Annotated in this window: 59 protein-coding genes and 1 other RNA gene; 33 read left to right on the forward strand and 27 right to left on the reverse strand. The window is 31.6% G+C overall.

The window, feature by feature from the left end:
• A partial coding sequence (locus B2X73_RS07765; protein WP_291096162.1) for an ATP-grasp domain-containing protein occupies nt 1–650 on the reverse strand: 650 nt, incomplete at its 3' end.
• 91 nt (nt 651–741) lie between these two features.
• Here B2X73_RS07765 and B2X73_RS07770 point away from each other — a divergent pair.
• The 3 genes from B2X73_RS07770 to B2X73_RS07780 all read left to right on the forward strand — a co-directional run bounded on the left by B2X73_RS07770 (nt 742) and on the right by B2X73_RS07780 (nt 4,125).
• Complete coding sequence (locus B2X73_RS07770; RefSeq protein ID WP_286494713.1) at nt 742–1,710, forward strand: PASTA domain-containing protein; 969 nt, start codon at nt 742–744, stop codon at nt 1,708–1,710.
• Between the two features lie 11 nt (nt 1,711–1,721).
• Nucleotides 1,722–2,813 carry an RluA family pseudouridine synthase gene (locus B2X73_RS07775; RefSeq protein WP_115001543.1) on the forward strand — a complete coding sequence of 364 codons (1,092 nt, stop codon included), beginning with the start codon at nt 1,722–1,724 and terminating at the stop codon, nt 2,811–2,813.
• A gap of 76 nt (nt 2,814–2,889) precedes the next feature.
• Nucleotides 2,890–4,125, forward strand: a complete 1,236-nt coding sequence (locus B2X73_RS07780; RefSeq protein WP_286494714.1) for a DEAD/DEAH box helicase — start codon at nt 2,890–2,892, stop codon at nt 4,123–4,125.
• Between the two features lie 63 nt (nt 4,126–4,188).
• On the opposite strand, the gene B2X73_RS07785 is transcribed toward B2X73_RS07780, so the two are convergent.
• The 6 genes from B2X73_RS07785 to B2X73_RS07810 form a co-directional block, all read right to left on the reverse strand.
• Nucleotides 4,189–5,349 (reverse strand): dicarboxylate/amino acid:cation symporter, encoded by a 1,161-nt coding sequence (locus B2X73_RS07785; RefSeq protein ID WP_286494715.1) that lies wholly within the window; start codon nt 5,347–5,349, stop codon nt 4,189–4,191.
• A gap of 172 nt (nt 5,350–5,521) precedes the next feature.
• Complete coding sequence (locus B2X73_RS07790; protein WP_291096164.1) at nt 5,522–6,781, reverse strand: CinA family nicotinamide mononucleotide deamidase-related protein; 1,260 nt, start codon at nt 6,779–6,781, stop codon at nt 5,522–5,524.
• 55 nt (nt 6,782–6,836) lie between these two features.
• Nucleotides 6,837–7,595 carry a GLPGLI family protein gene (locus tag B2X73_RS07795; protein ID WP_280049095.1) on the reverse strand — a complete coding sequence of 253 codons (759 nt, stop codon included), beginning with the start codon at nt 7,593–7,595 and terminating at the stop codon, nt 6,837–6,839.
• A 5-nt stretch (nt 7,596–7,600) separates the two neighbouring features.
• Nucleotides 7,601–8,374, reverse strand: coding sequence for a GLPGLI family protein (locus tag B2X73_RS07800; RefSeq protein ID WP_291096166.1), 774 nt, complete (start codon nt 8,372–8,374; stop codon nt 7,601–7,603).
• An 82-nt stretch (nt 8,375–8,456) separates the two neighbouring features.
• Nucleotides 8,457–9,326 (reverse strand): lipoyl synthase, encoded by an 870-nt coding sequence (gene lipA, locus B2X73_RS07805; protein ID WP_180905058.1) that lies wholly within the window; start codon nt 9,324–9,326, stop codon nt 8,457–8,459.
• 39 nt (nt 9,327–9,365) lie between these two features.
• The gene (locus B2X73_RS07810) at nt 9,366–9,872 is read right to left on the reverse strand and encodes a methylated-DNA--[protein]-cysteine S-methyltransferase (protein ID WP_291096168.1); all 507 of its coding nucleotides are present in this window, start codon (nt 9,870–9,872) and stop codon (nt 9,366–9,368) included.
• A gap of 85 nt (nt 9,873–9,957) precedes the next feature.
• Here B2X73_RS07810 and B2X73_RS07815 point away from each other — a divergent pair, with 85 nt between their 5' ends.
• Nucleotides 9,958–10,413 (forward strand): copper resistance protein NlpE, encoded by a 456-nt coding sequence (locus tag B2X73_RS07815; RefSeq protein ID WP_219033668.1) that lies wholly within the window; start codon nt 9,958–9,960, stop codon nt 10,411–10,413.
• 54 nt (nt 10,414–10,467) lie between these two features.
• Here the strand turns inward: B2X73_RS07815 and B2X73_RS07820 are convergent, their stop codons facing one another.
• The 3 genes from B2X73_RS07820 to B2X73_RS07830 all read right to left on the reverse strand — a co-directional run bounded on the left by B2X73_RS07820 (nt 10,468) and on the right by B2X73_RS07830 (nt 13,101).
• The gene (locus tag B2X73_RS07820) at nt 10,468–10,872 is read right to left on the reverse strand and encodes an NUDIX hydrolase (protein WP_221854189.1); all 405 of its coding nucleotides are present in this window, start codon (nt 10,870–10,872) and stop codon (nt 10,468–10,470) included.
• A gap of 3 nt (nt 10,873–10,875) precedes the next feature.
• Nucleotides 10,876–11,889, reverse strand: coding sequence for a UDP-glucose 4-epimerase GalE (gene galE / locus B2X73_RS07825; RefSeq protein ID WP_221854190.1), 1,014 nt, complete (start codon nt 11,887–11,889; stop codon nt 10,876–10,878).
• A 96-nt stretch (nt 11,890–11,985) separates the two neighbouring features.
• Nucleotides 11,986–13,101, reverse strand: a complete 1,116-nt coding sequence (locus B2X73_RS07830; RefSeq protein ID WP_286494721.1) for a DegT/DnrJ/EryC1/StrS family aminotransferase — start codon at nt 13,099–13,101, stop codon at nt 11,986–11,988.
• 100 nt (nt 13,102–13,201) lie between these two features.
• Between B2X73_RS07830 and B2X73_RS07835 the strand changes: the two genes are divergently transcribed.
• From B2X73_RS07835 to B2X73_RS07870, 8 genes are all read left to right on the forward strand, one after another.
• On the forward strand, nt 13,202–14,458 hold the full coding sequence (locus tag B2X73_RS07835; RefSeq protein ID WP_291096170.1) for a 3-deoxy-D-manno-octulosonic acid transferase: 1,257 nt from the start codon (nt 13,202–13,204) through the stop codon (nt 14,456–14,458).
• A 147-nt stretch (nt 14,459–14,605) separates the two neighbouring features.
• Nucleotides 14,606–15,190, forward strand: a complete 585-nt coding sequence (locus B2X73_RS07840) for a porin family protein (RefSeq protein ID WP_221854193.1) — start codon at nt 14,606–14,608, stop codon at nt 15,188–15,190.
• A 130-nt stretch (nt 15,191–15,320) separates the two neighbouring features.
• Nucleotides 15,321–15,698 (forward strand): BlaI/MecI/CopY family transcriptional regulator, encoded by a 378-nt coding sequence (locus B2X73_RS07845; protein WP_038331851.1) that lies wholly within the window; start codon nt 15,321–15,323, stop codon nt 15,696–15,698.
• A gap of 84 nt (nt 15,699–15,782) precedes the next feature.
• Nucleotides 15,783–17,426 (forward strand): M56 family metallopeptidase, encoded by a 1,644-nt coding sequence (locus B2X73_RS07850; RefSeq protein WP_286494723.1) that lies wholly within the window; start codon nt 15,783–15,785, stop codon nt 17,424–17,426.
• Nucleotides 17,427–17,607: 181 nt separating this feature from the next.
• The gene (locus B2X73_RS07855; protein ID WP_291096173.1) at nt 17,608–20,718 is read left to right on the forward strand and encodes a UvrD-helicase domain-containing protein; all 3,111 of its coding nucleotides are present in this window, start codon (nt 17,608–17,610) and stop codon (nt 20,716–20,718) included.
• On the forward strand, nt 20,718–22,526 hold the full coding sequence (uvrC, locus tag B2X73_RS07860) for an excinuclease ABC subunit UvrC (protein ID WP_280036900.1): 1,809 nt from the start codon (nt 20,718–20,720) through the stop codon (nt 22,524–22,526). The genes B2X73_RS07855 and uvrC overlap by 1 nt, the downstream gene beginning before the upstream one ends.
• Nucleotides 22,507–22,947 (forward strand): hypothetical protein, encoded by a 441-nt coding sequence (locus B2X73_RS07865; protein ID WP_257467985.1) that lies wholly within the window; start codon nt 22,507–22,509, stop codon nt 22,945–22,947. Before uvrC ends, B2X73_RS07865 begins: the two co-directional genes overlap by 20 nt.
• An 88-nt stretch (nt 22,948–23,035) precedes the next feature.
• The gene (locus B2X73_RS07870; RefSeq protein WP_125348619.1) at nt 23,036–23,533 is read left to right on the forward strand and encodes a DinB family protein; all 498 of its coding nucleotides are present in this window, start codon (nt 23,036–23,038) and stop codon (nt 23,531–23,533) included.
• A gap of 287 nt (nt 23,534–23,820) precedes the next feature.
• On the opposite strand, the gene gcvT is transcribed toward B2X73_RS07870, so the two are convergent.
• Both gcvT and B2X73_RS07880 read right to left on the reverse strand, forming a co-directional pair.
• Complete coding sequence (gcvT, locus tag B2X73_RS07875; RefSeq protein ID WP_291047111.1) at nt 23,821–24,897, reverse strand: glycine cleavage system aminomethyltransferase GcvT; 1,077 nt, start codon at nt 24,895–24,897, stop codon at nt 23,821–23,823.
• Nucleotides 24,898–24,975: 78 nt separating this feature from the next.
• On the reverse strand, nt 24,976–25,338 hold the full coding sequence (locus tag B2X73_RS07880) for a hypothetical protein (protein WP_219033679.1): 363 nt from the start codon (nt 25,336–25,338) through the stop codon (nt 24,976–24,978).
• A 43-nt stretch (nt 25,339–25,381) separates the two neighbouring features.
• On the opposite strand from B2X73_RS07880, the gene B2X73_RS07885 reads away from it, so the two are divergent.
• Complete coding sequence (locus B2X73_RS07885; protein ID WP_257467987.1) at nt 25,382–26,056, forward strand: YiiX/YebB-like N1pC/P60 family cysteine hydrolase; 675 nt, start codon at nt 25,382–25,384, stop codon at nt 26,054–26,056.
• 254 nt (nt 26,057–26,310) lie between these two features.
• Here the strand turns inward: B2X73_RS07885 and B2X73_RS07890 are convergent, their stop codons facing one another.
• The 4 genes from B2X73_RS07890 to B2X73_RS07905 are packed head-to-tail and all read right to left on the reverse strand — an operon-like array spanning nt 26,311 to nt 28,439.
• Entirely contained in the window at nt 26,311–26,763 is a 453-nt protein-coding gene (locus B2X73_RS07890) for a peroxiredoxin (RefSeq protein ID WP_219033681.1), read from the reverse strand.
• Entirely contained in the window at nt 26,760–27,170 is a 411-nt protein-coding gene (locus B2X73_RS07895) for a 6-pyruvoyl trahydropterin synthase family protein (protein WP_125350508.1), read from the reverse strand. Before B2X73_RS07895 ends, B2X73_RS07890 begins: the two co-directional genes overlap by 4 nt.
• A gap of 12 nt (nt 27,171–27,182) precedes the next feature.
• Entirely contained in the window at nt 27,183–27,698 is a 516-nt protein-coding gene (gene idi / locus B2X73_RS07900; protein ID WP_115001587.1) for an isopentenyl-diphosphate Delta-isomerase, read from the reverse strand.
• 27 nt (nt 27,699–27,725) lie between these two features.
• Entirely contained in the window at nt 27,726–28,439 is a 714-nt protein-coding gene (locus B2X73_RS07905) for a biotin--[acetyl-CoA-carboxylase] ligase (RefSeq protein WP_219033682.1), read from the reverse strand.
• Nucleotides 28,440–28,532: 93 nt separating this feature from the next.
• Here B2X73_RS07905 and rsfS point away from each other — a divergent pair, with 93 nt between their 5' ends.
• From rsfS to B2X73_RS07935, 6 genes are all read left to right on the forward strand, one after another.
• Nucleotides 28,533–28,901, forward strand: a complete 369-nt coding sequence (rsfS, locus tag B2X73_RS07910; RefSeq protein WP_038331822.1) for a ribosome silencing factor — start codon at nt 28,533–28,535, stop codon at nt 28,899–28,901.
• A gap of 22 nt (nt 28,902–28,923) precedes the next feature.
• Nucleotides 28,924–30,936 carry an ATP-dependent zinc metalloprotease FtsH gene (gene ftsH, locus B2X73_RS07915; protein ID WP_219033683.1) on the forward strand — a complete coding sequence of 671 codons (2,013 nt, stop codon included), beginning with the start codon at nt 28,924–28,926 and terminating at the stop codon, nt 30,934–30,936.
• 130 nt (nt 30,937–31,066) lie between these two features.
• Entirely contained in the window at nt 31,067–31,672 is a 606-nt protein-coding gene (locus tag B2X73_RS07920) for a hypothetical protein (protein ID WP_219033684.1), read from the forward strand.
• Nucleotides 31,673–31,674: 2 nt separating this feature from the next.
• Nucleotides 31,675–32,523, forward strand: coding sequence for a phosphatidate cytidylyltransferase (locus B2X73_RS07925; protein WP_291047112.1), 849 nt, complete (start codon nt 31,675–31,677; stop codon nt 32,521–32,523).
• The gene (locus B2X73_RS07930; RefSeq protein WP_219033686.1) at nt 32,520–33,170 is read left to right on the forward strand and encodes a phosphatidylserine decarboxylase family protein; all 651 of its coding nucleotides are present in this window, start codon (nt 32,520–32,522) and stop codon (nt 33,168–33,170) included. Before B2X73_RS07925 ends, B2X73_RS07930 begins: the two co-directional genes overlap by 4 nt.
• A gap of 83 nt (nt 33,171–33,253) precedes the next feature.
• Nucleotides 33,254–33,517: a hypothetical protein gene (locus B2X73_RS07935; RefSeq protein ID WP_115001599.1), complete on the forward strand. Its 264-nt coding sequence runs from the start codon at nt 33,254–33,256 to the stop codon at nt 33,515–33,517.
• A 19-nt stretch (nt 33,518–33,536) separates the two neighbouring features.
• Here B2X73_RS07935 and B2X73_RS07940 read toward each other — a convergent pair whose 3' ends face one another.
• The gene (locus tag B2X73_RS07940; protein ID WP_181816328.1) at nt 33,537–34,607 is read right to left on the reverse strand and encodes a glycosyltransferase family 2 protein; all 1,071 of its coding nucleotides are present in this window, start codon (nt 34,605–34,607) and stop codon (nt 33,537–33,539) included.
• A 1-nt stretch (nt 34,608) separates the two neighbouring features.
• Nucleotides 34,609–35,223, reverse strand: coding sequence for a recombination mediator RecR (gene recR, locus B2X73_RS07945; protein WP_286494730.1), 615 nt, complete (start codon nt 35,221–35,223; stop codon nt 34,609–34,611).
• Between the two features lie 107 nt (nt 35,224–35,330).
• Between recR and B2X73_RS07950 the strand changes: the two genes are divergently transcribed.
• The 7 genes from B2X73_RS07950 (at nt 35,331) to B2X73_RS07980 (ending at nt 42,358) form a co-directional block, all read left to right on the forward strand.
• A complete protein-coding gene (locus B2X73_RS07950; RefSeq protein WP_286494731.1) occupies nt 35,331–36,860 on the forward strand; it encodes a sodium:solute symporter in 1,530 nt (509 codons plus the stop codon).
• 2 nt (nt 36,861–36,862) lie between these two features.
• Nucleotides 36,863–37,108: a hypothetical protein gene (locus tag B2X73_RS07955; protein WP_125350517.1), complete on the forward strand. Its 246-nt coding sequence runs from the start codon at nt 36,863–36,865 to the stop codon at nt 37,106–37,108.
• A gap of 286 nt (nt 37,109–37,394) precedes the next feature.
• A complete protein-coding gene (locus tag B2X73_RS07960; protein WP_291096176.1) occupies nt 37,395–38,240 on the forward strand; it encodes a transketolase in 846 nt (281 codons plus the stop codon).
• A gap of 24 nt (nt 38,241–38,264) precedes the next feature.
• Complete coding sequence (locus tag B2X73_RS07965; RefSeq protein ID WP_219033689.1) at nt 38,265–39,731, forward strand: hypothetical protein; 1,467 nt, start codon at nt 38,265–38,267, stop codon at nt 39,729–39,731.
• Nucleotides 39,732–39,753: 22 nt separating this feature from the next.
• Nucleotides 39,754–40,458: a hypothetical protein gene (locus B2X73_RS07970; protein WP_180905074.1), complete on the forward strand. Its 705-nt coding sequence runs from the start codon at nt 39,754–39,756 to the stop codon at nt 40,456–40,458.
• On the forward strand, nt 40,458–41,399 hold the full coding sequence (locus B2X73_RS07975) for a transketolase family protein (RefSeq protein WP_180906861.1): 942 nt from the start codon (nt 40,458–40,460) through the stop codon (nt 41,397–41,399). The genes B2X73_RS07970 and B2X73_RS07975 overlap by 1 nt, the downstream gene beginning before the upstream one ends.
• Nucleotides 41,400–41,584: 185 nt before the next feature.
• A complete protein-coding gene (locus tag B2X73_RS07980; RefSeq protein WP_219033690.1) occupies nt 41,585–42,358 on the forward strand; it encodes a LuxR C-terminal-related transcriptional regulator in 774 nt (257 codons plus the stop codon).
• On the opposite strand, the gene rnpB is transcribed toward B2X73_RS07980, so the two are convergent.
• The 3 genes from rnpB to B2X73_RS07995 form a co-directional block, all read right to left on the reverse strand.
• An RNA gene (gene rnpB / locus B2X73_RS07985) (RNase P RNA component class A) lies at nt 42,358–42,667 on the reverse strand. The two genes, B2X73_RS07980 and rnpB, sit on opposite strands and share 1 nt — an antisense overlap.
• 83 nt (nt 42,668–42,750) lie before the next feature.
• Complete coding sequence (locus B2X73_RS07990) at nt 42,751–45,276, reverse strand: ATP-dependent Clp protease ATP-binding subunit (RefSeq protein ID WP_286494732.1); 2,526 nt, start codon at nt 45,274–45,276, stop codon at nt 42,751–42,753.
• 119 nt (nt 45,277–45,395) lie between these two features.
• Nucleotides 45,396–46,046, reverse strand: a complete 651-nt coding sequence (locus B2X73_RS07995; RefSeq protein ID WP_115001619.1) for an NRDE family protein — start codon at nt 46,044–46,046, stop codon at nt 45,396–45,398.
• 50 nt (nt 46,047–46,096) lie between these two features.
• Between B2X73_RS07995 and B2X73_RS08000 the strand changes: the two genes are divergently transcribed.
• The 3 genes from B2X73_RS08000 to B2X73_RS08010 all read left to right on the forward strand — a co-directional run bounded on the left by B2X73_RS08000 (nt 46,097) and on the right by B2X73_RS08010 (nt 48,424).
• Nucleotides 46,097–46,594, forward strand: a complete 498-nt coding sequence (locus tag B2X73_RS08000) for a hypothetical protein (protein ID WP_125350525.1) — start codon at nt 46,097–46,099, stop codon at nt 46,592–46,594.
• Nucleotides 46,591–47,571, forward strand: coding sequence for a hypothetical protein (locus B2X73_RS08005; RefSeq protein ID WP_125350526.1), 981 nt, complete (start codon nt 46,591–46,593; stop codon nt 47,569–47,571). Before B2X73_RS08000 ends, B2X73_RS08005 begins: the two co-directional genes overlap by 4 nt.
• Nucleotides 47,572–47,644: 73 nt before the next feature.
• A complete protein-coding gene (locus B2X73_RS08010; RefSeq protein WP_260392035.1) occupies nt 47,645–48,424 on the forward strand; it encodes a rhomboid family intramembrane serine protease in 780 nt (259 codons plus the stop codon).
• Between the two features lie 32 nt (nt 48,425–48,456).
• On the opposite strand, the gene B2X73_RS08015 is transcribed toward B2X73_RS08010, so the two are convergent.
• Together B2X73_RS08015 and obgE are read right to left on the reverse strand one after the other, a co-directional pair.
• Nucleotides 48,457–48,777 (reverse strand): YbaB/EbfC family nucleoid-associated protein, encoded by a 321-nt coding sequence (locus B2X73_RS08015; protein ID WP_291060570.1) that lies wholly within the window; start codon nt 48,775–48,777, stop codon nt 48,457–48,459.
• Nucleotides 48,778–48,800: 23 nt separating this feature from the next.
• A complete protein-coding gene (obgE, locus tag B2X73_RS08020) occupies nt 48,801–49,787 on the reverse strand; it encodes a GTPase ObgE (protein ID WP_115001628.1) in 987 nt (328 codons plus the stop codon).
• Between the two features lie 396 nt (nt 49,788–50,183).
• Here obgE and B2X73_RS08025 point away from each other — a divergent pair, with 396 nt between their 5' ends.
• Both B2X73_RS08025 and B2X73_RS08030 read left to right on the forward strand, forming a co-directional pair.
• Entirely contained in the window at nt 50,184–50,705 is a 522-nt protein-coding gene (locus tag B2X73_RS08025; protein ID WP_291052573.1) for a hypothetical protein, read from the forward strand.
• 117 nt (nt 50,706–50,822) lie between these two features.
• Nucleotides 50,823–51,854 (forward strand): quinone-dependent dihydroorotate dehydrogenase, encoded by a 1,032-nt coding sequence (locus B2X73_RS08030; RefSeq protein ID WP_291052576.1) that lies wholly within the window; start codon nt 50,823–50,825, stop codon nt 51,852–51,854.
• Between the two features lie 118 nt (nt 51,855–51,972).
• Here B2X73_RS08030 and B2X73_RS08035 read toward each other — a convergent pair whose 3' ends face one another.
• From B2X73_RS08035 to kdsA, 4 genes are all read right to left on the reverse strand, one after another.
• On the reverse strand, nt 51,973–52,551 hold the full coding sequence (locus B2X73_RS08035) for an adenylate kinase (RefSeq protein WP_125350758.1): 579 nt from the start codon (nt 52,549–52,551) through the stop codon (nt 51,973–51,975).
• A gap of 6 nt (nt 52,552–52,557) precedes the next feature.
• Nucleotides 52,558–53,094, reverse strand: coding sequence for a hypoxanthine phosphoribosyltransferase (gene hpt / locus B2X73_RS08040; RefSeq protein ID WP_038333090.1), 537 nt, complete (start codon nt 53,092–53,094; stop codon nt 52,558–52,560).
• 60 nt (nt 53,095–53,154) lie between these two features.
• Complete coding sequence (gene hemN / locus B2X73_RS08045; RefSeq protein WP_115001634.1) at nt 53,155–54,516, reverse strand: oxygen-independent coproporphyrinogen III oxidase; 1,362 nt, start codon at nt 54,514–54,516, stop codon at nt 53,155–53,157.
• Nucleotides 54,517–54,589: 73 nt separating this feature from the next.
• Nucleotides 54,590–55,399 carry a 3-deoxy-8-phosphooctulonate synthase gene (gene kdsA / locus B2X73_RS08050; protein ID WP_115001635.1) on the reverse strand — a complete coding sequence of 270 codons (810 nt, stop codon included), beginning with the start codon at nt 55,397–55,399 and terminating at the stop codon, nt 54,590–54,592.
• Between the two features lie 76 nt (nt 55,400–55,475).
• On the opposite strand from kdsA, the gene B2X73_RS08055 reads away from it, so the two are divergent.
• Both B2X73_RS08055 and B2X73_RS08060 read left to right on the forward strand, forming a co-directional pair.
• Nucleotides 55,476–55,709, forward strand: a complete 234-nt coding sequence (locus B2X73_RS08055) for a uroporphyrinogen decarboxylase (protein ID WP_115001637.1) — start codon at nt 55,476–55,478, stop codon at nt 55,707–55,709.
• An 18-nt stretch (nt 55,710–55,727) separates the two neighbouring features.
• The gene (locus B2X73_RS08060; protein ID WP_115001639.1) at nt 55,728–56,846 is read left to right on the forward strand and encodes a glycosyltransferase; all 1,119 of its coding nucleotides are present in this window, start codon (nt 55,728–55,730) and stop codon (nt 56,844–56,846) included.
• Nucleotides 56,847–56,874: the final 28 nt, after the last annotated feature.

Raw genomic sequence — 56,874 nt, forward strand, 5'->3', positions numbered from 1 at the left:
ATTCCCAACACCATTGTTTCTCCTTTGTAATTTAAAACTCCGACCGATATCTCAGTTCCATCTAAGAAAGATTCGATCAAAACTTCTTTATCTTCAAGAAAAGCTTTTTGCATTGCAGCTTCAAATTCATCTTCTTTATGAACTTTTGAAATTCCTAAACTTGATCCTGAACGATTTGGTTTCACAAAACAAGGTAAACCAACTTGATCGATAATTTCTTTTGCAGAATATTGATCTCCTTGATTAAGATAAATTGATTTCGCGTGTGGAATTCCATATTTACTCAATACTGCGATACAATCTTTTTTATTAAATGTTAAGGCAGATTGATAAAAAGGGCATCCATTGTATGGTAAACCAATCATTTCAAAATACGCTTGCAAATAACCATCTTCGCCTGGCGTACCATGAATTGTATTAAAAACGACATCAAACGTAATTTTTTCTCCATTTTTTTCAAATGAAAAATCACCTTTATTGATTGGATATTTTTCGCCTTCAATTTCGGCAAACCAACCTTCTTTTAAGATTCGAACCCTTGTTCTGTCGTACTTTTCTGGATTTAGACTTGAGTAAATTAACTCGCAACTTTTCAACGAAATCACGCTTTCATCCGTATATCCACCTGCTACAACTGCTACTCTTAACATGTTTAATTTAAAATTTATTCAAATATAGAACTTTGACATCAATCATAAATATTATTTTTAAACTATATTTGTGCGACAATTTATCATTTCAATGAAAGGAGTAAAATCAATCATTCAAGTTTTGCTGAATGTAGCTATTGTAATAGCGCTATCATTTGGGCTTTACCATTTTATTTTTAACATTTGGTTAGATTCGTATACAAATCACAATGAATTTGTTGAAGTTCCGGATTTATCTAAAATGAATATTACTGATGCTACAGCTAAGTTAGAAGAACTTGGTTTGACATACGAAGTAGATAGTTCTCGTTTTGATCCAAATACGAAACCTTTTGCTATTATGGATTTTTATCCTGCAGCAGAATCGCGTGTAAAAGAAGGTCGTCGTATCTTTATTAAGTCAAATCCGAAAACATATCGTCCAGTTGAATTACCAGATTTAGTTGGAAAATCAAAACGTTTAGCCTTTACACAATTAGAAATTTCTGGTCTTAAAATTGGAAAAATAATTTACGAACCAGATTTAGCAAAAGATGCAGTTCTTAAAATATTATACAACGGAAAAATTGTAAAAGCAGGAGAACAATTACCTCGTTTTGCGACAGTTGATTTGGTATTAGGACGCGGAATGTTATCTGGTGTTAGAATGCCTAATTTGGTTAATTTAACATTGACAGAAGCTAAAAAATCAATCAAAGATAATTTCTTCGAGATTGGTCAAATCAAATTTATTGGAGCTTCTCATGATACAATCAACGCAAGAGTTGTTTATCAATTCCCATTTGCTACGGATACTTACGATCAAGGTCAACCAATTGATATTTGGTTATCAACAGAACCTCGCGATAAAATTAGAACGCAGTTAAAAGAATTGGATGTTCAGTACAAAAACTTTGGCGAAGATACAATTAGCGGTTCTCAATATAGAGATATTATAACACAAAAAGCTGAACAGCAGATCAAAGATATGCAACAACAGCAACAACAAAATAATCAGCCTACAGAGCAACAAAAGCCTACAGAAGCGCCTAAAGCTCCAGAAGAGATTATTATAGAATAGAAAGAGAATAAATGACAGAAGATTTAGAAGATTTCTTACAAGAGGAAAACGACAATAAATTATACGAGCATTTTTCAATAACGGTTGACAAAGGTCAATCGTTATTGCGTATAGATAAGTTCTTAATGATTAGAATTGAGAACGCAACAAGAAATAAAATTCAACAAGCAGCCGATAACGGAAACATTTTAGTGAACAATGAATCTGTAAAATCGAATTACAAAGTAAAGCCTGGAGATTTTATTCAGATTATGTTAGAAACTCCTCCACGCGAGAATGAAGTTATAGCAGAAGATATTCCAATCAAAATTATTTACGAAGATGATCAAGTTGTCGTAATTGATAAAGAACCTGGAATGGTTGTACACCCTGGACATGGAAATTATACAGGAACTTTGGTAAATGCCTTAAAGTTTCATTTTGATAATTTACCATCAATGTCAGATCAGATGGAACGTCCTGGTTTGGTACACCGTATCGATAAAGACACAAGCGGACTTTTGGTTATTGCGAAGACAGAAGTTGCGATGACAAGTTTAGCAGAACAATTTGCAGCTCACACAACAGACCGTTTATACAATGCTTTGGTTTGGGGAGTTTTGGCAGAACAAGAAGGAACAATTACAGGACATATTGGTCGACACTTAAAAGATCGTATGCAAATGGCAGTTTTTCCTGATGGAGATCAAGGTAAACATGCTGTGACACATTATAAAGTAATGGAGAATTTTTCTTATGTTACATTGGTCGAATGTAAATTAGAAACTGGTCGTACACATCAAATTCGTGCGCATTTCAAACATTTGGGTCATCCATTATTCAATGATGCTCGTTATGGTGGAGATCGCATTTTGAAAGGAACAACATTCAACAAATACAAACAGTTTGTTGACAATTGTTTCGCTGCTTGTCCTCGCCAAGCTTTACACGCACGCACATTAGGATTTGATCATCCTACAACAGGAGAACGTATGTATTTCGAATCCCCGATGCCTGCTGATATGATAGATATTTTAGAACGTTGGAGAAATTATTCGGCAAACTCTGTTCATGCAACAGAACCTGAGGAAAAAATTGATCGCAACGCAAAAGAAATGGAATAGATTTATTTTTAATTATAAAGCACTTCTACGGAAGTGCTTATCTATTTCTATATAAAAACTTACACGATTTTAATCAATGAATTTTTCAGAATTAAATATAATTGAACCAATTTTAAAAGCAATTGATGAGGCTGGATATACAGAACCAACCGAAATTCAAGAGCAATCTATTCCTTTAGTTTTAGAAGGAAATGATATTATTGGTTGTGCACAAACAGGAACAGGAAAAACAGCATCTTTCGCAATTCCTATTCTACAAAACTTAACAAATTCTCCGAGTAAAGGAAGAAAAATTAGAACATTAATTTTAACGCCAACACGTGAATTAGCCATTCAAATCAACGAAAGTTTTAAATTATATGGTAAAAATTTACCATTAAAACATTTAGCGATTTTTGGAGGTGTTAATCAAAATCCACAAATTGGAGCCATCAAAAATGGTGTTGATATTTTAATTGCAACGCCTGGTCGTTTGTTGGATTTGATTGGACAAGGACATTTAAAAATTAATCAAATAGAGATTTTTGTTTTAGATGAAGCCGATCGTATGTTGGATATGGGATTTGTTCATGAAATCAAAAAGATTTTAGAAATCATTCCAAAAGAAAGACAATCACTTTTCTTCTCGGCAACGATGCCAAAAAACATTCGAAAATTTTCTCATTCAGTTCTTCGTCGTCCAAAAGAAGTCAGCGTGGCACCTGTTTCTTCGACTGCCGAAACAGTTGAGCAATTTGTTTATCATGTAGACAAAGACATGAAAGTAAAACTTTTGGTTAGCATTTTAAACGAGCATCCAGAAGATCGTACCTTGATTTTTACACGTACAAAACACGGCGCAAATCGTTTGGTAAGACACTTGGAAAAAGCAGGAATCCCTGCTGCGGCAATTCATGGTGATAAATCTCAAAATGCAAGACAACGTGCTTTAAATGATTTCAAAGAAGAAAAATTAAAAGTATTAATTGCCACTGATATTGCTGCTCGTGGAATCGATATTGATCAATTACCTTATGTGATCAATTACGAATTACCGAATGTTCCTGAAACATATGTACACCGAATCGGACGTACTGGTCGTGCGGGACGCGAAGGAAAAGCAATTTCTTTATGTGCTGCTGACGAAAGAGGTGATTTGGCAAATATTGAGAAATTGATTGGTAATTATGTGACGGTGATTAAAACACCAAAAGAGTTTTATAAATTACCTGACGCAAATAGTAACAATAATAATTTCAAGAAAAATAATACAGGTTTTAAACCCAAAAAAGATACGAAACCAAAGAATCCTCATCGAGGAAGAAGAAAATAAAGCAAAAAAAAATCACTTCGAAATGAAGTGATTTTTTTTATATTTTTCATAGTTGAGTTAAAATTATTTCTCATCAGCATATTTATCTACAATCATGCTCAATGCGCCATCAGTTGTAATATTACACGCCGTTCCAAAACTATCCTGCAATGCGAAAATAGTCAAGATTAGAGCTACTCCAGCTTCATCAAATCCTAAAACATTTGAAATTAATCCTAACGAAGCGACAACTGTTCCACCTGGAACTCCTGGTGCACCAACTGCAAAAACGCCTAAAAGCAAAACAAAAGTTACCATTGTTCCTAAATCAGGAATATGACCATACAATACTTGCGAAACCGTCATCACAAAGAAAACTTCTGTCAAAACCGAACCACATAAATGTGTATTCGAGAAAAATGGAATCGTAAAATTAGCAATCGTTGGTTTAATTACTTTACTATCGTCAACTGCTTTCACAGCAATACCCAAAGATGCAGCAGATGACATTGTTCCAACAGCCGTTAAATAGACAGGAGGATAATGTTTTAGTAGTTTGAATGGATTTGTTTTATGATAAAATCCTGCGATTGTATACATTAATGTCATCCAAATAAAATGACCAATAATAACGATTAAAATTACTTTCAAGAAAACTGGTAATTGTTTTTCAATAGAACCTTCATAACTCAAAATTGCAAAATTTGCAGCAATGAAAAAAGGTAAAATCGGAATCAAAACTTTATTTACCAAAAGAATTACAATATCTTTGAATTGATCAAAAATCTTTTCTAATTCCTTCGCTTTTGTAATCAAAATTCCCATTCCTAGCATCAACGAAATAACCAACGCTGTCATCACCGAAAAAATTGGCGGAATATCTAATTGAAATAAAATTTTTGGAACTTCTCGCAACGAATCCACTGAAGTTGGAATAGATAAATTTGGAATGATTTGATAACCTGCAATCATCGAAAATAACCCCGCTCCTATTGAAGATAAATATGCAATTAATAATGAAAAACCTACTATTTTAGCAGAGCCTTCGCTTAATTTCGTAATTGAAGAAACGATAAAACCAATCACAATTAACGGAACCAAAAAGAAAATTAATTGCCCTGTAAAATATTTTAAGGATAAAACAACTTGAATTGTATTTTCGTTCAGATAATTTCCTAAAACCAAACCGGCAATCACACCCAAAAGCAATCGAAATAATGTATTGCTCGCAATCTTTTTTAACATTTGACACAAAATTTGCGACAAATATAAACTCTATTAATTTAATAGACTAAATATATTTTTGGAAATATTTAAATTTTTTCACTAAATTATATGACATTAAAAAATACACTATCACTCTGATTTCTATTTATAATCTTTTCATATCACTCTGGTTTGCCCAAGAGTCATTATTTTAACACTCCTCTCTCACAAACTGAATTGCTAAATTCAGCGCATTATTGGAAACAATTTTAATGAATTCTTCTCGATCTAAATAGGGATAAAAATATTTTTTATTCAATGTTGAATGACCATTTGTAACAGAAATCCAAACCGTTCCAACTTCTTTTCCATCTTCGCCTTTGTTTGGACCAGCGACACCAGTTGTAGAAATACTAATATCCGTTTTTAATTGATTTCGAACACCTTTTGCCATTTGTTCAGCAATCTGTTCCGAAACTACTGTAAATTCATCAATATCAGATTGATTCACATTTAGCAAATTTACTTTTACAGAAGTGTTGTACGAAACAATTGTTCCAAAATAATAAGTAGAACTTCCCGAAACAGACGTGATCAAACTTGCTATATTTCCTCCAGTACAACTTTCGGCAGTCGAAATTGTCAATCCTTTTTCTTTTAAAATATCACCCAAAATTTGCTGCGCATTTCCTGAATTTTCAGAAACTAGAAATTCTCCTGCAATTAATTTGAATTGATTGATTTGATGCTGAATTTCATTTTGTAAAAATTCTTTATCTGTTCCAAACGCTGAAAATCGTAAATCAATAGAAGTTCGATTCGGTAAATACGCCAAATGAATAAATTCGGGCAAATTATTTTCCCATTCTTCTAACAAAATTGCTAAATCACTTTCTGGAATTCCACTCACCAAAATATCATGATGAACAATAGTTTCTGATTGAAATTGGTCTTGTAATTTTGGAATAATTTCGTCACGAATTAATCCTTTCATTTCAAAAGGAACACCTGGTAAATTGATGATAATTTTATTCTCAATTTCTGTCCAAAGACATGGCGCTGTTCCATATTTGTTCTGAATAAATATAGACTTTTTTGGAATTAACGCTTGATCTTGATTAAGATTATTCAACTCTTTTGAGTAACCTCTGGCAACAAATAATTGAACAATATTTTCTAAAACTTTAGGCTCTTTAACTAGTTCACAATTCAAAAATTGACACAAAGCTGCTTTAGTTTTATCATCTTTTGTAGGTCCTAAACCTCCTGTTACAATTACAATATCTGATTTAGAAATTCCTCGTTCGAAAGCTTCAATAATATGACTCATTTCGTCTTGAACAGAAATAATTTCTTCCACTTCAATCCCAATCGTATTCAATTGTTTGGCGATAAATGCAGAATTAGTATCTACAATTTGACCAATTAATATCTCGTCACCAATTGTGAGTAATGTCGCTTTAATTTTCATACATAAAAAAACTTGCTTAAAGTTAAGCAAGTTTGATTTCATTATTTATATGATTTTATTTTCTATCTACACCTTGATTATGTAATTCGCGCTGTTTTTGATTATCCTCTTCAATCATTCTCATAAATTCTGAATAGGATACCTTTTGTAACTTATTATTTATTGTAAAAATTGGTGCTTTTTTTAATTCTTTTTTCTTTGTCGCATTCCACGAAATCATCACTTCTACATCATCTTTCGTGTATTTATAATGCAATTCTAAAATCAAACCTTTTGTACCATAATATTTATCTGGCGAATACGAATAAGGAATTGAAGGCGCATACCAAGCAATAACTTCAACATCTTTGTATTTCCCGATTGCTTCTTTGGTTTCGATTCCAAGAATAGTTTTACTTTTTCCGGTGTCATTAAAATTTACATAATTCAGCGAATCATAAATGATCATTTTCTTTACAAACAAATCTGTTTCATTGTAAAAAACTTTCTCTTTGTAATCAAAAATTGGTTTTTCTCCTATATCTGGACTAATTCCCATTGAACCTCCTTGTGCTTGTTGAGAATTATCTATTTTTTGAATATTCACTGATTGACTTTGAGTTTTATTATAGGAAAATTGATAATTAATCGAAGGAATATTTTTAGACATTTCTAAAACTTCGTCTCTTTGTTTTTGATCTGGATAATATTGCTTCATCTCTTCTAAAGCTTTATCCGTAAAATGAATTTGAGGTTTTACTTCAAAATCTATTTCATAAAATTGTGCTTGTACAAAACTTGAAATGAGAATGATTAGTATTAATAGTTTTTTCATGTTAATTATTTTTTATCAACTCCTTCGCTATTGTTTCTCAATTCATTCATTTTTTTATTAGCTTCATCATAAATTGCATCAGTTTGATTTGCTTTTACCTCAATTCCTTTTTTAGGCACACTTATTTTAGGCGATTTTTTAGATTCTTTTTTAGCAATTGCTAACCAAGAATTGATCATTTCCGAATTATCAAAATTTAATTTATAGTGTAACTCTAAAATAAAACCTTTTGAAGTCGTATAAATATCAGGTGTATATAAATATGGAATATCTTTTGTGTACCAAACAATTATATCTATATCGTTTAATTTCCCTGTAGCTTCATAAGCTTTAAAACCAATAATATCCTTTGTTTTTCCTGTATCAGTAATATTAATCGGTATTAAATTATCTTTAACTAAATAATTTTTACCATAAACGTCTATTTCGTATGAGAATTGATTCAATTTATAATCATTTACAACAATCCCTCCCATATTCATTGGTACTTTAGAAATCATAGATTCATTATCTTGATTATTATTTATACGACGAATATATTCCGATTTACTTAACGATTCATTGTAAATAAACTTAAATGTTTCCTTTGGTGGATTTTGATTCATCTCAATCATTATCTTGATTTGCAGCTTATCACCGCCAACTGCTTCTTCAAACCATTTTAATCCTTCTTCATTGTAATGCGTTTGAACTTGTGTTTCGTAAGTAATTTCATAAAACTGCGCTTGCGCAAAACTTGAAATAATAATGATGATAATTAGTGTTAATAGTTTTTTCATAGTAGTTTAATTAAGATTTAAATATAATAAAAAAGAGACACAATAACTTGTGTCTCTTTAAAATATGATGAAATAATTTTGATTATAAAATATGTTTCTCTGCATGATAAGAAGAACGAACCAAAGGTCCTGATTCTACATGACGGAATCCTAATCCACGAGCGAAGTCTTCATATTTTTTGAATTGTTCTGGCGTAATAAATTCTTTCAAAGGCAAATGTTTTTTCGTTGGTTGTAAATATTGACCAATTGTAATGACATCTACATTTGCATCAGCAACTTCCTGAATTGTTTCAAAAACTTCGTCTTCAAACTCACCTAAACCAAGCATGATTCCAGTCTTTGTACGACGTTGACCTGCTTCTTTTGCATAACGTAGAACTTCTAACGAACGATCATATTTTGCCTGAATACGAACTTCTCGTGTTAAACGACGAACCGTTTCCATATTATGAGAAAGCACTTCTGGTGCAGCTTCTACAATACGATCGATGTGTTTTTCAATTCCTTGAAAATCTGGAATCAAAGTTTCCATCGTTGTTCCTGGGCTAATTCTACGAACAGCATGTATCGTTTCTGCCCAAATAATAGATCCCATATCTTTTAAATCGTCACGGTCAACAGACGTTAAAACCGCATGTTTTATTTGCATTAATTTGATAGAACGCGCTACTTTTTCAGGTTCTGCCCAATCCACTTGATCTGGACGACCAGTTTTTACGCCACAAAAACCACAAGAACGTGTACACACATTTCCCAAAATCATAAATGTTGCTGTTCCTTCACCCCAACATTCGCCCATATTAGGACAACTTCCACTTTGGCAAATTGTGTTCAATTTATATTTATCAACTAAACCTCTTAATTCACGATGTTTTTTCCCTGTAGGCAATTTTACACGCAACCATTCAGGTTTTTTTACTCTTCCATCTGGTAATAGCTCAACACTCATACATTACTTTTCTGATTGGCTAATTTACAATTTATTTTTCTAAAATAAATTCAATTGTTGCGATTCTAATTCTAACAAAAATTGTTTGCGTTTCTTTCCGCCTGCATATCCAGTTAACGAACCATCCGAACCAATTACACGATGACAAGGTACTATGATTGCAATTTTGTTTTTCCCGTTCGCATTTGCAACTGCTCGTATCGCTAATAAATCTCCAACAGCTATCGATTGATCTTTGTATGATCTTGTTTCTCCAAACGGAATTTTGATTAATTCGTTCCAAACTTTTTTCTGGAAATCTGTTCCAATCAAATCAAGCGGAATGGTAAACACTTTTAAATTCCCTTCAAAATAATCGTTCAATTCATTTTCTAAACGGTTCAAAACCTCATCTTCTTTTTCTAAAATATCACCCAAGTTTTCTATTTCTTTGAGTTGTTTTTCGGTCGATTTTCCATCAAAAAACTCTAACATACAAAGTCCTTTTTCCGACTTTATTGCAAGCATTTCTCCAAGAGGTGTTTGTATTTTTTTTGAGTGAAACATTTTATAAAATTTTAGTTGAAAGTTAGAAAAATATAGTCGTAATTTGGTATCAAATTTGTTGTTAAAAATATCATAAAATTAATTTATGAAAAAATCTATATTCGCGAGTATTTTCGCATCCTTCATTATATTCTCTTGCCAATCAAAAGGTGTTCAACAAGAACAAAAAAACAATAGTATTGATAATGCTATTCCTGCTATTGTAGCTATGGCAGAACATAATTCTAAAAACTCTTTGAATTGGGTAGGAAAATATGAAGGAATTTTACCTTGTGCCGATTGCGAAGGAATAAAATATATTGTTGAATTGAAAAAAGATGGTAACTTTTTTATTGAGCAAGAATATTTAGGAAAAGAAACAGTTTATCAAGACGAAGGATTTTATAAATGGGATGCTTCTGGAAATGTTTTACATTTAAATTCTAATGTAAGTCCATTAGTGTTGAAAGTTGAAGAAAATAGATTGAAAGTTTTGGATCAACAAGGAAAAGAAATTACAGGAAATTTGAAAGATAAATACATCTTGAAAAAGACTAAATAATAAAAAATAAAAGGCAATCTCGATTACGGATTGCCTTCTATTTTTGAAATTATTTTAGTTCAATAAATGATCTTTTGTTAATTTTTCAAAAACTTTAATTACACCAATTACTTGAATTTCTTCTTGTAAATATTCTTCAAAAGTAAAATAGTTGTAAGCTTCAATTTCATTTGTTGGTTTTATTTCTTCGTTCAAATCGTACAAAAAACAATCTTGTTCCATCAAAAGATCCTGTTCTCCATATGCTTCAGCTGTAATATGACAATAAAAATTGAGCTCTTCTCTTACCAAATCCAAACTCAATTCTTCTTTTATTTCTCTTACCAAAGCTGTTTCAGAATTTTCACCTTTATCAATTTTTCCACCTGGTAAATACCACGCTTTTTTATTTTTGCTAAATGTCAAAAGCAGTTTATTATTTTTAATAACTAATAAACCCGCTGTTGGTAATTGAATCATCTTTTATTTTTCTAAACTTTTTTGCCATTCCCAGGCAGTACGCATACTTTCTGATAATTTTGTTTCAGGTTTCCAACCCAATTCTTTTTCTGCTAAAGAGTTATTTGCATAAGCTTCGATAATATCTCCTGCGCGACGCTCTTTGATTTCGTATTTCAATTTCAAATCATTGGCATCTTCAAATGCGTGAACAACTTCTAAAACCGTAGATCCTGTTCCCGTTCCAAGATTAAAGAATTCTAGCTTTGCTTTATTTTTATTTTCGATCAAACGAGTTACCGCTTTTACGTGTGCATCAGCCAAATCATTTACATTAATATAATCACGAATTGCCGTTCCGTCACGCGTTGGATAATCATCTCCCCAAACCGATAATGCTTCTCTGATTCCAGCTGCAGTTTGTGTAACATAAGGAATTAGATTATTTGGAATTCCTTTTGGTAATTCTCCAATTTTAGCAGTTGGATGCGCACCTACTGGATTGAAATAACGTAAACAAATCACATTTTTATCAAATGCTGCTGAGAAATCTTCTAAAATTTCCTCTCCCATTTGTTTCGTTTTTCCATAAGGAGATTCAGGTTTTTTCAGTGGAGTTTGCTCGTCAATAGGCATTTTATCCGCTTGTCCGTAAACTGTACAAGACGAACTAAAAATAATATTATCTGTATCAAAATCTTTCATCGCATCCAAAAGATTAATCAAACCTAAAATATTATTACGGTAATACATCAACGGTTTTTCAACAGATTCTCCAACTGCTTTATGCGCTGCGAAGTTGATAATTCCGTCTATTTTATTTATTTTGAAAAATTCGTTTACTTTTTCTTGATCTTTTAAGTCAATCTCGAAATAAGTTGGTTTTGTTCCAGTAATAGAAGTAATTTTGTCCAACACGCCAATTTCTGTGTTCGACAAGTCGTCTATAATCACAACTTCATAACCTGCATTTTGTAAAGCTACAACTGTGTGCGAACCAATGTAACCCAAACCTCCAGTTACTAATATTTTACTCATTTTTAATATTTAGTTTTTATAGTGAAATCAAATTTAGGAAAATAAAAAAGCTTCTGAAACTAATCAGAAGCTTTTTCGTATTATTTTTAGGATAAATTATTTTCCAAAAAATTCGCGAACAGCAGAAGTGATGTAAGCCAATTGCTCCTCATCTAACTCTGTGTGCATTGGTAAAGACATTACTTCTTCTACCAATTTGTTTGTATTTGGGAAATCTGCATCATTATAATGCCCGTTATCATACGCTTTTTGTTTGCGTAATGGAACAGGATAATAAATCATCGCAGGAATTTCTTTCTCAGTTAAAAACGCTTGTAATTCATTACGTTTTCCATTTGTTACACGTAACGTATATTGATGGAATACGTGAGTTGTGTCTTCTCCTTTTACAGGCGTTAATAATGCATCAATATCTTTAAAAGCATCTGTATAATAAGCCGCAGCTTTGTTACGAGCAGCGTTATAATCATTTAAGAAAGGTAATTTACGACGTAAAACTGCTGCTTGAACAGAATCCAAACGAGAGTTAACACCAACTTCATCGTGGTAGTAACGTTTGTACATTCCGTGATTTACAATTCCACGTAAACGATGTGCAATATCATCATCATTTGTAAAAATTGCTCCACCATCACCATAACAACCTAAGTTTTTTGAAGGAAAGAAAGATGTACAACCAATGTGACCAATTGTTCCAGCTTTTCGACCTTTGTAATCCGCTCCAATAGCTTGTGCAGTATCTTCTACAACATATAAGTTATGTTCTTTTGCAATTGCCATAATCTCGTCCATATTCGCACATTGACCAAATAAATGAACTGGAATAATTGCTTTTGTTTTTGGCGTGATTGCCGCTTTTAATTTTTCTGTATCAATTGTAAAAGTATCATAATCAACGTCAACTAAAATCGAATTTAATTTCAATAAATCAACAACCTCTACTGTTGCAGCAAATGTAAAATCTGCCGTAATTACTTCATCACCTGGTTCTAAACCTAAAGCCATCAAAGCAATTTGCAACGCATCAGTTCCGTTTCCACAAGGAATTACGTGTTTTACATTTAAGTAATTTTGCAATTCAGTTTCGAATTGTTTTACTTCTGGTCCATTAATAAAAGCAGCCGAATCCAAAACATTCAAAATTGCTGCATCAACGTCTCCTTTTATTTTTTGATATTGACTTTGTAAGTCAACCATTTGTATTTTTTTCATAACTTAATGAATCTTTCAAAATCTACAACTTTAAAAAGTCGTTATTATTACAACAAATGTACAAAAAAAGCTCATTCTAAATTTTTAACTTTGCAACATTGTGCAAGGATTTTATAACACATCAATTAAGGCGTACGGAATGGCGCTAAAATTGGCTTCGAATTTTAACGAAAAAGCAAAACTTTGGGTAGATGGAAGAAAAAATTGGGAAGAAAAAATAGCTTCTAAAATTTCAGAAACCGATAAAGTTTTGTGGGTACATTGTTCATCTTTAGGCGAATTTGAACAAGGTAGACCAGTGATCGAAGCATTGAAAGAAAACTATCCAACACATAAAATTGCTGTTTCATTTTTCTCTCCTTCTGGTTATGAAATTAGAAAGAATTATCAAGGCGCAGACGTTATTTTTTATTTGCCTTTGGACACAAAATCAAATGCAGAAAAGTTAATAAAAGTGCTTCATCCAGAAATTTTGATTTTGGTGAAATACGAATATTGGTTTAATTTGATTATCGAATTACATCAGCAAAACATTCCTTCAATAGTGGTTTCGTCAATCTTTAGAGAGAGTCAAAATTTTTTCAAAAAAGACGGAAATAATTGGTTTGCGAAAAAATTAAGTTTGATAAATCATTTCTTTGTTCAAAATCAAAAATCAAAAGATTTACTGGATTCAATCAATATCACACAAAATACAATTGCAGGCGATACGCGATTTGATCGTGTCAAACAGATCATTCATCAAGATAATGAATTGGATTTTATGAATGATTTTAAACAAAATTCGAAATTAATTGTTGTTGGAAGTTCTTGGCCAAAAGATGAAGAATTATTTGTGAATTTAATCAACCAAAAATTAAATAATGATTGGAAAATTGTTTTTGCACCACATAATTTGAATGATGCTGAAATCAATTCTTTTCAGAATAAAATCAACCAAAAAGCAGTTAAATTTTCTGATTTAGAAAAAACATCCAAGCAAGAGTTAATCGATTCGAAAATATTTATTCTAAATACAATTGGTATTTTATCAAAAGTCTATTCTTATGCAGATATTACCTATATTGGCGGAGGTTTTGGTGCAGGAATTCATAACACGTTAGAAGCTGTAACATTTGGAAATCCTGTCGTTTTTGGTCCTAAATACAAGAAATTTCAGGAAGCTGTGGATTTGATAGAAGTTGGCGGAGGATTTTCTATTGCTAATCGACATGAATTTGATACAATTATGAATCGTTTGATGAACGATGAAAATTTCCGAAAAGAAAGTGGAAAAAAAGCTAGAGATTTTGTTCAAAATTCACCAAATGCAACTAAAATTATTTTAGAATATTTAGATGATATTTGTAAATCTTAAAATTTTATCAATTTTTAACAAAAAAGGCACAGAAATTGTGAATCAAAAAAGCATTATTGATTTTTTTAAAGTGTAAATCAATCTTCTGTATGAATAAAACTTTACTTTTGAATTAATTATTATAACTCAGACTTAAGTAATAAAAAAATGAAGAAACTTATTTTAGGAATAGCACTTTTCGGTGGATTAAGTGCAGTAAACGCGCAAATTGATTTAGGAGTAAAAGGAGGTCTTAATTTTCCAACCTTATCTGGAACCGAAAGTTCTAAATTCAGAACTGATTTTTATGTTGGTGGTTATGCTAACTACAAAATAACGGATCAATTCAGTTTTCAACCAGAGGTTTTATACTCTAAACAAGGTGCTGGGATCAAAAAACATGATGGTAGTGATAAAAAAATAGTTACACATAATATCAATATTCCGTTAATGGGACGTTATGAAATTATGGAAGGTTTAAATGTTGAATTTGGTCCTCAATTGGGTTTCTTGGTTTCTGCTAAAGAAAAAACAGAATTCAATAAAATTAAGACTAAAGAGCCAATTACAGATAATTTCAAAACATTTGATTTTGGATTAAATTTAGGTGCTGGATATAAAGTAACAGACGAGTTAGAAATTAATGCTCGTATTACAAAAGGATTAACAGATATCAATCATAATCCTGCTGCAAAAAGTACAACAAACACATATTTTAGTGTAGGTGTAGCGTACAAATTAACTGAAATGTAATTCATTTCCATTCAAAATTCAAGGAGCTTTTTTGCTCCTTTTTTTTGTAAAGTCGTTAAATAATTCAAAAATAAGTTGGTCAAATTAAATTAAATTCTATATTTGTAGTAATAAAAACACAGTTGTAGATATGAAAGTTAAATTATCAAGAAGAGAGGAAGAAGTAATGGAAGTTATCTGGAGTGGAAAACAAGTTTTTGCGAAAGATATCATCGATTCCTATGACGATCCAAAACCTGCGAATACTACAATTTCTACCTTATTAAAAAGGATGCACGACAAAGGCTATATCGATTACGAACAAATGGGAAATTCGCGTCGATACTATGCTTTGGTGAAAAAAGATGATTATTTTTCAAAAGAAGTAAAAGGAATGATTTCGAACTTCTTTAATAATTCGGCAACACAATTTGCTTCATTTTTTGCAAAATCGAACAATATGTCGGTCGAAGAATTAGAAAAATTACGTGATATAATTGACAACGAAATAGACCGTAAAAAAAAATAGCCTATGGTTGCCTTTTTTATAAAATTTATTCTTTGTTCTGGATTTTTATATTCCTTTTATAAACTTTTTTTGGAACGTGAAAGCATGTATAAAATCAATCGATTTTATCTGTTGTTTTCGTTGATATTTTCGTTAATCGCGCCTTTGTACAAAATCGATTTGCCTATCACAGCGACAGAAACGAATATTTCGCCCGAATTATTGGCTTTTCTAATGCAAAATCCTAAATTGTTGCAACAAGAAAAAGGAATCAATTTTGGTGATATTTTGAATGTTATTTACATTTTGGTTGGCGTAATATTTCTTGTAAGATTTATCTACAATTTGTACGAATTGATGTTCAAAATTAAGACAGAAGAAAAGATCGAAGATCAAGAAATTACATACATTCTCGATTTAGATTCGAATCAACCATATAGTTTTTGGAAATATATTTTTATTCCGAAAAAGCAACTAAAAAGTTTACATCAAAATTTAATTGATCACGAAAAAGCGCATTGCATTCAGAAACATAGTTTGGATATTTTGTTGATCGAAATTTTTCAGATTCTTTTTTGGTTCAATCCGTTTATTTATTTCTATAAAAAATCAATCAAACTAAATCACGAGTTTTTGGCAGATGAATATGTTTTGAAAAGAAACTCAGATTTAAAAACTTATCAACATCAAATTTTAGATTGTATTGCAACGCAAAATCCATCTATGATGGCGAGTAATTTCAATTTTATTCTAACTAAAAAACGCCTACTTATGATGACAAAAAATACATCGAAACGAAAAGTAAAGATTCTTTCGTTTGCATCATTACCTTTTATATTGAGTGCATTTGTATTATTTTCTCAAAAATCTTTCGCACAAGAAGTTGAGAAAAAAGCTCAAAAAGTAGAACAAGTTTTGGAAAAACCTGTTCAATCGCAGGCCGAAATTCTTCTTGGACAAGCAACTACTTTAAGAGATTCGCTTCTCAAAACAGATCAAGTCAAAACGGCTACACCAATAGAAAAAGTGATTACCAAAGATGAGCTAAAAACGATTCTGAAAAGTAATCCGCAAAACAAAATTATCTTGAATGACGCAGGAGATATCATTCTGAATGATTCTATCAAAATAAAAGATATTGTCTTGAAAAAAGAGTTGGTTCCGACGATTTTATACGGAACGGATGGAAAAGTTTTGCAAAAAATTGATCCCAAAGAAATAGAAAAAGTTTTTGTAAAAAGTAATGAAGGTTTGATAGAAATTATCAAAAAAGATTCAAGTATCATCAAAATTTTTAATTCAGAAAAAGACATTCCGAATATTGATAAAAAAGTAAAAACAGCTAAAATGCCAACATTAAAAAATAATATTACGTTGAAAAATGGTTATTCTATTTATACAGATAAAAATGGTGTTGAGCATAAAATTATTAGTTCTGAAATTGATAAGGTTTATTTAGAAAATCAATTAAAATCAAAAGAAATTGATAATGGTTATAGTCTAAGTTTTTCAAAAAATAAAGGAGTTGATAAAGCGGAAATAGAAAAACAATTAAAAGAAGCACAAGCAAGAGGTTATGATATTACAGCTATAAAAACTGATACTAAAAATCCCGAAATACAAAAATTAGGTTCATTTACTGTAAAAACATTCTATTCTGAAGATCCTAAAGAAATGAGTAAACATCTTGAAGAAAAAAAGAAAGAACTTGAATTACAAGAAAAAAACACTAAGAAAATGCTAAAATAGATTGAGAAAAGGCAAAAACAGCTAAAAAAAGAAATTAAGAAATAATCAAAATTTCATAGTATATATAACATATTCAAAAAAAAGGAAACTCGTTCGGGTTTCCTTTTTTAGTACGTCATGTTTTGGCATTCTGATTTCTTATTTTTGAGAAGATTGTTTAACTTTCCTAAAAATTCAGAATTTGTTACAAGCAGGCGATTTCAAAATTTACAATGCATCCGCTGGTGCAGGTAAAACTTATACGTTGGTGAAAGAATTTCTTTCGTTGTTATTAACCAATGAAAGCGATTATCATTTCGAACATATTTTAGCCATCACATTTACCAATAAAGCTGCTGGTGAAATGAAAGAACGTATCATCGAAACGTTAGAAGAAATCGCCAAAAATCCTAATCCAAAAGAAAATCAATATATTCTGGAATTAGCTTCGGAATTGAATTTGAAACCTGAAATCATTAATACAAAAGCATATAATATTCTGATTGCGATTCTACATAATTATTCCAAATTTTCGATTTCTACGATTGATAAATTTAATCTTCGATTAATGAAATCTTTTGCACAAGATTTGGGATTATCGATGAATTTTGATGTCGAAATGAATACAAATGAAATCATTAATGAATCGGTTGATTTGTTGTATTCAAAAATTGGAGAAGACGAAAAATTAACGCAAACAATGATCAAAATTGCGTTGGATAATATGGACGAAAATAAATCGTGGGATATTCGAAAAACGCTTTCTTCAGACACTTCAGATATTTCTAATGATCGACATTTGCAAGATTTAGAAAAATTAAAAAACATTTCGTTAGACGAATTTATTCGTTACCGAAAAGTTATTTTTGATGATATAAAAACTTTGAAAGATGGTTTGATTACAATTGGAAATGAGTTTTTCGAATTACTTGCAAACAATGGAATTTCGGCAAATGAATTACCAGGAAAAAGTCGTGGAATTGCAGCTTTTTTTCAAAAATTAAAAAACTTTGATGGTTTTGGTTTGATTTTGCCAACAGATGCCAACACAAAAGATATTTTGGAAGGTGGTTACCTTTCGAAAGTGAAAGATGCAACTGCTGAATCTATTTTTCCTCAAATAAAAGATTTGTTCGAAAAAGCTGCAAATATCAACGATCACTTACTTTTATTAACTTCGATTCAGAAAAATATATCTTCGATCTCACTGATTAATGAGGTTGAAAAATCATTGGATTCGATCAAAAAAGATTCAAATGTTTTGTTGATTAATGAATTCAATACCATTATCAGTAAAAATCTGCAACAACAACCTGCCAATTTTATTTATGAGAGAATCGGTTCCCGTTACAATCATTATTTTATTGATGAATTTCAAGATACATCAACGTTACAATGGAATAATCTGAATCCGTTGGTGGAAAATGCACGCGCGCAATCTGACACAATTATGCTGGTTGGCGATGCAAAACAGTCTATTTATCGTTGGCGAGGTGGAAATCCTGCGCAAATGATTGATTTAATTGATCGAAAAGAGGAAGAAAATATAAAAGTTGAAGAGTTAGAAAAAAACTGGCGAAGCCACGAGAATATTATCCAATTTAACAATGAATTGTATTCGTTTATCGCACCACAACTCAATTTGCCGAGTTTTCAATATTTGTACGAAATCGGAAATAAACAATTGACCAATCATCAAAAAGATGGGTTTGTCAAAATAAACTTCATTGAGCAAGAAGGTCGTTCGAAAGATTTATTTAAAGAACAAAATTTAGAATTGGTTTTAAAAACGATAGAAGATTGTCGAGCAAATGGTTTTTCTTTAAATGATATTGCAATTTTGGTTCGTAGTAATGCGCAAGGGATTTTGTTAGCGAAATATTTGACCGAAAATAACTTGGTTGTAATTTCAAATGAAGCTTTGTTGTTAAAAAATTCTTTCGAAATTCAATTGATTGAATATTTGTTCAAAATCACATCAAATCCTCAAGACGAGCAATCGAAAATTCGTTTTTTGATGGTGGCTTATGAATTAGAATTATTCAAAACGAATGATTTAACAATCACAGTTGAAAAAGCATTAAAAGGTGATTTGCCTAAGTTTTTAAAATTAACCAAATCAGTTGGAATTGATTTAGATTTTATTCAAGATCAAAACCTTTCATTATACGATTTCACCGAAAAAGCGATTCGAACTTTACATTTACAAGAGCGTTCACCAGCTTATATTTTGAGCTTTTTGGATGTTATTTTAGAATATTCATCAAAAAACGAATCTGATCTTAATTCATTTCTTGAGTTTTGGTCAACGATCAAAGATAAAGCGAGTATCAAAACACCAAAAGGTGTCGATGCAATCCAGATTATGACGATTCATAAATCAAAAGGATTGGAATTTCCAGTTGTAATTTTACCATTTTTGGATTGGCAAAGTAAGAATTCTAAAATTTGGATTCCATTACAAAAAGATGAAGAAAATCCCTTCGAAACATTTTATCTTGGAATTAATAATGAATTAAAATCAATCAAAAATGAAGCGATAAAATCGAAGATTGACGAAGAAGAGAATTTGGTTCAATTGGATGAAATTAATACGCTTTATGTTGCAACAACGCGTGCAAAAGAGCAATTGTATATGATTGCGCTAAAACCGAAAGAATCTTCGAAATCTAAAAATATTGCAAATTATTTACACGAATTTGTATTCAGTAAAGGTTTTTCTGAGGATGAAGTTATTTTGAAAGGTTCTCCAGAACGAATTTCAACTCCTAAAATCATAGAAAACTCTTCGGCTGAGTTAAAAATTTATTCTTCGGATTGGAATACGCGTTTAGTGATTAATACGAATTCGGAAAAGGCGCAAGAAAAGTTAAAATTCACCGAATTTGGAAATACAGTTCATAACATTTTATCGCAAATTGTTACACAAAATGATTTACCAAAAATCATCGAAAGTGAAAAACAACGTGGTACAATTTCAGTCGAAAATGTAGAACATCTGCAAAAAACCTTGCAAAATTTATTACAAGATGCTAAATTAGTTCCATATTTTGCTGAAGGTTTAACCGTTTTAAATGAACGCGATTTTATTGATGAAAATGGACAAATTTTCAGAGCCGATCGTGTGGTAATTGATTCTGAAAATAATTGTTCAATTATCGATTATAAAACTGGTCAACCCGATTTAGATCATCATTTTCAAGTGAATAGATATACAGATTTTTTTAGAAATTTAGGTTATAATATTCAGACCAAAATCTTGATTTATATTGATGATGAACAGCAAAAAATAAATGTTGTAGAGGTATTTTGATGAATGAAAATGTAAAATTAAAATTAGCGAGTTTACCCGAAACGCCTGGTGTTTATCAGTATTATAACAAAAAAGGAGATTTGTTATACATTGGCAAAGCGAAAAACTTGAAGCGTCGCGTGAATTCGTATTTCAATAAACAACACGATTCAAAACGTTTGCGTGTTTTGGTGAGTAATATTGATAACATCGAAACCATCAACGTAAATTCTGAATATGACGCGTTGTTGTTGGAAAATAATTTGATTAAAGAACATCAACCGCGATATAATATCCTGTTAAGAGATGACAAAACCTATCCTTGGATTTGTATCAAAAATGAACGATTTCCGCGAATTTTTTCGACTCGCAATGTAATCAAAGATGGTTCGGAATATTTTGGACCATATTCTAACGGAAAAGCGATGAAAGTTTTGTTAGGTTTGATCAAAGAATTGTATCAACTAAGAACATGTTCGTACGATTTGAGCGAGAAAAATATTGAAAATCATAAATTCAAAGTTTGTTTAGAATATCATATTGGCAATTGTCTTGGTCCTTGTGAAGCTTATCAAACCGAAGAAGAATACAACGAACAAATTTCGGCAATTCGTAATATTATCAAAGGAGAATTTAACGAAGCAAAACAATATTTGGTCAATCAAATGACGAAATATGCATCGGATTTGAAGTTTGAAAAAGCGCAAATGATTAAAGAAAAAATTGAAGCGTTGCAGAATTATCAATCTCGATCTACAATTGTTTCGCCAACGATTACCAATGTTGATGTTTTTTCGATTACGTCAGACGAAGAATATGCGTATGTCAATTTCATGAAAATTTATCACGGTGCTATTATACAGTCGCATACAGAGGAATGGAAAAAGAAATTGGATGAAACGGACGAAGATTTATTGGAGCGCGCAATTATTGATTTTTCAGATCGATTTAATTTAACTTCGAAAGAAATTTATGTTCCGTTTGAATTGAGTTTAGAAATTCCGTTCAGAAAAATTACAGTTCCAAAAATTGGCGATAAAAAACATATTGTCGATTTATCATTAAAAAATACTCGAATTTATCGTTTAGAACAGCTTAAACAAACTAAAATCGTCGATCCTGATCGTCATACAAATCGTATCATGAATCAGATGAAAGTTGATTTACGTTTACCTGCAGAACCTCGACATATAGAAGGTTTTGATAACTCTAACATTCAAGGAACGAATCCTGTTTCGGCTTGTGTGGTGTTCAAAAATGGAAAACCAAGCAAAAAAGATTATCGTATTTTCAATGTTAAAACTGTAGAAGGGCCAAATGATTTTGCAACTATGGAAGAAGTGATTGAAAGACGATATTCAAGAGTTTTGGCTGAAGGAGAATCTTTGCCTCAATTAATTTTGATTGATGGTGGAAAAGGACAATTAAGTTCTGCTCTAAAATCGATTGATCGTTTAGGGTTACGTGGAAAAGTTTCCGTGATTGGAATTGCGAAACGTTTGGAAGAAATTTATTATCCAGACGATCCTTATCCGTTATATTTGGACAAAAATTCTGAAACCTTAAAAGTGCTTCAACATGTGCGAGATGAATCGCATCGATTTGGAATTACGCGTCACCGAAATCGTCGAAGTAAAAACGCTTATAATTCGGTTTTGGAAGAAATAGAAGGTGTCGGTCCGCAAACAATTAAAGAATTATTAACAAAATTTAAATCGGTCGAACGAATAAAAAATGCATCTTTGTTAGAATTAACCGATTGTATAGGAAAATCTAAAGCAAAAAAAATAAAAGATTATTTTTCGAATGATGAAAAATCTACTAATTGACAGAGATTTAACGTCTCTTTTGAACAATCCAAAGTTACAAGCTACTTTGGCAATTGTTCCTATCACTTTATTTATACTTGGCTTGTTAAGTTATTTTGGAATTTTTTATTCGATGTTTAGCACGCTCGATGCGCAGCTAGGACATTTAGGAAGTTCTAAATCACTATTGAGTGCCTTATTAGGAAATCTTATCATTTTTATCTTTTTGGTATTGATGAGTTTTTTCACTGGTGTGATTTCTTTTGTTTACTTTATTGTGCATGCTTTAAAGAATCCAAATTTGATAAAAAGTGATGATCGTTTGGTCTGGATTACGATTATTATTTTTGGAAATGGAATAGGAATTTTTGTCTATTGGCTAACTCAAATCAAGCGAAAAAAGCCTCGTCCAATTATTGATTTATACACAGACGATATCTAAAAATATAAACTGTTTTACTAAATTGTAAAGCAGTTTTTTTATGAATTATTTCAAAAATTTGTACCTTTTAACTACAAATCAAAACAACATGAAAATAGTAGAATTATTAGCAAAAGAATTGCAAAACGAGTATCAAATTACCAAAGAATTTATTGCAAGATTTCCTGAGGATAAAACGACATACAAACCTCATGAAAAAAGTATGGATATTACAACTTTAACAAATCATGTGGTTGAAATATTTGCTTGGCCAGCTTTGATCTTAACAACTGATAAATTAGATTTTGCAGCAGGGGATTACAAACCGACAAAATTTACCTCTATTGAAGATTTACAACAAAAATTGGATGATGATTATGAATTAGGAAAAGCGGCGTTAGAGAATGTGAACGAAGATCATTTATCAAAAAGATGGCAAGTTACAGAAGGAGAAACTGTTTTTGCAGATTTTACAAAATATGAAGCAATTCGTCATGCTTTAAATCAAATTACACATCACCGCGCTCAATTGGGAGTTTTTTATCGCTTACTTGGAATAGATTTACCTTCGAGTTATGGACCAAGTGCTGATTCTCAAAAGTTTTAAAAAATAAAAAAGACCTCTAATAGAGGTCTTAAAATCATAATTAGTGTTAATTGTATTACTGATCAGTAATATTATTATCTCAAAAATATAACATATATCATATTTAAGCAAATCTAAGTTATGTTTTTTTTAAGAAATATTAACAATTTTATAATATTCGTAGTTAATAATCTATTTTATTAATTTTATCTAAAAAAGACATCAATAAATGTATCAATTAATATGAATTCATAAAAAAAGCTTTCGAAATCCTCGAAAGCTTTTTTGTATTTTGACTTTATATTGTTTTAAACAAAAGGAGTTTTTACAACTTCTGCTAATACATTTTTATCACGAATTTGAATTCTAATTGTTGTTCCAACTTTAGCAAAATCTGTATGAACATATGCTAAACCAATTCCTTGTTTCAACATTGGAGACTGCGTTCCTGAAGTCACAATACCGATTGTATTCTCGTTGTCATCTACAACTTTATAATCGTGGCGAGGAATTCCTCTTTCGATCATTTTGAAACCAACTAATTTCTTCTCAACTCCAGCTTCTTTTTGAGCTTTCAAAATATCAGAAGAAATAAAGTTTGTATCCAATTTCGTTACCCAAGCAAGACCAGCTTCTAATGGAGTTGTGTCATCGTTGATATCATTTCCGTATAAACAGTAACCTTTCTCTAAACGCAACGTATCACGAGAAGCTAAACCGCAAGGCTCAATATCGAAAGATTTTCCAGCTTCCATTACTTTGTCCCACATTTCGTTTGCTTGCTCATTCGCGAAATAAATCTCGAAACCTCCTGAACCAGTATAACCAGTTGCAGAAATAATCACATTTTCCATACCTGCAAACGTACCAATTGCGAAATGATAGAACGGAATTTCAGCTAAATTAACATCTGTCAATGCTTGCATCGCTTCAATTGCTTTTGGTCCTTGGATTGCTAACAAAGACATCTCATCAGATTTGTTTGTTAATTCTGCACCAAACGTATTGTGTTTGTTCATCCATTCCCAATCTTTATCGATGTTAGATGCATTTACAACTGCCATCCACTCATCATCAGAGATTTTATAAATGATTAAATCATCTACAATTCCTCCTTTTTCGTTTGGCATTGCATTATATTGAGCTTGACCAATAGTAACTTTCGTTACATCATTCGTCAATAAGTGTTGTAATAAGTCTGTTGCTTTTTCTCCTTTTACAAAAAATTGTCCCATGTGAGAAACATCAAAAACGCCAACTTTTTCTCGAACAGCAAAATGTTCTTGGTTAACACCTGCGTATTGCACTGGCATTTCATATCCAGCAAAAGGAACCATTTTCGCACCTAAATCTTTGTGCTTTTGGTTTAATGCAGTTACTTTCATTGTTTGTTTGCTTTGATAAGTTTATAATTCTCCCAAAAATAAGGAATTAATTGTTAGGAAAATTTCTTTAATAGAAGATTATCTAATTTTATGAATAATTTTTAAATTCCCTTCCGTCGCTTTATACGGCTCGAAACGCATAACCGATTTTCCTTTACCAAATTTGTTCATAAACTTTTCGTTTATTTTTCCTGATAATTTCAATGGTTGACAACCTTCGCAAGGAATAATCAAAATGGTATCGTTTGTTTTACCTTTTACTTTTACAATTTCGTACGAATAATCTGTATCCAAACGAGAATTAATAACATTTTCAATTGGTTTATTAAAGCTCTCAATAAAGAAAACGCGTCGATCTTTGTTGCTTCCAATAATAATTGCAGCACCAACTAAAATCAATAAAACGACAATTGATATGGTCAAAATTTTTTTAAAATCCATCTTTTTGGTTAATTCGTAGATTAAAAGTAATAATTCATTCCGAATGAAAAAAATATTCGTTTTATTTCCTATCTTTTTACTTCTATTTACATTGACAATGAATAGTTGTACAAAAGCAAAAATATTAAAAGAAAAACATTCAATTTCATTACAAAATATCCAAAATGGAGATTTGATTTTTGTTGGTGCGCAAACAGAAGAACTTTCGGGCGCGATAAATAGAGTGACAAAAATAAATGACGAAACCAATTTTGATCATGTTGGTTTAATCGAAAAAACTGATGATTCTATTTTTGTTCTACATGCTGCTCCAATGGGCGGATCGCAACGAGAGGAAATTCATCATTTTTACATTTCTCAAACCGAAAAGAATAATAAAATTGTCATTTATCGTCTCAAAAATGAATATCAATATACAATTCCTCATGCAATTGAAAAAGCTAAAACAATGCTCGGAAAACCTTATAATTGGTTATACATTTTGAATGATGACGAATTATATTGTTCAGATTTTGTGGAAAGAGCTTTTCGTGATGATACTATTTTTGAATTGATTCCCATGAATTTCAAAAACAAAGAAACTGGAATTATTGATGATTTTTGGATAGATTTCTATCGTAAAAAAGGAAAAAAAGTTCCGCAAGACGAACCAGGAACAAATCCAAATCAATTGGCAACTTCTAAGAAATTAATTAAGGTTGGTGAGGTGAAGTTTTAAAATGAAACTCTGAAACAAATTCAGAATGATTCATAGAATCTTTATAACAAATAAATTAATTCCTACTTTTACCACATGAAACAAAATATCATTTATAGTATCATTTTCTTTTTCGTGTTATTTGGACTAAAATATTTGTTCGATAAAAGCGATGTGCAAACAATGTTGGTTTATTCGGCAATTGGAACGGTTATCTTTTTTATTTATCGAGTTGTCATAAGAAAAATGTTATACAAACAAAAAGACCAAGAAAACTAATTTCCTTGGTCTTTTTTTATTGCTTGCATTGCTTCTTCAATGTGCGTTTCGGCTACATTTGAAACAATGTGTTTAATTAATTTTCCTTGTTTATTGAATACAAAAGTTTCTCGCGGTGTGATTAAGCCAAATTTCTTTTTGATTCCCAACAACTTCGACAACTTTGCTCCTTTATCAGAAAGCAACGGAAAGTTTAATTGATGTTTTGTATAAAACTTCTCGTGAGAAGAAGTTGATTGTCCATTTATTCCGACAATCACAGCGTCTAAAGCATTGAAATCTGCATTTACATCACGAAATTGACATACTTCTTTTGTACACATTGGCGTAAAATCCATCGGATAAAAGAATAAAACAAAATATTTTTTGTATAAAAATTCGTCCGAATTAAACCAATTTCCTTTGTTATCCTCCAACGAAAAGGTTGGAATGTGATCGCCTAATTTCATTCGCCTGCGTATTCTACAAAATTACGTGGAGTTTCGTATAAGGTTACTTTCAATTCTAAATCGGTCGCTAATTTTGCTCTAATTTTATTCCAAATCAAAATCACAATATTTTCGGCAGTTGGATTGATAGTTTTAAATTCTTCAATATCAACATTCAGATTTTTATGATCCAAATAATCTTCAACTTCAATCGCAATAATTTTTCGTAATTCGTCCAAATTCATCACAAAACCAGTTTCTGGATCAACTTCGCCTTTCACCGCCACAATAATTTCGTAATTATGCCCGTGATAGTTTGGATAAGAACATTTTCCGAAAACTTCAAAATTTTGTTCGTCGCTCCAATTCTTGTTAAACAATCGGTGCGCAGCATTAAAATGTGCTTTTCTGTTGACAGTAACTTTCATCTGTATAAATTTTTATTCTTCGATATACGAAACGTAATGTTCAAAAATTATTTTGAACCAAGCTGTATAATTCTGAGGATTTTTTTCCATATCTTTTTTCAAATCATCCAATTCTACCCAACGATAGGCCATCACTTCATCAGGATTTAGCTTTGGTTCATCATCAAATGTTCCGATAAAAACATGGTCTAATTCATGCTCGATCAAATCATTTTCTAAATGCGCTTTGTAAATGAAATTAAATTTATATTCTAATTCGCAATCAAATCCCATTTCTTCTTCCAAACGTCTGTGCGCCGCTTGTTCGTAAGTTTCGTTATCGCGCGGATGACTACAACATGTATTCGTCCACAACGTTGGCGAATGGTATTTGCTCGCAGCTCGTTGCTGAATCATTAATTCTCCTTTGGAATTGAATACAAAAACAGAAAATGCACGATGCAACAAACCAGCTACATGAGCCTGTTGTTTCTCCATCAATCCTAATTTTTGATCGTCCTGATCAACTAAAACTACAAATTCTTCCATTAAACAAAAATAGCCTTTTCTATAGGATTAAAAAAGAAGTTCGATTTCTTTGTGCTTAAATTCTCTCAATTCTTGATTGATTTCTATCAGTAAATTTCCCGCTTCATTTACATCTCTAATAATTCCGTCCACTTCTACTCCATCCAATCTAAAATGCGAAATTTCATCTTTTCTAAACAGATTATCTAAATAAGTTTGATGAATTTGTTCAAAATTTTTCTCTTCTAAAATTGAATATTCATTTTCGAAATAATGTATTAAATCTGCCAAAATTTCCTCGATGTCATATTCTTTGTCAGTTACTTTTCGAATAGATGTTGCTTTTGGTAAGTGATTAAAATCAGCTTGATTGACATTAATTCCTATTCCGATTACAGAATTCATAATTCCATTGGAACGATGATTTTCGATTAATATTCCACAAACCTTTTTATCATTTAAAATGATATCATTTGGCCATTTTACGTTAGATTTTGGATGAAATTGTTTTAAAAATAGACAAATAACATTCGAAATCCATTCATTAAAATAAATTAATTCTTGAAAACTATAATCCGTTTTCAGCAAAAAACTAAAGGTTAAATTTTCTCCAGCGACAACTTTCCACTCATTTCCTGCGTAACCTTTTCCTTTTGTTTGATTTTTAGCATGTATGACAGTCCAACTATTGGCATCTTTTTTGGACAAATCCACCAAGAACTCATTCGTATTAGGCAAAGAATCAAAACTAATTAAATACATTTTTTTTACTATTTTTATAGAGTGGTTAAAGTTATTTTAAAAAGTTTAAACTTTAATAAGGATTCACTAAATTTGCGAATTACAAAATAAAAGATGATAGATACTCAATATACAAAAGACTTGCTAGATAGCATTGTTGACGGAATTACAAATGTTAAAGGAGAAGAAATTACAATTCTAGATTTACGCGAAATTGAAAATGCATTTTGTCAATACTTCGTTATTTGTACCGGAAACTCGAATACACAAGTTAGTGCTTTAGCAGGTTCGATTGAAAGAACTGTAAAAACAGAAATGTCAGAAAGACCTTTTCATGTAGAAGGAACACAAAACAATCAATGGGTTTTGTTGGACTACACAAATGTTATTGTCCATATTTTCCAAAAAGAATACAGAGAATATTACGATATCGAAAGTCTTTGGGGTGATGCTGTAGAGACGCGTATCGAAATGGAATATTAATCATAACTGAAACCAAAAAAAATTGAAAAAAAATAATTTTAAACCTTCGGGGTTTAATCCTACATGGATATATGCCATTATTGGATTATTGCTGATTGCCTTTCTATTATTTTCTGATAACATTGGAGGTGCCGGCGGAACTACTAAAAATATAGACCGTACGACTTTCCTTTCTTATGTAGAAAAAGGTTACGTAAAAGAAGCCAATCTAGAAAAAGAATCAGGACGTGTAAGTGTATATTTAACGGACGCAGCTCTGAATACTGAAGAATTTAAAAAGTTTAAAAAATCAAACGAAACTTTAAATCCTTTTGCTACAGGTACTCCAAACTTTATTTTCAATGTTGCTGATGCAGGAAATTTTGAAAAAGATTTTTATGCTAACGTAGAAAAGAGTCCAAATAAAACTGCCGTTCTTAACACACAAATATCAAATGGTTTTGGAAGTTTGTTTATGAATCTTTTTATTTCATTAATTTTCTTCGGATTAATCTACTTCTTACTATTTAGACGAATGGGCGGAGGCGGATCTGCTGGAGGTGGCGGAGGAATTTTCTCTGTCGGAAAATCGAAAGCGAAATTATTTGAAGGTGATGATCATATCAAAACAACTTTCAAAGATGTTGCAGGTTTAGAAGGTGCAAAAGAAGAAATCGAAGAAATCGTTGAATTCTTGAAACATCCAGAAAAATTTACAAAATTAGGTGGACGTATCCCAAAAGGAGCCTTATTAGTAGGACCTCCAGGTACAGGTAAAACCTTATTAGCAAAAGCTGTTGCTGGAGAAGCAAAAGTTCCTTTCTTCTCATTATCAGGATCAGATTTCGTAGAAATGTTTGTGGGGGTTGGTGCATCTCGTGTACGTGACTTATTCAAAAATGCAAAAGAAAAATCTCCTTCAATTATCTTTATTGATGAGATTGATGCAATTGGTCGCGCACGTGGAAAATCAAACTTTACAGGCTCTAATGATGAACGCGAAAATACATTAAATCAATTATTAACAGAGATGGATGGTTTCGGAACAGAATCTAACGTAATTGTGATTGCTGCAACAAACCGTGCTGATGTATTGGATAAAGCATTGATGCGTCCAGGTCGTTTTGACCGTATTATTCACGTTGATTTACCTGAATTAAACGAACGTAAAGAAATCTTCGCAGTTCACTTACGTCCATTAAAATTAGGTGAAGATGTTGAAATCGAATTTTTAGCAAAACAAACTCCAGGTTTCTCTGGTGCAGATATATTCAATGTTTGTAACGAAGCAGCTTTAGTTGCTGCTCGTAAAAACAAAGACGTTGTAGAAAAACAAGACTTTTTAGACGCTGTTGACCGTATTATTGGTGGATTAGAGAAGAAAAGTAAAGTGATTAAACCTTCTGAGAAAAAACGTATCGCTTATCATGAAGCTGGTCACGCTACAATTGGTTGGTTAACAGAACACGCTGCTCCATTGGTTAAAGTAACTATAGTTCCTCGTGGACGTTCGTTAGGTGCCGCTTGGTATTTGCCAGAAGAAAGACAAATTACAACGACAGAACAATTGTTAGACGAAATGTGTATGACAATGGGTGGTCGTGCTGCTGAGGAAGTTGTTTTCAATAATATTTCTACTGGTGCATTAAGTGATTTGGAAAAAGTTACAAAACAAGCTTCTGCAATGGTTAGTATTTACGGATTGAACAAAGAAGTTGGTAATGTTTCTTATTACGATTCATCTGGACAAAATGAGTATGGTTTCAGCAAGCCTTATTCAGAACAAACTGCTCAGGTAATTGATAAAGAGGTAAAAACAATGATCGAAGCTCAATATGATAGAGCAAAAGATATTTTACGTGAACATCGCGATCAATTAGATGTTTTAGCTCAAAAATTAATTGAGAAAGAGGTGATCTTTAGAGAAGATTTGGAAGAAATTTTCGGACCAAGAAAATTTGTAAACGAATTAGATCAAATCGAAGAAAAACAAGAAGAGGCTATAGAAGCTGATTCAGAACAAGTTGTTCAACCAGAATCTGGAAATGATATTTAATCAAATTCATTCAAAATAATAGAAAAAATCGTCCAAATAGGACGATTTTTTTTTTACTTCTTATTATATTGTTAAAATTTATTACCTTTAGGCTGTAATTGATTAATTTCATATAAAATCATGAGTTTTCATGTGGAAAGCAATTAAAAACCTACTTAAAAAAGCTACTGAAAAATCAGCAGAGAATTCAGATGATAATCAAATTGATTTATTTCATCCAAATTATGCTGACCAAAAAATTTCTATAGATGAAGTATTTGCTACAAATTTTAATGTAGGTGGTGGACATTTTTTATTTTGTGATAATATAGAGGAGGCTTCTAAAAACCTTAAAGAGATTGTCAATTACGAAAATGTAACCGAATTAATTTGTCCTGATCCAAATTTACAACAGGTTCTTAATTCAGTCAATATTCCTTTTGTCGAAAATCCATGCGACTCTCGTTATACGCTTAGTTTTCTTAGTTGCGAATTTCTGATTGCTTTTGATGGAAGTATTATGTTATCGGCGCATCAAACTTATGGTAGAAATATTGCTGATTTTCCGTCAAATTTTATTATCTATGCACGCCCGTCACAATTAGTGGAAAATGTGAGTGTGGCATTACAGAAATTACGAACATTAAAAAAAGATAACCTTCCATCTAAAATAACTTCGATTCGAGGAAAAAATATGCACAAATTTCCCAACGTAGACAACGCGAAGAATATTTATTTGTTATTGGTTGAAGATTAGCTATGAAAAATTTAGCAATTAGAGCTTTCTCTGGACTTATTTACGCACTTATTATATTTTTCGGGACAACGATAGATCCAAAAGGTTTGATTGTTTTGATGATGGTTTTTGGACTTTTTTGTTTGTACGAGTTTTTTAAAATCACTAATCTTACCAATAAACTTTATCAATTAGGAGCACTTTTAGCTGCCTTAGTTGTTTTTGGATATTATGGAAAAGAATTTTTAGAAGCTTTCGAAACTTCAAATCATTACTATTTTCATTTAAAAAGTTTGTACTTCATCATTCCAGTTTTATTTGTTTTTAGTATTTATATTATTTTCAAATCAACCAATGAATTATTGAACGATTTTGGAAAAGCTACTTTAGGTTTAACATACGTTATCGCACCATTTGTCTTAGCATTAACTTTACCTAGTTTTGATTATAATTTAGGTGAAAAAGTGATGCATTACGAAGTGTTTTTCGTTTTCTTATTACTTTGGAGCAGTGATACATTTGCATATTTAACAGGAAACTTAATTGGAAAACATAAATTAGCACCTAAAATTTCGGGAGCAAAAACGTGGGAAGGTTTTTTTGGAGGAATTATCTTCACCATTATCGCTGGATTCTTAATTCAGAAATATTTTGGAGAGAACTTGCACGGAAACTGGATGATTATTGGTTTGATCGTTGCAGCATTAGGTCCATTGGGAGATTTGACAGAATCTAAATTAAAACGATTTTTCAATGTAAAAGACAGCTCTAACCTTATTCCAGGACATGGCGGTTTTTTAGATCGATTAGATAGTTTTATATTTGTCGTACCATTTGTTTATTTATATTATTTATTAGTATATACTTTATGAAACTTCACAGAGAAGGAACAGCAATTTTGATAGGTTGCTTAATTTTATTTGCAATCGCTACAGGAGTATTACATTACTTTTTTCCTGTATATGGTTTTTACTTTGCCTTACCATTATGGATACTTTACGGATTTATCGTTTGGTTTTTCAGAAACCCAATTCGTGAATCAGATTCGTCAGAAAATTGCGTAATCGCACCAGTTGATGGAAAAGTTGTTGTATTAGAAGAAGTATTTGAAAGCGAATTTTTGAATCAAAAATGTATTCAATTATCAATTTTCATGACGCCTCTTAACGTACATGTAACGCGTTATCCTGTGAATGGAAAAGTGATTTATTCGAAATATCATCCAGGAAAGTTTTTGGTTGCATTTCATCCAAAATCATCAGAATTGAATGAAAGAACAACTGTTGTTGTAGAGAATGCAGATCATACAAAAGTTCTTTTCAGACAAATTGCAGGTGCAGTTGCACGAAGAATTGTTTGTTACAGTAAAGAGAATGACGATGCTGTTGCGGGTAAAGAATATGGCTTCATCAAGTTCGGATCGCGTGTTGATATCTTTTTACCACTTGATACAGAGATCAGTGTAAAGGTTGGAGATAAAACAAAAGGTGGAATTCAGAAAATTGCACAATTGAAATAAATCAGTTAGTTGAACTCAATGTTTTTAACTAATTTTGTCAAAACAATTATAACAATATATTCATACAATAAATTTTGTACGTCATGAAAAAATTAATTCTTTTAGTAGCTGTTGCTGCATTTGCTACATCTTGTAACTCTAAAGCAGGTGTAAACCATGGTGTACTTCCTGTAGTTCACGAACCAGCTACTGCTGAAGAAATGCACCACAAGTCTGAAGCTGCTCACGAAGGTCATGCAAAACATGAAGAAGCTGTTGAAGAAAAACATGAGGAAGTAAAAGATTCTACAAAAACTGTAGAAACTCCGAAAGTTGAGAAAAAAGATACTGTAAAAGCTGGTCATTAAGATTCAGCTTTTTTTGTTTTTATAGATTTATAATCAGTTTATCATCACCTATTAAATAATTTTTATTTTTAGGGCGAATATAAAATGAACGTGAAGAAGAGTTGTTTTCAGAAATGATTGATAATATCTCTTGATAAGTAAAAAAACTTGCATCAATTGCAATTTCATTATTTGATAAAGATTTGAAATCTGATTTCTTATCAATCCAAAATAAATTTTCTGCTTTTACTTCTATTTTAGAAGTATTATTAGGTGAATGTAAAGAAAATTTAAATAATTGAATTAAATATTTAATCAAAATTCCCGAACGTAAAAGTTGATAATGCAACCAATTTTTTTGATAATATTTTGCTAAGAAAATCATCATGGCTTCAAAAAAATGTTTATAATATTTTTTATCTTTTTTCGTACTTTCTCCCTTGTAATGTAAAACCGTTATATCTCCTTTATAATAATTTTTATAACCAGCCAATTCTGCACTAAAAGACAAATCTATATCTTCTCCATACATAAAATAACGTGGATCAAATCCTCCAATTTCCTGATAGATTTTCTTCGTGGTGAACATAAAAGCACCAACTAAAATTTCGCAAGGAGCAATTTCAAATTCATCAACTTCTAATTTGTAATAATTATTTTTCTTTGAATGATTAAATCGACTATACAACTTAGAAAATGAATTTTTAGCTGTCGGAATATTACGTTTTGATTCTGGATGAAAATTTCCGTTTGTATCTATCATTCGTACTCCCACAAAACCTATTTTTTCTTTTGACTGATGAAATTCAATCAAAGATTCGAATAAATTCTCTGGAATAATTGTATCTGGATTAAGAATCAGAATATATTCTCCCAAAGCATTCTCAACCCCAATATTATTCGCTTTTGCAAAACCAAGATTTTCATTCTGAAGTAAAAAATTTACAGTAGGAAAAGTTTTTTTTAGGAATATAAAATCAATTTCCGATGAATCATTATCAATTACAATTATTTCGCCATCTACATTTTTTAAAGCTTCCTGACACGAATCAAGACAAAGCTCTAAATGTTTTGGCGCATTATAACTAACAATAATTATCGATAATTTCATTTTAAAATTTATTTTCTGAATATGGGATTCGATGTTGTATAGAACGAACCAACGTCGCTTCGTCTGCATATTCTAACTCATCTCCTACACCAAGACCTCGTGCAATGGTCGAAAAAATAATTTCGGCATTCTTTAATTGTCGATACAAGTAAAAAACAGTTGTATCTCCTTCCATTGTAGAACTTAAAGCAAAGATTATTTCCTTTACATTTTCATTTTGAACACGATCTACCAAAGTTTGAATATTCAATTGACCAGGTCCAATGCCTTCCATTGGAGAAATCTTTCCTCCTAAAACGTGATATTGTCCTTTAAATTGTCCTGTGTTTTCAATCGCCATCACATCACGCACATCTTCCACGACACAAATTATAGTTTCTTCTCTCAATGAGTTGTTGCAAATATCACAAACCTCATCATCAGAAATTGTATGACAATGTTGACAATATTTAACATCATCTACCAAATGAGAAAGCGCTTCGGATAAAGCCGTCGTTTGAGATTTGGGACGATTTAACATATGTAAAACAAGTCGCAAAGCTGTTCTCTTTCCTATTCCTGGCAAATTTGACATCTCTTCTACAGCTCGCTCTAAAACCTTGCTTGGGTAATTCATTCGTTCAAAAAATTATAGACAACAAATTTACAATTTTATCTTCGGAAAATTAATCTATCATCATTCACTCAAAAATATTAAATTTGGGCTTATTTACTAAATAAATTATGAACTCAACAATTTTACTACTTTGTGTTATCGTATACTTTGTAGGACTTTTAGTGATCTCTTACTTCACCAGTCGAAATTCTGACAATCAATCTTTTTTTAACGGAAACAAAAAAAGTAAATGGTGGTTGGTGGCTTTCGGAATGATTGGGACAAGCCTTAGTGGCGTTACTTTTATTTCGGTTCCGGGTACGGTCGGAAAATTAACTGGTTCCGAATATATTTATGGAGGATTCGAATATTATATGATGGTTATCGGATTTTTTCTTGGTTATTTTATCGTCGCGGGGGTATTACTTCCACTCTATTACCGAATGAATCTAACCTCAATTTACACCTATTTAGGAAAACGTTTCAATGTTGAAGCACATAAAATGGGATCGGTTTTCTTTATTATTTCTCGTGGAATTGGCGCAACAGCACGTTTATATTTAGTTGTAAATGTGTTACAAATATTTTTATTAGACAATTTAGGCGTACCATTTTGGGCAACAACATTTGTCTTATTATTGATGATATTATTATACACGTTCGAAGGTGGAGTAAAAACAATTGTCGTAACCGACACCTTGCAAACATCATTTATGATCATTAGCTTGATTGCTTGTATTTGGTTTATCCTTTCGCATCTTAATTTATCTGTTGGTGAAGCTTACGATAGGATGCAAGCCAAAAACTATACCCATTTCATTAATCTTGATCCAAATTCGAAAACTTATTTCTTAAAAACAATTTTGGGCGGAATGTTTATCACAATTGCGATGACTGGTCTTGACCAAGAAATGATGCAAAAAAATATTTCTGTTGATAATCTTCAAAACTCAAAAAAGAATATGTTGACGTTCGCTGGAACATTATTGATTGTGAATTTAGCGTTCTTATTTTTGGGTGGATTGCTTTATTTATACGCAATGAGTGAAGGTGGTTTTTATACTGCTGATGGTTTCTTTATGGAACAAGGCGGACAAAATATTATGGGTGATGATATGTTTCCAGCACTTTCGCTGTTAGGACATCATTTCCCAATGATTATTTCTGTAATTTTTATTATCGGATTAATTTCTGCTTTATTTCCTTCTGCCGACGGAGCTTTAACGGCGGTTACAAGTTCATATTGCGTCGATTTATTAAACATCAACGAAGACAAAGAAAAATCAGAAAAAGAAAAGAAAAAGATTCGTATTCGTGTTCACTTAATTTTCACGGTAGTTTTCTTTATCTTGATTATGGTTTTCAAAATGATTAACAACAAATCAATTGTTTATCTTGTGATGGAAATTGCAGGTTATACTTACGGACCTTTATTAGGATTGTTTGCTTTCGGAATTTTAACGAAACGTAACATTTACAGAAAATATTCAATTATTACAGTTGCTATTTTAGCACCTATTTTTACGTATATCATCAACGAATTAGTGATTAATTTTACTGATTACAAAATTGGTGTTGAATTAATCATTTTGAATGGTTTATTAACCTTTATCGGTTTGTGGTTAGTAAGTTCTAATCGTCAAAAAGAATTAAATTAAAAATGGAAAAGAAATTAAAATTAATCTGGGATTTTTATGGTCCCGATGCTATACCAACTGCAAAACATCATGCAATTCACTTGAAACAATATGCAGAAAAAGAAAAGTTACAAAGTACATTTTCTGAATTTGTAGAGGTTGAACCAGAATATGCAGTTGCTTATTTGGTGGTGGTAGAATCTGAAATGATACAAGTCCGTGACGCTTTGATACCTCATCGTGGCGAATGGCATGTGGAAGAAGAATAAATAAAAAAGACGAAGTTTTGCTTCGTCTTTTTTATTAAAAAACATCTCTCTGTACCCTTTACAATTAGAAGATTACAAAAAGATAAATAAACGTTGTAAAACTCTTGCCTTCTTATTAACTAACTTCAAGCTTCTTCTTTATAAACTTCAGCGCTGGTTTTTATAGTCTCATAAGTAGGTTAGCTATTATTACCGATTATTCTCCCCAATTGTAGTGATTTATGTTCTACGATTTTTTTGCCCTACAAAAAAGAATTATTTTTGTTCAAATTTTTATAAACAAACAATGACACTTCAAGAACTTCAAACACAAGTACAACAAACAAGGAGAGATATTTTGAGAATGGTACATGCCGTAAATAGTGGACACCCAGGTGGATCATTAGGTTGTGCAGAATATTTTGCTGCATTATACGGTAAAATCATGACTTACTCTACAGACTTCTCTATGGACGGAAAAGGAGAAGATTTATTCTTCTTATCAAACGGTCACATTTCACCAGTTTTCTACAGCACATTAGCTCGTTCAGGATTCTTCCCTGTTAGCGAATTAGCTACATTCAGAAAATTAGATTCTCGTTTACAAGGTCACCCAACAACACACGAAGGTTTACCTGGAATTCGTATCGCTTCTGGATCTTTAGGACAAGGTTTATCAGTTGCTTTAGGTGCTGCTCAAGCAAAAAAATTAAACAACGACGATAAATTAGTTTACACATTACATGGTGACGGTGAATTACAAGAAGGTCAAGTCTGGGAAGCTTTTATGTATGCTGCTGGTAAAAAAGTGGATAATGTAATTGCAACGATTGACTACAATGGTCGTCAAATTGATGGTGATATAGACCACGTTTTACCATTAGGAGATTTGAAAGCTAAATTAGAAGCTTTTGGATGGATTGTTTTAGAAGAAAAAGATGGAAATAACTTAGAAAAAGTAATTGCTATTTTAGAAGAAGCTAAAACATTAACAGGAAACGGAAAACCAGTTTCAATTTTATTACACACAGAAATGGGTAATGGAGTTGATTACATGATGGGAAGCCACTCTTGGCACGGAAAAGCGCCTAACGACGAGCAATTAGCTTCTGCATTAGAGCAAAATCCTGAAACTGAATTGACAGATTATTAATAATTTCAACACAATCAAAATACTATGAAAACGTTATTTTATTCTATACTTACGCTTTGTTCTTTAACAGCCTTTGGGCAGGAAAAAACATATTCTTTTGACAAAAAAGTATCGTATAAAATCAATTTACCAGAAGAATATCAGACTTATTTAGATGGTCAAAAAGATTTATTTTTTGTAACCTATATTTCTAAAGACGCTGTTTTAGGAACTTCGGAAGGAGGTCCTTATACTTCAGGAAGCTTTAATAAAGATGCTTTCTTTATCAACAACAGCAAGTTTTTCGAAGTATATGCCAATTCATTAGAAAATCAATTATCGATAAAAGCCCCTTATTATTACGAAGGTATATCGGATGATAGTTTAAAACCTTATTCAGATAACTTGTTCGAGAAATTTATTTCAGTTAAAAATCTAAATTCATCTACAACGATCAATGGATATAAGTGTAATGAATACGAATTAACATCTAAAACAGATTTCGAAACAAAATCTTCTACATTATGTGTTGATGAAAAAAATGCAATTAATAACGTTGCGATTATGTTTCCTCAAACAAAATTGAAAGGGCTTTTAATTAGATATGACGCAGGAGATTTTAATGGATTAACGATTCAAAATATTGCAAATTCTAACGTAAAAGTAACTTTTGATGAGAAAAAAGAAATCGAAAGTTTTACTAACGAATTGGCAAAAAAGAAACAAGAATACGATAACATGATGTCGTCTGTAGATACGGCTTATGCAGCCGAAGCAGTAGCTTATTCACCAGACAATCGTTACGAGGATCCTATTATTAATTATTACAATTATCAAACATCAGAAAGTGATAACGTAAATAGTCTTTTTGGAACTGTTGCTTCATTAAATTATAGCTTGATTTATAATGATAGTGATTATGATGGAAATCCTGATATAGAGCGTTCTAAAGCTTTGGCAACTGCGCAAGGTTCTACAAATCAATTGGTAAAACAATTCAAAAAGAATAAATTAGCAAACAAAAGCGAAGTAAAAGAATTAAATAACCTTTTCAAAACGTATTTCGATGATGCTAAAAAGTTTAAATTAACAGAAGTTTCAACAGATTATGATGAAGCGGCTGTAGCAGTAGATTCTGCTGTTGCTGCAACAGAAGTTAGTTTAGCCGAATATTATGATCCTTATACATCTGCTTACAAAACGACAGATATTAGCAAAATCGATTTGGCAATCGACAATCCAGACATTCAAGATTTCATGAAAGTTGCACCAGAACATTGCAAAAATTTGAAAGCTAAAATTCCGACTTTTACAGATAAAGATTTAGGAAATTTGGTTTACAATTACGCAGGACAAGTGTGCGATATGTACATTTATCAAAGCGGAAGTGTTGCTCTTTCGGGAACAATTGATGCAATAAGAAAAAGTGTTTTAGAAATCAATAACAAATATGATAAACTGAAAAAAGAAGACAAAGATAAGTTAACTACTTTCTTGAATTCTTTGGATTAATACTTATCAAATCAATTCGATAATGAAAAAATCAATCAGTTTTATATTAACGCTTTTTACATGTTTAACTTTCGCTCAAATGCAATCGTATAAATTCGAAAACGTTATTCAATATCGTATCAAAAGTGATTTCTATTCAGATTTTTTGGACATTTTATCAACCAAAGATTACAAAGCACATTTGATGATTACGCGAACACCGATGGGAAACTTCGCTTCATTAAAAGTAAACGACAATATGTATTCTGTTTACAGCGAAGAAGAAAATCCGAAGGTTTTTAAAATTGATTTCGAAGGCACAAAAGATTTATTAGGAAATTCTTTTTTAGCGACTAATAATCCAAGTTTAACAAATTCCGCAATCGGAAATAGTTATGTTGCGAATAGAACTGGTCAAAAAGAAACGATTCTAAATAAACAATGTGAAGTGTATAACATTTTCAGAAAAGATAATGACAACGACAATGGTACAGAAATTTGCATCGATACAAATTCTAACATCAACACCGTTCCGTTTATCAATTCTGAACTAAATTTGAAAGGCTTGATTTATCGAGTTGGACATAATATTGTGTTAGAAAATGTTGAAATCTTAGAAAATTGGATAAAAAAGAGCGCCGAAGAGGAAGAAGAAATTAATGTTTCGCCAAATGATTTTATTTATCAATTTGATGAAAAAACAGAAGTAGAAAAATACAAAAACGAATACAAAAAACAAAAACAATGATAGACTTAACATACACAGAAAAAAAAGATACACGTAGTGGATTCGGAGATGGATTGACAGAGTTAGGAAGAACAAATCCTAACGTTGTTGCATTGTGTGCTGACTTGATTGGTTCATTGAAAATGGATCAATTTATCAAAGAAAACCCAGAGCGTTTTTTCCAAATTGGTATTGCTGAAGCAAACATGATGGGAATTGCTGCAGGTTTGACAATTGGAGGTAAAATTCCTTTCACAGGAACTTTCGCTGAATTTTCTACAGCTCGTGTGTACGATCAAATTCGTCAATCTATCGCTTACTCTAACAAAAATGTAAAAATCGCTGCATCGCACGCTGGTTTAACGTTAGGAGAAGATGGTGCAACTCATCAAACATTAGAAGATATTGGTTTGATGAAAATGTTACCAGGAATGGTGGTTATCAATCCTTGTGATTACAATCAAACTAAAGCGGCTACAATTGCTGCAGCTGAATATGAAGGTCCTGTTTACTTACGTTTCGGTCGTCCTGCTGTTCCAGTTTTCACACCAGCTGACCAAAAATTTGAAATTGGTAAAGGTATCTTAATGAACGAAGGTTCTGATGTAACAATTGTTGCGACAGGTCACTTAGTTTGGGAATCTTTGGTTGCTGCTGCTGAGTTAGAAAAAGAAGGAATTTCTTGTGAGGTGATCAATATTCATACAATCAAACCATTGGATGAAGAAATTATCTTAAACTCTGTAAAGAAAACAGGAAAAATTGTAACAGCTGAAGAACATAATATTTTAGGTGGTTTAGGTGAATCTGTTGCAAGAGTTTTAGCTCAAAAATTACCAACAAAACAAGCTTTTGTTGCGGTTAATGATAAATTCGGTGAATCTGGAACACCTTCAGATTTAATGAAAAAATATGGAATCGATTCTACTGCTGTAATCGAGAAAGTAAAATCTTTACTTTAATTCCATCATAATATTAAAAAGGAGCTAAAAAATTTAGCTCCTTTTTTTATAGGTTAAATATAAAATAGGTTGGTTGAAAAAGCAAAACTGCTTTAATCCTATATATATTTTGCAAAATTAGTTTATATTACTAACTTAAAAAATACTCATTTAATGGTATTTTATTAACTTTTACTTGTAAGCATATGAAAAAAGCAAATCAAAAATCTATTACTGAATATGCAAGTATTGTAAAAAAACTATGGAGTGAAAATACAGATCGTAGAACCTTAAACGAAAAAAATGAGAGTTTTCAATCGATTAATGATTATTTACAAACTTTAAGAAGTCTTGCTCTTGGTGAATCTTTTATGTATTTCATCAATCCTAATTCTGCAACATTCGAATATGTTTCTCCTCAATGCGAAGATATTTTGGGTTATCTTCCTGACGAATATACAGCTGAATTATGTGTTCAAATGGTACATCCCGATGATTTGCAACATGTGATTGATATTCAGCAACGAATTGCAAATTTTAGTATGGAAATTGTCCCTGAAGAAAGAATGAATTATAAATTTACTTATGATTTTCGTGTGATAGATAAAAAAGGAGAAATTCATCAAATTCATTTGCAACATTTCTTTTACGAATTAAGTAAAAATTTTTTACCAAATCGAGTTTTTTGTTTAGCGACTGACATCACACAAATAAAGGTTGGAGGAAAGCCTATTATGCATATTTACAACATCAAAGATGGATTGAATAATCTTCTTAATTCAAAAACAAATTCATCTTTACAACTTACAAAAAAAGAAACGGAGATTATCGAATTTCTGATTAAAGGCTACACAAGTCAGGATATAGCAAACGCTATAGATTTAAGTAAACATACTATTGACACGCATCGAAGAAATATTTTGAAAAAGAACAACTGTTCTAATACTTCAGAATTATTTAGTCTTTACTTCAAAAAATAGAAAAAAGCAAGCCGATAAGCCGGGTTCTGTCACCTTAATAAATCAAGATGCTTTGTCATTTATCTAGTATTTTAGTTACCTAAAATATCAATCTGCCTACCCCCCAGCAACGAACGAGTAGCTCTTAACTGCTGGTATACATGGCATTGCTCCGCATAGAGTTTACCTGGTTTCACTACAGCCGAACTGTACATACTTTCTGTTGCACTTGTCCTCGCCTCTCGACGGACGGGCGTTACCCGCTATGCTTACTCTTTGGAGCCCGGACTTTCCTCTTCACATACATGAAGCGACAAAGTGGCTTGCTGAGCGCAAATGTACGGCAAAAGTTACCGAAATAAAAAAGGCTTGAACAAAAATGTTCAAGCCTTTCTATTATAGAAACTTAGAAATTATTCTGATTTTTCTTCTTTCGTTTTTCCTTTTACAGAAATTTTAACACCATCTTTTGCTTCATTTAAATCAAGAGTTAATTCATCTCCTTCACTAATTACAGCATTGATAATTTCTTCTGCCATTGGATCTTCGATGTATTTCTGAATAGCACGTTTCAACGGACGAGCTCCATAATCTTTATCAAATCCTTTGTCTGCGATAAAATTCTTCGCTTCCTCTGTTAATTCAATATGATAATTCAAAGCTATTAAACGCTCGATTAAACTTGCTAATTCAATATCGATGATTTTCATGATGTCTTCTTTTGTCAATGAATTAAAGAAAATAATATCATCAATACGATTCAAAAATTCTGGCGCGAAAGCACGTTTTAAAGCTGTTTCAATTGTTGATTTTGCGCGTTCATCAGCAGAATCTTTCTTAGATGAAGTTCCAAATCCAACACCATCTCCAAACTCTTTCAATTGTCTTGTACCAATGTTAGACGTTAAAATGATAATCGTATTACGGAAATCAACTTTACGACCTAAACTATCTGTTACATGACCATCATCCAAAATTTGTAACAAGATATTGAATACATCTGGATGCGCTTTCTCAATCTCATCTAACAAAATTACCGCATATGGTTTACGACGAACTGCTTCTGTCAATTGTCCACCTTCTTCGTAACCAACGTAGCCCGGAGGTGCTCCAACTAAGCGAGAAACGGCAAATTTCTCCATGTATTCTGACATATCGATACGAATTAACGCATCATTCGAATCAAAGATTTCTTTCGCCAAAACTTTCGCTAATTGTGTTTTACCAACACCCGTAGTTCCTAAAAAAATGAATGAACCAATTGGTTTGTTCGGATCTTTCAATCCTGCACGATTACGTTGAATTGCTTTTACAACTTTCGTTACCGCTTCATCTTGACCAATTACTTTTCCTTTCATTAACTCATTCATCTGAGCCAATTTTTTCAATTCTTTTTCAGCTACACGATGTACAGGAACGCCAGACATCAACGAAACAACTTCCGCTACATTTTCTTCTGTAACTGTTTCACGATTCTCTTTCGATTCTTGTACCCATTTTGCTTGCTCACGTTTCAAATCACTTTCTATTTGTTTCTCTGAATCACGTAAACGAGCAGCTTCTTCGTATTTTTGAGATTTTACAACTTTCGTTTTCTCTTCGCGAACTTCTTCTAATTTTGCTTCAAGATCTAAAATTTCTTGAGGAACTTTTATATTCTTGATATGCACGCGAGAACCCGCTTCATCTAAAGCATCAATCGCTTTATCTGGCAAGAAACGATCTGTAATATAACGTGTTGTCAAATTTACACAAGCTTGCAACGCTTCATCTGTATAATTTACATTATGATGCGCTTCATACTTATCTTTGATATTATGTAAAATCTGTAATGTTTCTTCTGGAGTTGTTGGTTCAACCATCACATTTTGAAAACGACGAACTAATGCACCATCTTTTTCAATATATTGACGATATTCGTCCAACGTTGTTGCTCCAATACATTGTAATTCACCACGCGCCAAAGCAGGTTTGAACATGTTAGAAGCGTCTAAAGAACCCGTAGCTCCTCCTGCTCCAACAATTGTATGTAACTCATCAATGAAAAGAATAATATCATCATTTTTCTCTAATTCATTCATGATTGCTTTCATACGCTCTTCAAATTGTCCACGATATTTAGTTCCAGCAACTAATGATGCTAAATCTAATGTTACCACACGTTTGTTGAACAATACGCGCGAAACTTTACGTTGTACAATTCTTAACGCTAAACCTTCTGCAATTGCAGATTTACCAACACCTGGCTCTCCAATTAACAATGGATTGTTCTTTTTACGACGAGAAAGAATTTGCGAAACACGTTCTATTTCTTTTTCGCGTCCAACTACAGGATCTAATTTTCCTTCTTGCGCAATCGCTGTCAAATCTCGTCCGAAATTATCTAAAACTGGTGTTTTACTTTTCGAAGTAGGTTTACTTGTAGATGCACGCTCAAAATCGTTATCAGAATCACCTCCATCAAAAGATGGATTTTCTGCACGAGGAGATTGAATTTCCTCATCTTGAAATTGAAATTTGAATTCCTCCTTTACTGTATTGTAATCAATATCCAACTTATTCATCAATTTTGTAATCGGATCGTTTTCATTACGAAGAATACACAATAATAAGTGAATTGTATTTACAGTCGGACTTTTAAACAATTTTGCTTCTAAGAATGTTGTTTTCAACGCTCTTTCAGCTTGTTTTGTCAAACTCAAATTTTTTATATTATTACCTGGAGTTTCTTTTGCTGGGTTTAGGTTTTCTATTTTTTGACGCATTTCGTCTAAATCGACATTCAATGCTTCTAAGACAGAAATGGCTTTCCCTTCACCGTCGCGAATAATCCCCAACAGAAGGTGTTCCGTTCCTATTTGGTCGTGGCCTAATCTCAACGCTTCTTCCTTACTATAAGAAATAACGTCTTTTACTTGTTGTGAGAAATTATCGTTCATTTTATTATTTAAGCTGTCTTTAACAAATATAATTATTCTGATAGACTATAGCATAAATTATGCCTATGTCCGAAATGATTTGATGATTCCTTAAAATAACGAATTATTGTCTATTAATTTCAAAATAGCTGACAATATTTCATATCAATTCTTAAAGAATTCATAATAATTTGAGAGATAGATGTCGTTGCTAAAAAATCGTACAAATCACCTTTTTTCATTTTCAAATCATCGTGAAGTTCTAAAATTTCTTCGGATTTTAAATCATTATTTTGATTAAAAATTTCATCAATTTCATTTCTTCTTTCAGGACTGTACAATGTCGACGAACACCATGTCACAATTTTTTCTTGCGAAATATCTTTTACGCTCAGTTTATTTTCATTCCAAAACAAAAGGTAAGCATTTTTAGTTAGTCTTTCAAAAACAAAAATTGTAAAAGGTGCGATTCCTGACAAATTTTCCGAATTAATAAACTCATTTACAGAATTATATTTCAATAAATCTAATAAGATAATTCCTCTACTTTCTCTGTATTTTTCTTTGAAATGCATTGGTTTTTCGATTCCTCCATTCAAAATACACGCAACATATTGTTCCGAATAAAAAATCCAAGTTCCATTTGCGCGCTCATCTACAGGCGAAAAATAAGTTTTATCAAAACGCTTTTGCTCCACAATCTCTTTAGAAGAAGAACGATTTATTTCCTCATCTCGGTTGTGCGTCAACACAAATTCATCCTCATTTCTGTAAAAACTGATTATACACATCTCATTTTTCAATTTAGTTCAAATGTAAAAATTTATCTTTGCAAAGAATTATGAGTATTCAGAAAACTATAGCGCATTCCTTTGATGAAATGAAATCGATTCTTTTGCAATTTGACGATCTGTCTTTTCAAAAGGAATTAGAAATCATTTCTGGTGCTTCTGTTGGTCAACATTTTCGTCATATTATCGAGTTTTATTCGTGCTTTTTACAAGCGCAAAAAAACAATTGTATTTGTTATGATGATAGAGAGCGAAATCGTGCTTTAGAAAATTCGGTTGTTGAAAGTTTGAATACGCTGAATCATCTAAAATCACAAATAGAACGTTTAGATTTAGAAAAAACAATTCAGCTAAAACAGAATTATTACGGAGAGAATTTCACAATTAATACCACAAATTATCGCGAATTAATGTATTGTTTTGATCATAGCATTCATCATTTTGCGTTGATTAAAATTGCGATCGAAACTCATTTTTCAACGATTAAAATTCCACAAAATTTTGGAATTGCATCTTCTACAATTGCTTTTCAAAATCAAGAAAAATGAATCCGAAAATAACAAAATGGACACGATACGAATTTTGGCCATTCTGGTTATTTTATGCGCCATTGACACCTTGGTACATTTATAAAATCTTTCAAACAGGCGCTCCAGCTTACTTTTGCTCGGCAAATCCTACAATGAAATGGGGCGGATTTATTGATTATTCTAAAATTGATTTACTCAATCAAATTGATAAAAATTATAAGCCAAAAACCATTTTTTTTGATGAATTTACAACACAAGAAATTCCGTTTAATTTTCCCTTTATTGCAAAACCAAATCTTGGTGAACGTGGAATTGGTGTAGAATTAATCAGAAATGAAATTGATTGGAAAAATTATTTAGAGCAAAATAATCGAGATTTAATTTTACAAGAATATATTCAATCAAACTTTGAGTTTGGTGTTTTCTATGTTAGATTACCAAAAGAAAAAAATGGTAAAATACTGTCGATAACAGCAAAAGATTTTTTGACGTTTACGGGTGATGGAAAATCAACTTTGAAAGAATTAATCGAACAAAATTTAAGAGCTTTTTACCGAAAAGATTATTTGTTTAAACGTTTACAAAACGAACTAAATTCAGTTCTTCAAAAAGATGAAAAATTATTGGTTGAACCAATAGGAAATCATAGTCGAGGAACAACTTTTTTAGATGGATCTTCTCTAAAAACGTCTAAATTAGAAGAAACTATAGATCAAATCGCACAAAAAATTGATGGTTTTTATTATGGTCGTATCGATTTGAAAGCAAAAAGTTTAGAAGATTTTCAGAACGGAAATTTTGTCATACTTGAAATTAATGGTGCAAATTCTGAAGCAACTCATATTTATGATCCGAATTTTAATTTGATAAAAGCTTATAAGGAAGTGATTAAGCATTTGAATTACCAACATAAAATTGCTGTTCAAAATCATCAATTAGGCGTGAAATGGACAGATTGGAAATTGCTTGCGAGAGAATTAATAAAACGCTATTAAACTTAATTTGACCAAAATTGGCAGATTTTCTGGAAAGGAATAAAGATTGAATGATGTTTTCAAAACCAATTTTATGAGTTATCCTTTTCCGAAGAAAACTATTATAATTCCTCTGCTACTGCTTATACCAATGTGGATTATCTTTTTGTTCCAACAAAACGGATACAATTTAAACGGTTGTTACGGCGTTATTCCGAGAACTTTCGTAGGATTGAAAGGAATTCTGCTCTCACCTTTATTTCATTCGGGTTGGAAACACATTATCAGTAATACCTTTCCGTTAGCATTTCTTAGCTTTATCGCACTATTGATGTACGATAGATTAGCTTATTATGTTATTTTTTTTGGTTGGATTTTATCAGGAATTATTCTTTGGATGATTGGAAATCCTCCTTTTTTAGATGATAATGTAAGTTGCCATATCGGAGCAAGTTCTATCGTTTATTTATTGGCTTCGTTCATATTTTTCAGTGGAATTATTAGAAAAGAACGCGGTTTAATGGCGATTTCATTAATCATTATTTTATTATACGGCGGAATGATTTGGGGAATGGTTCCTCAAGAAATTTTACCACAATTAAAAACAGATACAAGTAGTAATTCTATTTCTTGGGAAGGACATTTAAGTGGATTTATTTCGGGTGCATTTTTTGCTTATTTGTTTAGAAATATTGGTCCACAAAAAGAAGTTCCGAAATGGGATCAAGAAAATTATTATGATCCACAAGCCGAGCGTTTATGGGATATTTACCAAGAACAAGAACGTTTGAAAGCAGAATATCTTGAATCTTTGGATGAGAAAGATGATAAAAATATTGAACCAAATTATCAAACAAAAACCCCTGAAAATTAATTTTCAGGGGGTTTTATTTTTTCAAATTCTTCTTAGAAAGGCATTCCAGGAATGTTTGGTAAATTTTCTTGAGCTGTTTTTTTCGCTCTGTCAATTGCTTCTGTTTTTACTTGTTCCAACGCTTTGTTTAACGTCATCACTAACAAATCTTCAATTTCTTCTTTTTCCATTCCTTCAGCAAGTTCAATATCTTTTATTGTTGCTAATTTAGACATTGTAATTTTTACTTTTCCATCGTTAGAAGTCGTTGTAAAAATTTCTCCATCTAATTCATTTTTCAAATCAGAAAATTTATCTTTAAATGAATTGATTTTTCCCATCATTCCCATGATGTCTCCAAAATTTCTAAACATTTGTCTTTATCTTTAATAATTAGTTATTCGTGTAGTTTTTTCCACAATAAATCTTTCAATTCTGTGATTCCTTTTCCAGAAACAGACGAAATAAATATCGTATCAATATCAGTTGGTAATTGTGCTTTAATCTCAGCTTCCAATTCATCATCTAACATATCTGACTTAGAAATAGCTAAAATTCGTTCTTTATCTAACAATTCAGGATTGAATTTTTTCAATTCATTCAACAGAATTTCATATTCTTTTTTATAATCTTCTGTATCGGCAGGAATTAAAAATAATAAGTTAGAATTACGCTCAATATGACGCAAGAAACGATGTCCAAGACCTTTTCCTTCTGCCGCACCTTCGATAATTCCAGGAATATCTGCCATAATAAATGACTGATGATTACGGTATTCTACAATTCCCAAGTTAGGTGTTAACGTTGTAAATGCGTAATCTGCAATTTTTGGTTTAGCAGCCGAAACAGCTGATAATAAAGTAGATTTTCCTGCATTTGGAAAACCAACTAAACCAACATCTGCCAAAATTTTCAACTCCAATGTAACTTGACGCTCGTCACCATCCAAACCTGGCTGTGCATAACGAGGCGTTTGACGCGTTGCAGAACGGAAATGCCAGTTTCCTAGCCCCCCTTTTCCTCCTTGCGCAATAATTAATTCTTGCCCATTTTCTGTTACTTCGCCAATAATATTTCCTTCGTCATCTTTGGCAATTGTTCCGATCGGAACTTCCAAAATAATATCTTCACCGTCAGCACCAGTAGAACGAGATTTACCTCCACGTCCACCGTTTTGCGCACGGAAATGTCTTTTGAATCGAAATTCTAACAAGGTCCAAAGATTTGAGTTTCCAAGAAGCGTGATATTTCCTCCACGTCCACCATCTCCACCATCTGGTCCACCTTTGTCAATATATTTTTCGCGATGCAAACTTGCTGAACCCGCACCTCCATGTCCGGCTCTACAATTTATTTTTACGTAGTCAACAAAATTTGATTGCATAATTTTTCTCTTTTAATTAGTCTGCAAAAGTACAATTTCTAATTTGTTTATTAAAATCTTGTATTATCTATTTTGAATGAATAATTTATAATGACTCAGATTTTTATTTATATTTATTCAATTAATTAACACACTATCATGAATACTAAAAAAATTTGTCCGAATATACTGATGACTAACTTCTGAAAAAGCAAAAACAAACCAAAACAATGGTAATTACTTTTGGATGTTTGATGTTTTTGATTTCTATCTTCTTGGTATATTCAGCAATAAAATCAAAAAATTATGCATTAATTGCCGTTGCTTGCAGAACTTCAACTACTTTGATGCCTTTGGTCATAAGGCTTTCTATGATTAACAAAGAAATAAAATCGCGCCAAAAATAGATTCAATAGTATGAATAACGAACATTTACAACGATTACTTCCTTTTGGTTATATTTATTTAGTCATCATGGGAATTATTAAAGAATCTATTTTTTACTATCAATTGGATATTAATATTCTGAAATTTTCGAGCATTATGGATATCTTAATAAGTCCAATTTCTGAAATTACCGCACATCCTTTCCTACTAATCTTTTTTATTCTTCTTATTTTTCTACTTTATAGTTTTAAACAGTATTCATTGAAACATCCAGAGAAAAAATTCATTAAGAAATATTATAAGATTAAAGAAACTGATAACCTCACGAATGAAGAATTCACTAAGAAAATTAATCAAAATTCAATTGAATTCTTTTTTGTTATGCTGATTTGTTTCTTTTTAGGTTTTGGAATTGGTGGTGGTAATTTTTTATCAAAACGAATAAAAAATGGAGATTTAAAATTCGAAAAATATGGACAAACCTTAACTTTCAATTCTGGTGAGAAAAAAGAAATCTACCTTATCAATACCAATAGTCTCTACTATTTTTAAGTTGGAAAAGGTCAAAAAACTGTTGAAATTTCTCCAATTAGCACAATACAATCAATCACAAAAAATAAGTAATCAAAACATATTTTTATAATGAATAGGATTGATTAATTTTGTAGCATGTACAAACAATTCAAAAACATTTTATTTCAATTACAACCCGAAGATGCGCATCATTTCGTTACGCGAAATCTAAAAAATTATGCTGCATTTCCTGGAGTTGGAAAATTATTAGATAAATTTTATCAATACAATCATCCAAGTTTAGAACGAGAAGTTTTTGGAATTAAATTCAAAAATCCAATTGGTTTAGCTGCTGGTTTTGATAAAAATGCTGAATATATTGAAGAATTGAACCACTTCGGATTTGGCTTTATCGAAATTGGAACCGTTACACCAAAACCTCAACCAGGGAATGATGCGCCGCGTATGTTTCGTTTGGTAGAAGATGAAGCGATTATCAACCGAATGGGATTTAATAACAAAGGTGTTGATTTTGCTGTTTCGAAAATTAGAGAATTAAAAAATCGTGAAAACTATATTATTGGCGGAAATATTGGTAAAAACAAATTGACACCAAATGAAGATGCTGTTGACGATTACATCAAATGTTTCAATGCATTGTTTGATTATGTTGATTATTTTGTAGTCAATGTAAGTTCTCCAAACACACCTGGATTACGCGATTTACAAGAAAAAGAACCTTTATTGTACATTCTTAATTATTTGCAACAATACAATAATCAAAACGAAAAACCGAAACCAATTTTACTTAAAATCGCACCAGATTTAACAGATTCTCAATTGGACGATATTATAGATATTGTATTAGAATCTAAAATTGCTGGAGTGATTGCTACAAATACAACCATTTCAAGAGAAGGATTAAAATCTGATCCAGAAATTGTAAAAGAAACTGGTGGAGTTTCGGGAAAACCACTTAAAAATCGTTCAACAGAAGTGATTCGTTATCTTTCTGAAAAATCGAACAAAGCATTTCCTATCATTGGAGTTGGCGGAATTCATACAGCCGAAGATGCTAAAGAAAAACTGGAAGCTGGTGCAAGTTTGTTACAAGTTTATACAGGTTTTATTTATGAAGGTCCTGCTGTTGTAAAAAACATTTGTAAAGGCTTGGTTGAAGGAAAATAGAAAAGTCATTCTGATGTCGGTTCTTCATTTCACAAAAAGCTACATTCAGAAATGATAATAATAAAAAAATGCTCCTTTAATTAAAAGGAGCATTTTTAGTATTATGTAAAAGTTGTTCTTATAAAACTTCTTTAATTGCTGCGTTCAATTTTTCGGTAATATCTTCAATAGAACCTACTCCATCAATCTCAACCCATTTTCCTTGCGCTTTGTAGTGTTCTGCTACAATTGCAGTTTTCTCGTAATATTCTGTAATACGATCACGGATAATTTTTTCGTCCACATCATCAGCACGACCAGAAGTTTTTCCGCGTTCTAATAAACGTTGAACCAAAATTTCGTCATCCACAACTAATGCTAATGTAATCGAAACTTCGCTTTCGTATTTATCTGCTAAGATTTTATCTAAAGCTTCTGCTTGAGATGTTGTACGTGGATATCCATCAAAAATGTATCCTTGCGCATTTGGATTGTTATCTAAATGATCAACCAACATATTTGTTGTTACCTCATCTGGAACTAATTGTCCCTTGTCCATGTAAGATTTCACAAGAGCGCCTAATTCTGTTTCATTTTTAAGGTTGAAACGAAATAAGTCTCCAGTAGAAATTTGAGGAGTTTGGTACTTTTCTTCTAAAAATTTAGCTTGTGTTCCTTTACCACTGCCAGGAGGTCCGAACAATACAATGTTTAGCATTTTGTTTTAATGTTTTATTTGATAAATATCTGGTAAATTTCTTCCTAATCCGTCAAAATCTAATCCATAACCTACTACAAATTTATCAGGAATAGAAATTCCTACTAAATCTACTTTTAAATCTTTTTTGTAAGCATCTGGCTTAAATAATAAAGTTGCTACTTTTAATGATTTTACCTTTTTCTCTTTCAAGATTCGGTGCAACTCTACTAACGTATTACCTGTATCTACAATATCTTCTAAAATAATTACGTGACGTCCTTCAACATTCATCGGAATATCCATCTCAATAGTAATTTTCCCTGTTGATTCTGTTCCTTCGTAAGATTTTAATTTCAAGAACGAAATCTCACATTCTCCTTGATATTGTTTTAAGAAATCGCTGAAGAACATTACAACTCCGTTTAATACACCAACAAAAATCGGTCTTTCGTCTTTGTATTCTTCGTAAACTTCGTTTGCCATATTTTTGATGGCGTGTTCTATTTCTTCAAAAGCGATGTACGGAATAAATTTTTTACCGTGAATTTCTATTTCTTTCATTGTTTGAGATATTCAAATATATACTTTTTTTGATAAAGTTTAAAACATTTATCTATTTTATTAGATTGTCATTGAGAAAATGCGTGTTTCTGGCTCGTTATCTATCATTCTCTTATCGAATGTCATACACACATTTCGAACGTATGGACGTCCTTCTTCTTTTACGATCAAACCATTTTCTACAAATTCAATCAAATTATCGTCAACCATATCTTGTAACATAGTTTTGATACGATCTACATCATCAAATTTCATGTTATCATCAGCCCAAGAAGTTTCTAAATTACACATTAAATTTAGAATATGACGACGCATAATCAAATCTTCTTCTGATAATATATGTCCTTTGAAAACGGATAATTCTCCGTTATTGATTGATTTTTCGTACTCTTCTACTGTCTTCTCGTTTTGTGCAAAACTATACCAAGAATCACTGATAGAAGAAACTCCTAAACCAACCATTAATTGTGTTTTCGAAGAAGAATATCCCATAAAATTACGATGTAATGTATGGTTTTTCATCGATTGATACATCGAGTCTTGTTCTAAGGCAAAATGATCCATTCCAACTTCGAAATAGTTCATTTCCTCGAACATTTTCTTTCCTTCTTCATATAATGCACGTTTCAATTCTGGTGAAGGCAAATCATCGTCCTGAAAACCACGTTGTCCAACACCTTTTATCCACGGCACATGCGCATAACTGTAAAACGAAATACGATCTGGATTTAATTCTTTTGTCAAATTAATAGTTTCCATCATTCCTTCCATTGTTTGATGTGGAAGACCAAAAATCAAATCGTGAGAAATCGATGTAAAACCAATTTCGCGCGCTTCTTCGGTTGCTCTTTTCACATTCTCGAAAGGTTGAACACGATTGATCGCTTCCTGAACTTTCAGATCATAATCTTGTACACCATACGAAATACGTCTAAAACCTAAATCGTATAAAGCCTGTAAATGTTCTCTTGTTGTGTTATTTGGATGACCTTCTAAACTAAATTCGTGTCCTTCAGCTACATCCGCATATTCAAAAATACCATCAATTAATTTCTTCAAATTTTCTGGAGAAAAAAACGTTGGTGTTCCTCCTCCTAAATGAATTTCTTTAATTTTTGGTCGAGATGAAAATAAATCCACATATAATCTCCATTCTTTCAAAACTGTATCAATATACGGAACTTCTACCGAATGTTGTTTCGTAATACGTTTGTTACATGCACAAAACGTACACAACGACTCGCAATAAGGTAAATGAATATAAATTGATATTCCTTCTTCTACATTACTTTCATCGAAAGATCGTTGAAAAGTTTCAATCCAACCTTGTTTAGTAAAATCATCATTGTCCCAAAACGGAACAGTTGGATAACTTGTGTAACGAGGTCCTGGAATATTATATTTCTGAATTAAATTATCCATTATCTAAAAAAATTAAAAATACTTAATCAACTTGACTAAGTATTATTTAATAAATTTTCTTTAAAAATTATTTTTATAGAATTGCCTGACGAACTCTAACTAATTTAGTTAATAAGTCTTCTAACAAATCTAATTGTAACATGTTTGCACCGTCACTTTTTGCATTTTTAGGATCTGGATGCGTTTCGATAAAAATACCATCAGCACCAACAGCAATTCCAGCTTTAGCAATCGTTTCGATTAATTCTGGCTTTCCTCCTGTTACACCTGAAGCCTGATTTGGTTGTTGTAAAGAATGTGTGATATCTAAAATAACTGGTGCATAATTTTGCATCACAGGAATTCCACGATAATCTACCACTAAATCTCCGTAACCTAACATTGTTCCACGCTCGATAATTGCTACATTATTATTACCAGAATCTGTTACTTTTTCTACAGGAAATTTCATTGCTTCTGGCGAAAGAAATTGACCTTTTTTCAACGTAACATGTTTTCCAGTTTGTGCAGCTGCAACCACTAAATCGGTTTGACGAACCAAGAAAGCAGGAATTTGTAGCACATCTACATAAGCCGCCGCCATTTCTGCATGAAAAGGTTCGTGAATATCTGTAGTTGTTGGAACATCAAAAGTTTCTCCAACTTTTTGAATAATTTTCAATGCTTTTTCATCTCCAATCCCTGTAAAACTATCAATACGAGAACGATTTGCTTTTTTGAAAGATCCTTTAAAAACATAAGGAATCTCTAATTTATCAGTAATTGTTACTACTTTTTCAGCAATTCTCAAAGCCATATCTTCACTTTCGATGGCACATGGACCAGCAAGTAAAAAGAAGTTTGGCGAATCTTTGTGTTTTATCTTTGATAAAGTTTCTATCATTGTGCAAATTTACACAAAGTTATCGACTTATTTTTCATAATTTTGCCTATACTTTATCATTCTTATTTATCGTTTTATGGATTTTTTATCTAACATTGGTATAGCTGATATTTTTGGCTATCTTGCTTCAGTCTTTATTGTACTAGCATTCTTTTTTTCGAAGATTACAATTATCCGCATTATCAATGCAATTGGTTGTGTATGTTTTGTAATTTATGCTGCTATGATCGAGGCTTGGCCAGTCCTTATTCCAAATGCGATTTTATTTTTAGTTCAGGCGTATTATATCATCTTCAAACCTGGAAAATAATCTTCAAAAACCATAAAATTGAAAATCCTATCTGCTGTACTAAATAATATTGAAACGGATCAAAGATTAGATAAAGTTTGCCATTCTTTGTTAAAATTTGGATACGATGTAGAATTGATTGGCGCGACTATAAACGGTAGACCGAAATTGAATAAACCGTACAAGACATTTTTGATGGAACAAAAGAATCAATCAACAATGAAAAAGTATGCTGAATTCAATTACAAATTATTTTTCACTTTACTTAAAAAAGCGGATAAACAAACTATTTTACTAGCGAATGATTTAGATAGCTTACTTCCTTTTTATTTGGTAAGTAAAATCAAAAAAATTCCTTTAGTTTTTGATAGTCACGAAATTTATTCAGAATTGCCATCATTACACAATCGTCCTAAAACAAAAAAAGTTTGGAAAACTTTAGAACGTTCTCTTGTTCCAAAAATCAAGTATTTTTATACCGTAAGTGATGGATATGCCAATTGGTTTCGCAAGGAATATGGTGCTAATCCGGCTGTGATTAGAAATGTTCCCAACCGAACAAAACTTAACGATAAACAAGATTTAATTTTCTTTCGCTTACCCGAAAATCCAACAAACGATAAAATATTATTGTATCAAGGCGCAATTAACATGAGTCGAGGAATTGACAGAATGATTGAAGCGTTCAAACACATTGATAATTGTCAATTTTGGATTGCTGGCGAAGGGCCTAAAAAAACTGAATACGAACAATTGGTAAAAGATTTAGACTTAACTAATCGCATTCATTTTTTAGGAAATATTCCCCCAAAAACTTTAAAAACTATAACACCTTTAGCTGATGTAGGAATGAGTATGGAAGAAGATTTAGGATTAAGCTATCGCTACGCTCTACCGAATAAATTATTTGACTTTATTCAAGCTAGAGTACCAATTTTAGCAACAAATTTACCAGAAATAAAAAAAATAGTCGAAGAGTATAAAGTTGGAAAAGTGATTGACAACCACTATCCAAAACATTTGGCTGAAAAACTACAAGAAATCTTAGACGAAGGAAAAAGAAGTTACCAAGAAAATCTTGCAAATGCTGCAAACGAACTTTGTTGGGAAAATGAAGAATTGAAATTGAAGGAGATTTTTGAAAAAATAAAAAAGTAGATTAAATTTTAATCTACTTTTTTATTTT

This window comes from Empedobacter sp. UBA7252 (assembly GCF_002472765.1).
Lineage (GTDB): Bacteria > Bacteroidota > Bacteroidia > Flavobacteriales > Weeksellaceae > Empedobacter > Empedobacter falsenii_B.

What these genes read in the sequence shown, in the direction of transcription:
- B2X73_RS07845 (WP_038331851.1), top strand. Translation starts at nt 15,321, where the DNA reads ATGAAAGTTAAATTATCAAGAAGAGAGGAAGAAGTAATGGAAGTTATC.
- B2X73_RS07960 (WP_291096176.1), top strand. Translation starts at nt 37,395, where the DNA reads ATGACACTTCAAGAACTTCAAACACAAGTACAACAAACAAGGAGAGAT.
- B2X73_RS08030 (WP_291052576.1), top strand. Translation starts at nt 50,823, where the DNA reads ATGTACAAACAATTCAAAAACATTTTATTTCAATTACAACCCGAAGAT.
- B2X73_RS07790 (WP_291096164.1), bottom strand. Translation starts at nt 6,781, where the DNA reads ATGAAAATTAAAGCGACATTACTCACAATTGGTGACGAGATATTAATT.
- B2X73_RS07920 (WP_219033684.1), top strand. Translation starts at nt 31,067, where the DNA reads ATGTGGAAAGCAATTAAAAACCTACTTAAAAAAGCTACTGAAAAATCA.
- B2X73_RS07865 (WP_257467985.1), top strand. Translation starts at nt 22,507, where the DNA reads ATGAAAAATCTACTAATTGACAGAGATTTAACGTCTCTTTTGAACAAT.
- galE (WP_221854190.1), bottom strand. Translation starts at nt 11,889, where the DNA reads ATGAGTAAAATATTAGTAACTGGAGGTTTGGGTTACATTGGTTCGCAC.
- idi (WP_115001587.1), bottom strand. Translation starts at nt 27,698, where the DNA reads ATGGAAGAATTTGTAGTTTTAGTTGATCAGGACGATCAAAAATTAGGA.
- uvrC (WP_280036900.1), top strand. Translation starts at nt 20,718, where the DNA reads ATGAATGAAAATGTAAAATTAAAATTAGCGAGTTTACCCGAAACGCCT.
- B2X73_RS08025 (WP_291052573.1), top strand. Translation starts at nt 50,184, where the DNA reads ATGAATAACGAACATTTACAACGATTACTTCCTTTTGGTTATATTTAT.
- recR (WP_286494730.1), bottom strand. Translation starts at nt 35,223, where the DNA reads ATGAATTACCCAAGCAAGGTTTTAGAGCGAGCTGTAGAAGAGATGTCA.
- B2X73_RS07925 (WP_291047112.1), top strand. Translation starts at nt 31,675, where the DNA reads ATGAAAAATTTAGCAATTAGAGCTTTCTCTGGACTTATTTACGCACTT.
- B2X73_RS07905 (WP_219033682.1), bottom strand. Translation starts at nt 28,439, where the DNA reads ATGTATTTAATTAGTTTTGATTCTTTGCCTAATACGAATGAGTTCTTG.
- B2X73_RS07775 (WP_115001543.1), top strand. Translation starts at nt 1,722, where the DNA reads ATGACAGAAGATTTAGAAGATTTCTTACAAGAGGAAAACGACAATAAA.
- B2X73_RS08005 (WP_125350526.1), top strand. Translation starts at nt 46,591, where the DNA reads ATGAATCCGAAAATAACAAAATGGACACGATACGAATTTTGGCCATTC.
- hpt (WP_038333090.1), bottom strand. Translation starts at nt 53,094, where the DNA reads ATGAAAGAAATAGAAATTCACGGTAAAAAATTTATTCCGTACATCGCT.
- B2X73_RS07970 (WP_180905074.1), top strand. Translation starts at nt 39,754, where the DNA reads ATGAAAAAATCAATCAGTTTTATATTAACGCTTTTTACATGTTTAACT.
- B2X73_RS07830 (WP_286494721.1), bottom strand. Translation starts at nt 13,101, where the DNA reads ATGAAAAAAATACAAATGGTTGACTTACAAAGTCAATATCAAAAAATA.
- B2X73_RS07950 (WP_286494731.1), top strand. Translation starts at nt 35,331, where the DNA reads ATGAACTCAACAATTTTACTACTTTGTGTTATCGTATACTTTGTAGGA.
- B2X73_RS07940 (WP_181816328.1), bottom strand. Translation starts at nt 34,607, where the DNA reads ATGAAATTATCGATAATTATTGTTAGTTATAATGCGCCAAAACATTTA.
- B2X73_RS07895 (WP_125350508.1), bottom strand. Translation starts at nt 27,170, where the DNA reads ATGAAAGTTACTGTCAACAGAAAAGCACATTTTAATGCTGCGCACCGA.
- B2X73_RS07810 (WP_291096168.1), bottom strand. Translation starts at nt 9,872, where the DNA reads ATGTTTCACTCAAAAAAAATACAAACACCTCTTGGAGAAATGCTTGCA.
- B2X73_RS07820 (WP_221854189.1), bottom strand. Translation starts at nt 10,872, where the DNA reads ATGATTCAATTACCAACAGCGGGTTTATTAGTTATTAAAAATAATAAA.
- B2X73_RS08035 (WP_125350758.1), bottom strand. Translation starts at nt 52,551, where the DNA reads ATGCTAAACATTGTATTGTTCGGACCTCCTGGCAGTGGTAAAGGAACA.
- B2X73_RS07880 (WP_219033679.1), bottom strand. Translation starts at nt 25,338, where the DNA reads ATGGATTTTAAAAAAATTTTGACCATATCAATTGTCGTTTTATTGATT.
- obgE (WP_115001628.1), bottom strand. Translation starts at nt 49,787, where the DNA reads ATGCAATCAAATTTTGTTGACTACGTAAAAATAAATTGTAGAGCCGGA.
- B2X73_RS07815 (WP_219033668.1), top strand. Translation starts at nt 9,958, where the DNA reads ATGAAAAAATCTATATTCGCGAGTATTTTCGCATCCTTCATTATATTC.
- B2X73_RS07780 (WP_286494714.1), top strand. Translation starts at nt 2,890, where the DNA reads ATGAATTTTTCAGAATTAAATATAATTGAACCAATTTTAAAAGCAATT.
- B2X73_RS07785 (WP_286494715.1), bottom strand. Translation starts at nt 5,349, where the DNA reads ATGTTAAAAAAGATTGCGAGCAATACATTATTTCGATTGCTTTTGGGT.
- B2X73_RS07800 (WP_291096166.1), bottom strand. Translation starts at nt 8,374, where the DNA reads ATGAAAAAACTATTAACACTAATTATCATCATTATTATTTCAAGTTTT.
- B2X73_RS08055 (WP_115001637.1), top strand. Translation starts at nt 55,476, where the DNA reads ATGGATTTTTTATCTAACATTGGTATAGCTGATATTTTTGGCTATCTT.
- gcvT (WP_291047111.1), bottom strand. Translation starts at nt 24,897, where the DNA reads ATGAAAGTAACTGCATTAAACCAAAAGCACAAAGATTTAGGTGCGAAA.
- B2X73_RS07890 (WP_219033681.1), bottom strand. Translation starts at nt 26,763, where the DNA reads ATGAAATTAGGCGATCACATTCCAACCTTTTCGTTGGAGGATAACAAA.
- B2X73_RS07980 (WP_219033690.1), top strand. Translation starts at nt 41,585, where the DNA reads ATGAAAAAAGCAAATCAAAAATCTATTACTGAATATGCAAGTATTGTA.
- hemN (WP_115001634.1), bottom strand. Translation starts at nt 54,516, where the DNA reads ATGGATAATTTAATTCAGAAATATAATATTCCAGGACCTCGTTACACA.
- B2X73_RS07995 (WP_115001619.1), bottom strand. Translation starts at nt 46,046, where the DNA reads ATGTGTATAATCAGTTTTTACAGAAATGAGGATGAATTTGTGTTGACG.
- B2X73_RS07770 (WP_286494713.1), top strand. Translation starts at nt 742, where the DNA reads ATGAAAGGAGTAAAATCAATCATTCAAGTTTTGCTGAATGTAGCTATT.
- B2X73_RS07990 (WP_286494732.1), bottom strand. Translation starts at nt 45,276, where the DNA reads ATGAACGATAATTTCTCACAACAAGTAAAAGACGTTATTTCTTATAGT.
- B2X73_RS07885 (WP_257467987.1), top strand. Translation starts at nt 25,382, where the DNA reads ATGAAAAAAATATTCGTTTTATTTCCTATCTTTTTACTTCTATTTACA.
- B2X73_RS08015 (WP_291060570.1), bottom strand. Translation starts at nt 48,777, where the DNA reads ATGTTTAGAAATTTTGGAGACATCATGGGAATGATGGGAAAAATCAAT.
- B2X73_RS07870 (WP_125348619.1), top strand. Translation starts at nt 23,036, where the DNA reads ATGAAAATAGTAGAATTATTAGCAAAAGAATTGCAAAACGAGTATCAA.
- lipA (WP_180905058.1), bottom strand. Translation starts at nt 9,326, where the DNA reads ATGAGTGTTGAGCTATTACCAGATGGAAGAGTAAAAAAACCTGAATGG.
- kdsA (WP_115001635.1), bottom strand. Translation starts at nt 55,399, where the DNA reads ATGATAGAAACTTTATCAAAGATAAAACACAAAGATTCGCCAAACTTC.
- B2X73_RS08010 (WP_260392035.1), top strand. Translation starts at nt 47,645, where the DNA reads ATGAGTTATCCTTTTCCGAAGAAAACTATTATAATTCCTCTGCTACTG.
- B2X73_RS07840 (WP_221854193.1), top strand. Translation starts at nt 14,606, where the DNA reads ATGAAGAAACTTATTTTAGGAATAGCACTTTTCGGTGGATTAAGTGCA.
- B2X73_RS07965 (WP_219033689.1), top strand. Translation starts at nt 38,265, where the DNA reads ATGAAAACGTTATTTTATTCTATACTTACGCTTTGTTCTTTAACAGCC.
- rsfS (WP_038331822.1), top strand. Translation starts at nt 28,533, where the DNA reads ATGATAGATACTCAATATACAAAAGACTTGCTAGATAGCATTGTTGAC.
- B2X73_RS08000 (WP_125350525.1), top strand. Translation starts at nt 46,097, where the DNA reads ATGAGTATTCAGAAAACTATAGCGCATTCCTTTGATGAAATGAAATCG.
- B2X73_RS07850 (WP_286494723.1), top strand. Translation starts at nt 15,783, where the DNA reads ATGTATAAAATCAATCGATTTTATCTGTTGTTTTCGTTGATATTTTCG.
- B2X73_RS07795 (WP_280049095.1), bottom strand. Translation starts at nt 7,595, where the DNA reads ATGAAAAAACTATTAATACTAATCATTCTCATTTCAAGTTTTGTACAA.
- B2X73_RS07930 (WP_219033686.1), top strand. Translation starts at nt 32,520, where the DNA reads ATGAAACTTCACAGAGAAGGAACAGCAATTTTGATAGGTTGCTTAATT.
- B2X73_RS07955 (WP_125350517.1), top strand. Translation starts at nt 36,863, where the DNA reads ATGGAAAAGAAATTAAAATTAATCTGGGATTTTTATGGTCCCGATGCT.
- B2X73_RS07935 (WP_115001599.1), top strand. Translation starts at nt 33,254, where the DNA reads ATGAAAAAATTAATTCTTTTAGTAGCTGTTGCTGCATTTGCTACATCT.